A 48,454-nucleotide genomic window follows, 5' to 3' on the forward strand; every position below is an offset into this window, starting at 1 on the left:
GAAGAAGCTATTATAAAAGCAGCACATGAAACTGGTCGCATTATCACAATAGAGGAACATAGCATATTTGGTGGGTTAGGTGCTGCTGTAGCTGAAGTAGTAGTACAAAATAAACCAGTGCCAATGAAGATATTAGGCATACCAGATGAACCAGCCATAGCAGGAAATAGCAAACAAATTTTCGATTATTATGGTTTATCAGTATCAAATTTATACAATGTTTCAATGTCATTACTTAAATAGGAAGTGATACGTATGACTGATAGTTGTATTATTGCTATAGATCAAAGTACATCGGGGACAAAAGCTATGGTTGTCGATAAATATGGTAAAGTAATAGCGAGAAGTAATAAAGAACATAAACAGTATTATCCTAATCCTGGATGGGTAGAACAAGATCCGTTAGAAATATATAACAATGTAAAGATAGTAATAAGAGATGTAATAAATAAATTAAACTTACCATCGTCTTATATAAAAGCGATATCTATTACAAATCAAAGAGAGACAGTTGTTGTATGGGATAAAGAAACAGGAAAACCTATTTATAATGCTATAGTATGGCAGTGTAGAAGAACTTCTGATATGTGTATTTGGTTCAAAAAACAGGGTGTTGAAAAATTAATAAAAAGTAAAACAGGACTGCTTTTAAATCCGTATTTTTCAGCCACAAAAGTGAAATGGATATTAGATAATGTTGAAGGAGTTAGAGAAAAAGCAAATAGAGGTAAATTGCTGCTTGGTACAATAGATACTTGGCTTTTGTGGAATTTTACGAATGGAAAAGTACACTCAACTGATTATACAAATGCTAGTAGGACACTACTTTTTAATATAAAAACTCTTGAATGGGATGAAGAACTATTAAAAATATTTGATATACCTTTAAACATGTTGCCAAAAGTAATATCATCTAATGATGTATTTGGTTATACAAATTGCGATGGAATACTCAATGAGGAAGTACCGATAACAGGAATAATTGGTGACTCACAAGGAGCGCTTTTTGGTCAGAATTGCTTTGAAGCAGGTATGATAAAAGCTACATATGGCACTGGATCTTCAATCATGATGAATGTAGGCCAAAATTTCATAAATGCGGAAAGGGGGTTGGTAACATCTATTGCTTGGGGAATAAACAAAAACGTAGAGTACGTACTTGAAGGTATCATCAACAGTACTGGCGATACTCTTAAATGGTTAAAAGACAATTTAGGACTCTTTAAAGATTACAATGAACTAGAAAAATTAATTTCTAATTTAAAAAGTAATGAAGGCGTTTACCTAATTCCTGCTTTTTCAGGACTTGGAATTCCATATTGGAATATGGGTGCAAAAGCAGCTATAGTTGGCATGACCAGAGGCGTAAAAAAAGAACATATAGTTAGAGCTGCATTAGAATCGATAGCATATCAAATTAAAGATGCCATTGATATAATGGAAGAAGAATCGGGAATAGCCCCTAAAGAATTAAGAGTAGATGGAGGTGCAACAAGTAATAAATTTTTAATGCAATTTCAAGCAGATTTGCTGAATATTAATGTCGTTAAAACGGAAAATGAAGATTTATCTGCGTTAGGCTCAGCATATATGGCTGGACTTGGCATAAATTTATGGGGTAGTAAGGATGAAATTATAAAGCTAAGAGGAAATGAATATGTTTATTCACCCAATTTAAATGTAAAAGAAGAAATGGATAGGCTTTATAGCGGTTGGAAAAACGCCGTAAAAATGGTATTGACATGAGATTTTGTAAATCAATTTTACTGTTTAAAACTTGTTTTCATAAGGGAAACCCATGATTAAGCTTTATATAATTCGATTAAGTGTGGGTGTACCTTAGAAATATATGCGAAACAAAATAATTTGCGCTGTTTCGCAAATAATTTAAAATGATATAAGAAGGAGGAGATTAATTATGAAAAAGACAGTTAAGTATTTAGCAGTATTAATGGCTTTACTTATGGTTGTTGTCATTTTTTCAGGATGCGGAACACAGCAAAATCAGGGTAATTCTAATTCTTCATCAGCAAATACTCAGACATCAAATTCAACATCAACAAATACAACTAACAGCAAAAAATTGATAGTAATCATTACACCGTCACATGACAATCCATTTTTCAAAACTGAAGCTGATGTAGCAGAGGCAACAGCAAAACAACTTGGATATGATACGCTTGTACTTTCACATGATGATGATCCTACTAAACAGACACAAGAATTTGATACTGCTATTTCAAGAAAGGCAGCTGCAATTATTTGTGATAATGCAGGAGCTGATGCAACTGTAGCAGCAGTTAAGAAGGCAAAAGATGCTGGAATTCCTACTTTTTTGATTGACAGAGAAATAAATCAGACAGGTTTGGCTATATCACAAATAGTATCAAATAATTCACAAGGCGCAAAGTTAGTTGCACAGGAATTTGTTAAACTTATGGGAGAGAAAGGTAATTATGTTGAATTATTAGGCAAAGAATCTGATACAAATGCTGCTGTGAGATCAACTGGGTTCCATTCGGTACTTGATCAATACCCTGAACTTAAAATGGTGGCCCAACAAACTGCTAATTGGGATCAAAATGAAGCGTATACAAAAATGGAGTCAATTTTGCAGGCTCACAGCGACATAAAAGGAGTCATTTGTGGCAATGATACGATGGCAGTAGGGGCTTATGCAGCTCTTAAAGCAGCGGGTAAAAGTGATGTAATCGTTGTTGGTTTTGATGGTAGCAATGACGTCAGAGATTCTATTTTGTCTGATGGTATAAAAGCTACAGCAATGCAACCTGCTGCTAAAATTGCAGAGATGGCAGTGGAGCAAGCTGATCAATATATAAAAACGGGTAGTACAGGAAAACCTGAAAAGCAGCTTGTAGATTGTGTATTGATTACTAAAGATAATGCAAGTAAATTAAATAATTTTAGTCTTTCACAGTAATTATGATTTATATAAATTGTATAACTAATTGTTAATTATCAAAATAAAAACAAATAAATAAATTAAATAATAAAGCATGTGGATAACCAGAAATTCACGTTAATAAATCTTTGTAAGTAATTCTAAAAATAAAGATTTTATTTGTAGAAGTTTATCTAATAAAAAAGTTAAGGATGTTTTTCCTGGTTTTTCCACGTGCTTTATAGAGTTTATAAAAATTTATAATTAGTATGTAATATACAGATTTTAATCTTCTAATTGTTGAAATTAATTATAAGTTGTTATTTTGAAATATTAAAAACTTAGTTAATATTAAATAACTATATTATATGTAAATATTATGGAGGCTAAGTTATGAATAAGAAAATCAGTATTTTTGTGATGGTACTATTAAGTTTTACGATTTTTATGACAGGATGTAAGTTATTAACTGTTGTACCATTATCTAAAGACAATAATAGTACAACTGCAAATCGATTTAATAGAAGTAATTTTGATGCAAATGCTTATGTTAATAAAGTTTGGGACTCTAAAGCAATACCCTATTTTGAGGAAAAAGCTGTTGATCTTTCAGAATTACTTAAAAGTGTAAATGGTAGTTTTTCTGAGGCAGGAAAAAAATACGGCTTAACGAATGCTTCTTCTGTAGGCAGTTATGATTTTGTGGTCAAAGGGAAAGTCAAGGTAGTTAAAGTTAATGCTCAGTTAAGGGCTAGAACTTTGGAATGTGCATTACCTGGATACAATGGTAATATAAAAATCACTTTGCAAATAGGTCCTGTTTTTACGAGTTCTGCTATTAGGGACAGCCTTTCATTTGTAAAATTTGAAGATTTTCAGAATCAAGTTATTTTTGATTCTGTTTCTGATGCTTTTAATAAGCACGTTTATGATAATGTTATTAGTAAAATAGATGTAAACACATTAGTAGGTAAAAATCTGACATTTATAGGTGCGTTTACTGGCGATGATCCTTCGAATATTTCTATAATACCTGTAGAATTAAAGATTGATTAGCTAAAGGGGAATAAAAAATGGAAGAAAATCTTAATATTAAGGAAAGTAATAATGTATGTTTATTAGCTAAAAATATAGTCAAAATTTTTCCTGGTACAAAGGCTTTAGATAATGTTACTTTTAAAGTGTATAAAGGAAAAGTAAATGCACTAATAGGAGAGAATGGTGCTGGTAAATCAACACTTATGAAAATATTAGCAGGAATCGAACGTCCAACAGAAGGAAAGTTGTTTCTTGATAATAAAGAGATAGAATTAAGAAGCCCAATTGATGCTGAAAAAAATGGAATAGGAATGATTCATCAAGAAATAAATTTTTTTCCAGATTTAACTATAGAACAAAATATGTTTATGGGAGTTGAGGAGAAAAAAAATAGTATTTTGGTAAATAGAAAAACGCAAAAGGAAAAATGTAATAAGATTTTGGCTGAGCTTGGACATCCTTTTGATGTTGAAAAAAAGATGGGTGAGCTTAGTGTTGGTCAGCAACAAATTGTAGAAATAGCTCGACATTTGCTTCAACCTAATTTGAAAATTCTTATAATGGACGAGCCGACGTCTTCTTTAACTGTAGCTGAAGTTTCTATATTATTTAAATTAATAAATAGACTTAAAGAAAGAGGTATTTCAATAATTTATATTTCGCATCGTCTAGAGGAAATTATGGAAATCTCTGATTATATTACGGTTTTACGTGATGGGGAAAAAGTTGCAGAAGATTTAACGAAAAATGTAAATATTTCATGGATTATTAGCAATATGGTTGGTTCAGAAAAGCAATATAAGAAGAGGGAGAAAAATTTTGATATTAAGACTGAAAATATTTTAGAAGTTGAAAATCTCTCACTTAAGAAAAACAATAATAATTTCGTTTTGAAAGATATATCGTTAAAATTAAAAAGAGGTGAAATACTTGGCATTTATGGACTGTTAGGTTCTGGAAGAACAGAGCTTTTAGAATGTATAATGGGGGTGAATACTAAATTTACAGGTAGTATAAAGTTAGAAGGAAAATTTATAAAAATTAAAAATATCGCACAGCAAATAAAAAATGGCTTTGCAATGGTTCCTGAAGACAGACAAAAAGATGGTTTAATTCAGACGTTGAATATAGCAAAAAATATATCATTATCTAGTCTAAATAGATTTTCAAAATTTGGAATTTTGAGGAATAAAGAAGAAGATTTGAATATTGATAAAATGATAAATAGTCTAAGAATAAAATTGGCAGATAAAAGTTTACCAATATTATCTTTATCAGGTGGTAATCAGCAAAAAGTCATAATAGGTAAAGACTTACTAACAATGCCAAAAGTATTGCTACTAGATGAGCCTACTAGAGGTATTGATGTAGCTGCAAAGAGTGACGTCTATGAAATTATAGATAACCTTGCTAAGGAAGGCATATCAATTATTGTTGTCTCTTCAGAATTAGAAGAAATTTTAAATATTTCAGATCGAGTAGTAGTGTTTTCAAATGGCAGATTAACTGGTGAATTTGTTGGAAATGAGATTACAAAAGAAGCACTTGTGGAGGCTTCGTATAAAGGTTTAGTTAATGTTAATTAATTATATGCAAAGGAGTATGGGAAATATGGAAAAGATTGCTAATCCTAAACAAAAAGAAAAAAAGAAGAACAGTTTGTCAATTGGGATGTTATTACTTAAAGTTCGAACATTTGTAGTATTAGCTATTCTTTTAATAGTATTCAGTTTTATTGCACCGAATTTTACAAATAAAGAGAGCATAATTCTTATTATTAAGCATGTTGCATTGTATGGTTTGTTGGGCATAGGAATGACATTGGTAATTATTACTGGAGGTATTGATCTTTCTGTTGGTTCTATAGTTGGCCTTTCTGCGATGATTTCAGGTGGGCTTATATATGAGGGTTTAGCATTACCTATTTTTGGTGTTAAAATATATTTTAATGTTCCGATAATTATAATACTGACATTGATTAGTGGTGTAATAATTGGGCTGATAAATGGTATTGTCATAACAAAATTTAAAGTTACACCTTTTATCACTACTCTTGGCATGCTTTATATTGCAAGAGGTCTTGCTCTTTTGAGATCTAACGGTGCTACTTTTCCTGATCTTACTGGAAAAGCTGAGCTTGGAAATACCGGGTTTCAATTTCTCGGTCAAGGTACGATATTGGGAATTCCAGTAGCAATATGGATTTTTGCTATAATTAGTTTAATTGCAGCATTTTTATTAAAGAAGACACCATTAGGTTGGCATATATATGCAACAGGAGGAAATGAAAATGCTGCAAAATTATCTGGTATTTTGACTGATAGAGTGAAATTATTTGTTTATGCATTTTCTGGGCTATGTGCTGCGTTTGTTGGATTAATTGCGGCATCGCAGCTTACTGCAGCTCAACCTGCTACAGGTGAGTCGTGGGAATTAAGTGCAATTGCTGCATCAGTACTTGGCGGCACATCTATGATGGGTGGAGTTGGTACAATTGGAGGTGCAGTTATTGGTGCTTTAATTATTGGTGTTATAAATGATGGTATGGTAATGAGTGGTGTTTCTGAATTTTGGCAACAAGTAATAAGAGGTTCGGTTATTATCATAGCGGTAATTGTGGATCAGGTGCAAAGAAATATGGAAGCTAAGATGGCACTTGAGCAAAAAAATGCATAATATGCAATCAAGAATTGATAAGCTTTGGATAGACTTTCAAATATTTGTGGTTGGATTTAAATAAAAATGTTAGATTATGAGATGCGGGTTTTAATTTAATTAAAATAAAGTGAGACATAAGCTTATTTATTGTATTGCTAATAATTTTATAGCAATCAATAAAAAGCAATGTCTCATTATATATTGTAATCTGCTGTATCAATATATTAATAATTATTTTTGTAAGCAAATTCTGAAGAAAAACTAAGCTAAAAACGCAAAGTTAAAAATAAGTTTTCTTAATAACTATAGAATAGATTTCATGTGGAGATGAATCAATATTATGAATAATATTTTGGTTGTAGGAAGTATTAATATGGACATTGTTGCTAGAGTCGAGCATATACCCCAAATTGGTGAAACTGTCATTGCAAGAGAAGTAAAGTACTTTTATGGAGGTAAAGGTGCGAATCAAGCAGTTTCTATAGCAAAGCTTAAAGGAAATGTAATTATGATAGGAAGGGTAGGAAATGATGGATATGGTAAGGACATAATAGAAAATTTAAAAAGACATAATGTAAAAATAGATGGAATCGAAGTAGATAATCAAAAAGAAACGGGTACTGCTTTTATATATGTAAGTGATAAAGGTGAAAATAATATTGTTGTAAATCAAGGTGCTAATAAAAATTTAGATGTAGAACAGATAAAAAGACATGTTTCATTATTTGAAAATGTAAAATTTTGCATACTACAATTGGAAATCCCAATTGAGACAATTAAATATGTTGTTGAAATTTGTAACAAAAGAAACATAAAAATAATATTGAATCCTGCACCGGCAAGAGTAATTCCTGATGAAATATTAAATAAAATATATATATTGACTCCTAATAAAACTGAATTGTCAATTTTAACAAATAGAACTATTAAAACACATGAAGATATTGAAAATGCTTCTGATATATTGATAGATAAAGGAGTAGAAAATGTAATAACAACTTTAGGAGATGAGGGATGTTATTTAAAGAATAGAGTTGAATCTTTTTATTTCCCCGCAGTTAAAGTAAAGACTGTAGATACAACAGGGGCTGGTGATTCTTTTAATGGGGCATTGTCTGTAGCTTTATGCGACGGAATTAACATAAAAAAAGCTGTAGAATTTGCAACTTATGTATCAGCATTAACTGTTACGAAAGAAGGAGCACAAAGTTCTTTTCCTGACAAAATGGAAGTTAATAAATTTATTAATGTTAGGAGAAAATACGATGAAAAAAACAAAATTGTTGAATAATGAAATATCAAAGGTTGTTGCAGAATGTGGACATCGAGATTTATTAGTTATATCAGATAGTGGTTTGCCAATACCAGTTGGAATAAAAAGAATAGATATTGCTTTAATGCCAGGCATTCCAAGTTTAATAGAAACGCTAGAAGCTGTCCTAACGGAACTTGGTATTGAAAAGGCGTATATTGCCAGAGAAATGATAGAAAGAAATAACGAATTATATAGTGATATTTTACATGTTTTAGAAGGATACAAAATAGAGATTGTAGAGCATGAAATGTTGAAAAAAATGACGAAAGAATCGAAAGCAGTCATTAGAACTGGAGAATTTACACCTTATGCAAATATAATACTGCAATCTGGAGTTGAATTTTGATCAACAAGATTTCAAGTGTTCACTTTAAATTATGGAGCATGTGGTAATAATGTTTAGGATTGAAGAATCTGAGACGTATAAGATGATAATCGAAAAAGGTATGCAAAAAGGTATTGAGAAGGGAATCGAAAAAGGTATAGAAAAAGGGGCACAACAAGAAAAAATTGCAATAGCAAGAAAATTATTAAAAGAAGGTATGGACATTGATAAAGTAGCGGACATCACTGAGCTTAACAAAGATGAGGTAAAAAAATTAATTCAGCACTAAAAAAGTTAATAAGTTGTGGCATACAAAGGTGGTTTTTAAAGCCACCTTATTTTTGTGCAAAAAATCGATGTTTTTATCATGTTTTTATTTATTTCATATTGTGTTATTTGACAATATGTTGTTTATTGTTGACTTTTAGTATATAATTTAATTAAAATTTAAGAAAACTGGAGGAAAGTGTATGCTTGCGATAGAACGAAGGAAGAGGATAATGAGGCTTATACAAGAAAACCAAAGCGTCTTAGTGCCGGAGTTAAGCAAATTGTTTAATGTGACAGAAGAAACCATAAGAAGGGACTTGGAGAAACTTGAAGCAGAGGGGCTTTTAAAGAGGACTTATGGCGGTGCTGTTATAAATGAAAATTCAAGCGCCGATATTCCGCTAAATATTCGAGAAATTACAAATATAGAAAGCAAACAAGCGATAAGCATGAAAGTTGCTGAATACATTGAAGACGGTGATACGCTTTTGCTTGATTCAAGCTCTACAGTACTTCAGGTAGCAAAGCAAATAAAATTTAAGAAGAAGCTTACTGTCATAACAAATTCAGAAAAGATAATATTGGAATTGGCAAATGCTAAAGATTGCAAAGTCATCTCAACAGGAGGAGTATTAAAACAGAATTCCATGTCGTTGATCGGAAATTTCGCGGAAGATATGATTAAAAATTTCTGTGTAGATAAAGCCATAATATCATCAAAGGGATTTGATATGACAAATGGCATAACAGAATCAAATGAAATGGAAGCCGAAATCAAAAAAGCCATGGCCAACTCGGCAGAAAAGGTATTTTTGCTTCTTGATCACAATAAGTTCGACAAGTCATCGTTTGTCAAGATGTTTGACTTAGATAAAATTGATTATCTATTTACCGATAGAAAGTTGTCTTTGGAATGGGAAGAATTCCTGAAAAAACACAATATTGATTTAATATATTGTTAGTTATATCTCACATTTTGTGAGATGTTTTTTTATATTTAGAAAAATATTATTTTAATTTATGGCAAATACTATTGACATTTTATGAAATATTGATATAATAAAGATAAACAAAATAAAACAGACATAAATCAAAATAAATTCAATAAAAATTAACTTTATTTAAAGGAGGGCAAAAAGTGTATTCTGAATATGAGGTAAAAAAACAGATTTGTGAAATAGGAAAAAGAATCTACATGAATGGATTTGTAGCAGCAAATGACGGCAATATCACCGTTAGAATAGGTGAAAATGAAATAATAACGACTCCTACAGGTGTCAGCAAAGGGTTTATGACTCCTGACATGCTACTAAATATTAATTTAAACGGTGAAGTATTAAAATCATCAGGTGATTATAAACCATCCACAGAGATAAAGATGCATCTTAGAGTCTATAGAGAAAGGCCAGACGTCAAATCTGTCATACATGCACATCCGCCATTTGGCACAGGCTTTGCAATTGTAGGGATCCCGCTTACAAAGCCAATAATGCCAGAAGCAGTCATATCTTTAGGCTGTGTGCCAATAGCCGAATACGGTACGCCTTCAACCGAAGAGCTGCCAGATGCCGTTTCTAAATACTTGCAAAATTACGATGCGCTTTTATTAGAAAATCACGGTGCACTGACATACGGTCCTGACTTAATTAGTGCATACTATAAAATGGAATCACTTGAATTTTATGCAAAATTGACATTCATCTCTACACTTCTCGGAGGTCCAAAAGAATTATCAGATAGCCAAGTAGAAAAGCTTTATGAAATCAGAAGAAAATTCGGTCTAAAAGGAAGGCATCCAGGCGATTTGTGTAGTACATTAAGATGCAGCACAAATTCTGTTGAATTAAATAAGGATAAAGATGGAAAGAAATAAACGATGACTTTAAATTAAATGATGTAAAAACGATGACATTTTCTATATCAATAATACTCGAAGCATATACTACCACCAAAACATTGTAAACCTTATAGAAGTGAAATTAGCAAAGGTGAATCTGCGGCAATTCGTATTTACTGCATACAGGCGAGCTTGCCGCTGTTGAAGCATCTATTAACGCTGGATGCAAAGCTTTGGAGAAATTAGGTATGCTTTTAAACAAATCTATAATACCTAATCCAGATAGAGCTATTTGGGATAAGATAATCTAAATGCAAAAACAGGCAATAAAAGAAAATACAATATATATAACTATAAAACAAAAAAATAACAAAAAAATTAATAAAAAATATTAAAAACAAGAAGGAATTTAACAAAAAGCGTCGAATATATAATATAAAAGATATATAAGTTTAGGATTAAATAATAGTATTTATTATTAAATAGAATCAAATGTAATTATTATCTGATTTCCTGAAAGGATGTTTATTATGTATGAAGCAGAAAAAGATAAAATTTTAAATGATTATTATAATGCAAAAGAGGTTTATGCAAAGTTTGACATAGACACTGATGAAATATTAGATAAAATGAAGAAGATTCGAATTTCGCTTCACTGCTGGCAGGGTGATGATGTAACTGGATTTGAAAAAAGCGCTAATGGATTAAGCGGTGGAGGAATCCTTGCTATAGGTAATTGGCCTGGTAGAGCAAGAAATGGTGAAGAACTGAGGCAAGACATTGAAAAAGCTTTAAGTCTTATACCTGGCAAACACAAAGTGAATTTACATGCCATTTATGCAGAAACAAATGGTGAATTTGTAGACAGAGATGAAATAAAAGTTGAACATTTCAGAAAATGGATAAACTGGGCAAAAGAAAAAGAAATCGGACTTGACTTCAATCCTACGTTTTTTTCACATCCTAAAGCAAATGATGGTTATACGCTTTCAAGTAAAGAAGAAAATATAAGAAAGTTTTGGATTGAACATGGCAAGAGATGTCGTGAAATTGCAAATGAGATAGGAAAAGAGTTAAAAACCCAGTGTGTGAATAATGTTTGGATTCCAGATGGTTCTAAAGATTTACCTGCTAATCGAATTGAACACAGAAAAATACTTAAAGAATCTTTAGATGAAATATTTTCAGTAAAATATGACAAAGCAAATATCGTCGATTCTGTTGAAAGCAAACTATTTGGTATCGGGTCAGAAAGCTATGTAGTTGGTTCACATGAGTTTTACATGAGCTATGCATCAAGAAATGATGTAATGTTGTGTCTTGACATGGGCCATTTTCATCCTACTGAGAATATCGCTGATAAAATATCATCAATACTCACATTTAATGATAATTTATTGATTCACGTAAGCCGTGGTGTCCGTTGGGACAGCGATCATGTAGTCATTTTAAATGAAGATTTGCTTTCATTAGCAAAAGAAATAAGAAGATGCGATGCTTATGATAAAGTGTATATTGCATTAGATTTCTTTGACGCAAGCATAAACAGGATAATGGCATGGGTGATAGGTGCAAGAGCGACGTTGAAAGCCATATTAATATCGCTTTTAGAGCCTGTGCATCTACTTTTAGAAGAAGAAAACAAAGGCAATTTTGGTGCAAGGCTGGCTTTGATGGAAGAATTCAAAACATTGCCATTTTACTCCGTTTGGAACAAATACTGTATGGACGAAAATGTGCCTATTGGTACATCATGGATTGATGCTGTTAAAGAATATGAAAAAGAAATTATAAAAAATAGGGCTTAAAAATTTAAGACTAAAGGATGGTATTTCAATGAAAGATACTGTATATAATCTGGCTTTTGATTTTGGTGCTTCAAGTGGACGTCTTATGCTATCAAAATTCGATGGCGAAAAAATCACAATTGAAGAAGTTTATAGATTTCCAAATGAGCCAGTCAAGCTAGGACAATCATTTTATTGGGATTTTTTGAGACTTTTTCACGAATTAAAAAACGGATTAAAATTAGTATCCAAAAAAAAAATTAAAATATCCAGTATTGGCATAGACACATGGGGTGTTGATTATGGGTTGCTTGATAAAAATGACCAATTGATATCAAATCCTTTTCATTACAGAGATAAAAGAACAGATGGGATAATAAAAGATTTTGAAAATATGGCGTTGCTGGAAGAGATTTATGACGTGACCGGTATACAGTTTATGGAGTTTAATACAATATTTCAACTGTATTGCGATTATAAAAAGCGACCAGAATTATTGAATTATGCAAGAACATTATTATTTATGCCAGATTTGTTTAACTTTTATCTGACGCATGAGAAATATAATGAATATACCATTGCATCAACGTCGCAAATGCTTGATGCCGAAAAGAAGGATTGGGCGATCGATCTTATAAAAAAGTTAAATTTGCCAGAAGGCATTTTTCAAAAAATATTAATGCCTGGGAATATAATAGGTTATTTAACAAAAGAAATTCAAGAAGAAACGGGACTATCTAATATTCCTGTGATTTCTGTTGGAAGTCATGATACGGCATCTGCAGTTGCAGGTACACCTATTGAAAACGGTTCAAGTGCATATTTGATTTGTGGTACTTGGTCATTATTAGGTGTTGAAAGTGAAAGTCCTATAATAAATGAAAATACAAAAAAGTACAATTTCACAAATGAAGGTGGAGTAGAAGGTTTTATTAGGTTACTTAAAAATATAAATGGTTTGTGGATTATTCAACAATTAAAACAAAGCTGGAATTTGCATGGAATTAAAATAGGATTTCCAGAAATCAGCCAGATGGCGTCTAAAGCGAAACACGAAGAATTCATCATAAATCCCGATGACAAATTATTTATAGCTCCCGATGATATGGCTGAAGCGGTAAAGCAATATTGTGTAGAAACAGGACAGGGGTTGCCGCAGGATATCGGTGATATAGCGAGAGCTGCTTACAATGGTATAGTTGAACAATACAAAAATTGTTTAAACAATTTAGAAGACATTGTAGGGAGAAAAATAGATACTATCCATATGGTTGGCGGAGGAATACAGGATAAGTTCCTGTGTAAGTTAACTGCGGATGTTACAGGTAAAAAAGTAATAACAGGACCTGTAGAAGCTTCAATTTATGGCAACGCGATAGTCCAGCTTATGGCATTAGGATACATCAAAGATTTAAAAGAGGGAAGAAAGATAATAAAAAATTCTATAGAGCAAAAGAGATATTTTTCGAGCATATAACTCAAAGAAACTTGGACTTATTTGCAAATATAAGAATAAGTAAGATATAGGGGTGTGTTAATATGTATACACTTGTTGTAGTAGATGACGAATATGAGATAAGGACAGGATTATCTAATTGTTTTCCGTGGAGTGATGTTGGATTTAACGTTGTGAAGCAATTTGAAAATGGAAGAGAATGCTTAAATTATATTTGTAAAAATAAGGTTGATACAGTTTTGTGTGATGTAAAAATGCCGATAATGTCTGGAATAGAACTTGCTAAAGAAATTTTTGAAAAGAATATTGATACAAAAATGGTTATCATTAGTGGATATACCGATTTTGAATATGCGAGGCAGGCATTAAGATATGGTGTTAAGGATTATATAGTCAAACCTACAAAATATAATGAAATGGTAGAGGTATTTAAAAGAATAAAAAGTGAACTTGATAATGAAAATAAAAGTGAAAGAAATATTGTTGATAATGAAAAATCAAAAGAGTTTAATAGCATTATATCAATTATAAAAAAATATGTTGAAGAGAATTATAATAATGTGACTTTGGAAGATGTTGCAAAAATCGTTTATATGAATCCGTATTATTTAAGCAAATATTTTAAACAAAAAACCGGAATGAATTTTTCTGATTATATTACTTATGTCAGGATGAAAAAAGCTGTTGAATTTTTAAAAAATCCTTTATACAAAACCTATGAAGTAGGTTATATGATTGGATATAAAAATCCTAAAAATTTTAGCAGGGCATTCAAAAAATATTTTAAAAAATCACCGAAAGAATATATAAATTCAGCAATAAATTTTGAGGAATGAATAAATTTATGAAAAAATTAAAAACTAGATTTTTTTACAAAAACTTGTTAGTCTTATCGCTCCCTCTTATATTAATAGTCTTAATACTTGGTTCATTATCAATAGTTATTACAGAACGATATGTAAGAAATGAAATATATAAAAATAGCAGTGAAATGCTAAAACAAAGTAACAAAGACTTGTCGTTTTTATTTAACGATGTCAATAAAATATATTTAACTTTTGGAACAAATAAAGATGTTACGTTATATTTAAAAAGAATTTTAAATACTAGTAAATATTCTCTTGATGACATGTGGCACCTTAGCATGATAGAAAGTTTATTTGATTCTACATCATTTTCTGAACCATATATACAATCTATATATTTATATTTTAATAATCCAAATAAGAATTTTTTAGTTACAGGAAATGGAATCAATTCTATTGAGGAATATTTGGATTATGAATGGTATGATAGTTTTTTGAATGCCCCGAAAAATAAAATTTCTTGGTTGGAAGTTAGAGATATAAAGTTGTATAAGTTTGATAAAAAGGGAGTAAAAGTTTTAAGTGTATATAAAAAAATTGCAAATTTTGATGGAGATAAAATTAACGGTGTACTGGTATTGAATATAAATTTAGATTATATAGAAAATTTATTAAATACTTCAACTGTATTTCCTGGTCAAAAGATTTTTATCCTAGATGCTGATAACAATTTAATGTGTCAGAATATGAATAGCAATTTTCATGGAAAAGTTGATATTAATAAATATAGTAAAAATAACATTATAACAGAATTAAAGTCTCCCAATTACAATATAAAATATATATCAATAGTGCCTAAAAAGTATCTTTACGAAGTTCCAATAAAACTTTTAAAGATAACATTAGTGTTATTATCAATATCGATTTTTTTTGTAATATTAATAACATTTAGAATTACAAAGCGCAATTATGAGAATATAAGCAAAATAATAAATATAATAGAGGCAGAAAAAACTAATGAAATTTTCCCTGAATTACCAGCCGAAAATAAAGATGAGTACAATTATATAATATACAATATTATTAATAGTTATATAGAAAAAAGCCAACTGAAAATGGAACTGGCAGAAAAAAAATATAAAATGAAAGCTATGGAGTTATTAGCTTTGCAATCTCAGATAAGTCCTCATTTCTTATCTAATACATTAGAAACTATCTATTTAAAAGCACTGTCATATACTAAAGGGCCTAACGATGTTACAAAAATGATTGAGAACTTATCACAAATTTTGAAATATTTACTTAGCAATCCAAGCGAAACTGTTACTATAAAGGAAGAAATTGAAAATACAAAAGCGTATATAGAAATATTAAAGGTTAGGTATAAGGATAGATTTAGAGTAGTTTTAAATTATGATGAAACTTTATCTTCCTGCTTAATTATGAAACTTATGCTCCAGCATTTAATAGAAAATTCTATTAAGCATGGACTAAAGAAAAAAGATGGCAAAGGTACGATAAAAGTTAAAATAAAATCTATTAACAAAAAGCAAATAAAAATTTCAGTAATAGATAATGGTATGGGAATGTCTAAGGAAAGATTACTAAAAGTAAGGGAGATTCTTAATTCTGATTTTGATTTTCAAGATCATATTGGTTTAATGAATACGAAAGAAAGATTAAAACTTTTATATGGAAATAATTATGACATATTAATTAGAAGTAAATTTAATGTGGGAACTGCTATATATATTACTTTTCCATATCAACTAAAAGGGCAAATTGAAGAAAATTAAAGGTTAAAGAGGGAAGGAGTATTATAATGAGTATTGATAGGTATCAATTGGTAAAGAGACATAATGTAATCATAGGTAAAGCTGATACAGAAAATCCCCTATCTGTTGGGAATGGAGAAATTGCATTTACTGCAGATATAACTGGTATGCAAACTTTTATTGAAGAATATAAGACGATACCATTATGTACTATGGCACAGTGGGGCTTTCACACAACACCTGCCAAAAATGATAAGGGATTTTATTCAATAAAAGATCTAAAACTTAAATATTACAATATATTTGGACGAAAAGTAGGATATGCCACTTCAGAAAAAAATCAAGAAGAAATATTTAATTGGTTAAGAGTTAATCCGCATAGGATTCATTTAGGTAATATTGGATTAAATATAACTCTTTCTAATGGCGTAAAGGCAAAAATAAATGACATTAAGGAAATTAACCAGTCATTAGATTTATGGAATGGAATTCTAGTAAGCAAATTTAAAGTAGAGGATATACCGGTAAATGTAGAGACCTTTTGCCACCCTTATGAGGATATAATAAGTTTTTCTGTTGAATCTGAGCTTATCAAAAAAAATCAAATTTTTGTAGAAATAAAATTTCCATATGGTTCACCAGATATATCAGGTGCTGATTGGAATAAAGATGAATTGCATAATACAGATATCGTTGATTGCAGCGAAAATAGTATTGAATTATTGAGAACTATTGATAATGATTTTTATTTTGTAAAGATAGAATTTTCAAAAGATGTTTATGTAGAAAAGAAAGGGAAGAATTACTTTGTATTGAATCAAAAGGGATGTACAAACAATTTGATTTTTTCATGCCTGTTTTCCAGGATAAAACCACCTAAATATATACACCTATTCGAAGAGAGTAAAAGACTTTGCAAAGAATACTGGAATAGATTTTGGATCAGTGGAGGTGCAGTAGATTTTTCAAAGTGTACTGATAATAAAGCTTTTGAGTTAGAAAGGAGGGTGATTCTTTCGCAATATCTCACGGCAATACAATGTTCAGGTTCTATGCCTCCTCAAGAGACTGGGCTTACCTGTAATAGTTGGTATGGAAAATTTCATCTAGAAATGCATTGGTGGCATGCAGTGCATTTTGTTTTATGGGGAAGAACATATTTATTAAGTAGGAGTATGTGGTGGTATAAAAAAATTCTTTCTGTTGCCCAGAGTAATGCGCGGTCACAAGGATATGATGGTGCACGGTGGCCCAAGATGGTTGGACCAGACGGAATTGACAGTCCCTCTGCAATAGGACCGTTACTTGTATGGCAACAGCCTCATCCAATTTTTTATAGTGAATTGATTTATAGAGAAAATCCTTGTCAAGAGGTACTAGATATGTTTAAAGACATAGTTTTTAGTACCGCTGATTTTATTGCATCATATGTAATATATGATGAAAACAATGATAGGTATGTGCTTGGGCCACCTTTGATTCCAGTGCAAGAAAATCATGATCCTAATATAGTTTTAAATCCGCCGTTTGAATTGGAGTATTTTTTATTTGCATTAGAAATAGCAAATAAATGGAGAAGACGATTAGGACTTGATACAAATATAAAATGGAAAGAAATTTCTTCAAAGTTAGCTTCACTTCCTTTAAAAGATGGTGTTTATCTATCACATGAAAAATGCATTGATACTTATGAAAAATTTAATTTTGATCATCCATCAATGCTTGGGGCATTAGGTATGTTACCTGGACATAAAGTGGACAAGAGAATAATGAAAAATACTTTATTTAAAGTATTAGATAAATGGCAGTTTGAAGAGATGTGGGGATGGGACTTTCCTATGATCGCTATGAATGCGGCTAGACTTGGGGAACCAGAAATAGCAGTAAAAGCGATTTTAATGGATTCACCAAAAAATACTTATATGCTAAACGGGCATAATAATCAAATTCCTAATAAAGATCTCCCAGTCTATCTTCCGGGAAATGGTGGCTTATTAACAGCCATTGCTCTTATGGCAGCCGGGTGGGACGGATGTGACATAAATGAACCTGGTTTTCCCAAAAACGGTAAATGGAATATTGAATGGGAAGGATTAAAACCCATGATGTAATATTATTCATTGGAGGCATAAATATATGATAAAACGTGAAAATATTTATATTAGGGATCCATTTGTGGTCCCTGCTTATGAAGAAAAAAAATATTATTTATTTGGAACAACAGATATTAACTGTTGGAATAATGAAAAAGCTACCGGTTTTGATTATTATATAACATCAGATCTAGAAAATTTTGAAGGTCCTTTCGTGGCTTTTAGACCAGATAAAAGCTTTATTTGGGATAAAAATTTTTGGGCGCCAGAGATACATGAATATAATGGAAAGTTTTACATGTTTGCAACATTTATTGCTGATGGTAGAAATAGAGGAACTCAGATTTTAGTTTCAGAAAAGATAACGGGCCCATATATACCTTGGAGCATAGAACCAGTAACTCCAAACGATTGGATGTGTTTAGATGGAACGTTATTTATAGACGAAGCTGGGCAACCATGGATAGTTTTTTGCCATGAATGGGTACAAATATATGATGGTGAAATATGTGCAGCGAGATTATCTAAAGATTTAAGATCAACTATAAGTGAACCAATAACTCTTTTTAGAGCATCAGATGCTAAATGGACAAGAAGTATAAAAATTATAAATAATCATGAATGTTATGTAACTGATGGTCCTTTTGTTTATAGGTCTTCAAATGGGGAACTTTACATGATATGGTCCAGCTTCATCGAAAATAATGTATATGCTGTAGGAGTAGCATACTCAAAATCGGGGAATATAGTCGGACCATGGGTTAATAAGGAGATTCCTATTTTCTCAAATGATGGTGGTCATGGTATGATATTTAAGACTTTTGAAGGAAAGCTTACACTGGCAATACATGCACCAAATAAAAGGGGAAAAGAACGACCGCTTTTTCTACAAATAGATGAATCTACTCTTGATTGTGAAAATTTGTCATAAAAACATAAATAAAGTAAAGGATTTAAAAATAGAATGGCTATCAGTTTAATATGGAAGGTAATTCCTATACTTTCCATATTTTATTTAATTTAGCAGTACATTTATTGTATAAATTAATGACAATTAATGATACCATATCTAAAATTGAATACCTTTAATTGATTGTAGCTAGATAATATAATTAATCTAGAAATCAAAATAATGAGGAGGCATTGGAATGAAAATGTTTAAAAAAATAGTATCTACGTTTTTGGTTTTGCTTTTGATATTATCACTACTTTCAGGTTGTAGCAGTTCATCAAATTCATCAAAAAGCAGTTCAGAAAATAATAATACAAGTCAAAAGACTGTAACTTTAAGATTCATGTGGTGGGGTGGTGATAATCGACACAAGGCGACCCTTGATGCTATAAGCCTTTATGAAAAAGAACATCCAAATGTAAAAATTAATGCTGAATATGGTGGGGTTACTGATTATCTCCAAAAATTGATAACACAACTAAGCAGTGGTACTGCTCCTGATCTGGTACAAATCGATGTAACTTGGCTTCAACAACTTTTTAGTCAAGGTGACTTTTTTGCTGATCTAAGTAAATTAAAAGATATAGACGTTAGTGCATTTGATCAAAACTTTTTAAAAAGTTATTGTTATGTTGATAATAAGCTAATCGGCTTGCCTACAGGAATAAACAATTCGGCAATGTATATCAACAAGGACTTTTTTGATAAATTTGGAATAGATGACAAAACTGTTTGGACATGGGATAATCTATTACAAACGGCTAAAATGGTTCATGAAAAGGATAAAAATGCATATCTTTTAGATGCTGACTCTACAATATGTGATTATATTTTGGTCACATATGTAGGACAAAAAACAGGTAATCAGTGGGTTAATGATGATTATACTTTAGGTTTTGATAAGCAAACATTGACTGAAGCATTTAAATATTTGAACAGTTTATTCGAAGCAGGAGCAATTGAACCATTTTCTCAAAGTGCTCCGTATGAAGGTAAACCAGATCAAAATCCGTTATGGCTTAATGGACAAACAGGTATGTTGTGGAACTGGTCATCAATTTATGCTAATGTAAAATCTAATATTAAAAATCTATCTATGGCATTACCACCTATTGATCCTAATGCAAAACAAACAGGGATAGTGGTAAGACCTTCTCAGCTTATTGCAATTAATAAAGATTCAAAAAATATGGATGAAGCTGCAAAGTTTTTGAACTGGTTCTTTACAAATTCTGAGGCAATAAAGACGCTGAAAGATGTGAGAGGTGTTCCTGCAACAGAAAATGCGCGTAAAATATTGTCAGATAATAATTTATTAGATTCAGTATTGACTGACAATGCCAATCAAGCTATGGAGAAAATGTCACCTCCTGAAAATGGAATTAGTGGAAATCAAGAACTTGAAAAGATAAATACTGATATTATTCAAGAGTTAGCTTACAAAAAAATAACACCTGAACAAGCAGCAGATAAATTAATCAATACTTATAAACAAAAACTTCCTGAAATTAAAAATCAGCAATAAAAATTTTTTTCATAGGGTGCAGGAAAACCTTCACCCTATGAAATATTATTAAAGGAGTGACTTAATCTATGAATTACAATAAAAAAAGAAATTTATTGGGTTATTTATATATAAGTCCATGGATAATAGGTTTTCTCATATTTACTCTTTATCCTTTCTCGATGACTTTTATTTATTCGTTTTGTAACTATAGTATTACAAAATCTCCCGTATTTACTGGATTAAATAATTATATATATATGTTTACTAAAGACATGTATTTTTGGCCATCGTTAATTAATACTTTAAAATACGTTTTAATGACTGTTCCACTAAAATTGGCTTTTGCACTTTTTGTAGCGATGATATTAAATATTGATATTAAAGGTGTTAATATTTTTAGAACAGTGTATTATTTACCATCTATCTTTGGTGGAAGCGTAGCTTTATCTGTTATATGGAAATTTTTGTTCATGGATAACGGAATCATGAATAAATTTCTTAGCTATTTTCACATTCATGGTCCCAGTTGGCTGGGAAATCCACATATATCATTATTTACAATAAGTTTGCTATCTGTTTGGGAATTTGGTTCTTCAATGGTGATATTTTTGGCGGCTTTAAAACAGGTGCCAAATGAATTGTATGAAGCCTCCATGCTGGATGGCGCAAGTAAAATAAAAAGATTTTTTTCTATAACTTTACCTATGATATCTCCTGTCTTGCTGTTTAATCTAGTGATGCAAACGATAAATGCATTTCAGGAATTCACAGGACCTTATGTAATAACTGGTGGCGGACCTATGAATTCAACTTATGTGTATAGCATGTTGATTTATGATAATGCGTTTAGGTATTTTAGAATGGGTTATTCTTCTGCATTATCTTGGATTTTGTTTTTGCTAATACTAGTTGTTACAGTTATAATATTTAGATCATCTAATACATGGGTATATTATGAAAATGGGGGTAAATAATATGGAAGCAAAAATTAATTATAAAAGTGAACTATTTAGAAAAATATTAATATATGCTTTTTTGATTGCTTTCGGCATATTTATGATATATCCATTACTTTGGGTCTTTGCCTCTTCATTTAAAACTAACGATGAAATATTTAAGTCGTTGAGTCTTATTCCAAAACATATTGTGGCAAATTCATACATTGAAGGATGGAAAGGTACAGGTCAATACTCTTTTGGGACATTTATATTTAATAGTATAACACTTGTTATACCTGTAGTAGTTTTTACCGCAATTTCATCAACAATAGTAGCTTATGGCTTTGCAAGATTTGAATTTCCATTGAAAAATATTTTATTTACATTAATGATATCTACTATGATGCTGCCGGGCACAGCGGTCTTGATACCAAGATATATATTGTTTAATTGGCTTGGTTGGGTTAATACTTATAAACCATTTATTGTGCCTGCTTTGTTTGGTACTACACCTTTCTTTATTTTTATGATGGTACAGTTTTTACGAGGCCTTCCAAAAGAATTAGAAGAGTCGGCAACAATTGATGGATGCAATTCATTTCAAATACTCATAAAAATATTAATGCCATTGTGTAAGCCAGCAATAATTTCTATGTGTATTTTTCAGTTCATTTGGACTTGGAATGACTTTTTTAATCCATTGATATATATCAATAGCGTGGAAAAATACACAGTTTCTCTTGGGCTTAATATGACGATCGATGGGACATCAGTTGTTAATTGGAATCAAATAATGGCTATGACAATTATTTCAATGATACCAAGTATTATAATATTTTTTTCAGCGCAAAAATATTTCGTTGAAGGTATTGCAACAACCGGGTTGAAGAACTAAACTAAGTATAAGTTTACTCAATAAAATAACATATTTTATGTCAGGAGGCTGAGCTTTATGAGGTATACAGATGGAAAGGTGCATGATATTACTATTGCTTATATCGGAGGTGGCTCAAGAGGATGGGCATGGAATTTAATGACCGATTTAGCAAAGGAGGAAAGCATTTCTGGTACAGTAAAGTTATACGACATAGATTATGATGCAGCACGTGACAATGAAATAATAGGTAATTCCCTGTCAATGAGGCAGGATGTTAAAGGCAAATGGCTTTATAAAGCTTGTGAAACGTTAGAAGAGTCACTAAAAGGTGCTGATTTTGTCATAATATCTATTTTGCCAGGTACGTTTGACGAGATGGAATCTGATGTTCATGCACCTGAAAAGTATGGTATTTATCAATCTGTAGGTGATACTGTAGGACCTGGTGGAATAGTCAGAGCTTTAAGGACGATCCCGATGTTTGTAGATATTGCCAATGCGATTAAAGAGCATTGTCCAAATGCGTGGGTCATAAATTATACAAATCCTATGACACTTTGTGTCAGGACATTGTACGAAGTTTTCCCTCAAATTAAAGCATTTGGATGCTGTCATGAGGTTTTTGGCACACAAAAGCTATTATCTCGAGCTTTGCAAGATGTAGAAGGTATTAATGATGTTCCAAGGGAAGAGATAAAGATAAACGTCTTAGGGATAAATCATTTTACATGGATTGACAATGCAAGATACAAAGACATAGATTTAATGCATGTCTATAAGCAATTTGTGAATAAGTATTACGAAACTGGATTTATTAGTGATGCTAATGACAATTGGATGAATAATTCGTTTGTATCTGCAGAGAGAGTAAAATTTGATCTGTTTTTAAGATACGGAATAATTGCTGCAGCAGGAGATAGACATCTGGCGGAATTTGTGCCAGGATATTGGTATTTAAAGGATCCAGAGACAGTAAGAGAGTGGATGTTTGGTTTAACAACTGTAAACTGGAGAAAAGAGGACTTAAAACGCAGGCTTGAAAGAAGTAAAAGACTTAAAATAGGTGAAGAAAAATTTGAGTTAAAGGAGACAGGAGAAGAAGGAGTTAGACAAATTAAAGCGTTATTGGGTTTAGGCGATTTAGTGACTAATGTGAATATACCCAATTATGGTCAAATTGAGGGAATACCCTATGGTGCGGTTGTAGAGACAAATGCCTTATTTTCAGGAAATAAACTAAAACCTATATTATCAGGGAAATTGCCTGACAATGTAAATAGCCTTGTGCTAAGGCAAGTATACAACCAAGAAACGACGTTAAAAGCTGCTTTAAAGAAGGATTATAATTTAGCTTTCAGTGCTTTTGTAAATGATCCACTTGTTGCAATATCTTTAAAAGATGCGAAAAAGTTATTTAATGAAATGCTTGAAAATACGAAAAAATACTTAGATGGATGGGAATTAAAAGTTTAATATCTTTATAATTACGATCATTTATTGTAAACTAAAAACGATGATCCTCCTTAAAAGAGCCGATACTTTGCGATCGGCTCTAATATATTGCCTAAAAAATTTATAGAAAATTTATAAAATACCTTGTCTAACTACTTTATGTTGGACACAGACTATGGTATACTAAGATAAATATTAATTTTTTAACAATGGAAGGGGGATAAATACGAATAGCATATTGACATTATGGTTGGCAGTAATGATAGTAGGAATTGCAATTGACTTAATAACAAGCAACTTCATATTTTTCAATTTTTCCATCGGAGCTTTTTTCGCAATATGTGCAGATCTATTAGGAGCCAATATACCGATTCAGATTTTTGCATTTCTCGCAATAGGAATTGTTTCACTTATTATTTCGTTTAAATATTTGAGAAAGAATTTTAAAAATATACCAAAGACGTACCCGTATGAAAACGAATATGTAGGAAAGACGATTGAGATAACAAGTGACGTAGGTAAAGAGGGCCAAGTCTTTTTTGAAGGCATATATTGGACTGTCCAGTCTGATGTGCCTCTAAAAAGCGGTGACACTGCAGTTATAACAGGGATATCCGGAAATAAATTAATTGTTAAGAGATTGGAGGAATAAAATTGTTGATATTATTGCTTATCTTACTTCTTCTTATATTAATCGCGGTTTTAGCATCCATAAAGGTTGTTCAAACGGGATATGTATATGTCGTAGAAAGGCTTGGGCAATTCTATAAGATATTGGAGCCTGGATGGCATTTTGTGATACCTTTTGTTGATTATGTACGGGCAAAAGTATCTATTAAGCAGCAGATTTTAGATATTGAACCGCAGAATGTCATTACGAAGGACAATGTCAAGATATCTGTTGATAATGTAATATTTTATAAAGTAATGAATGCAAAAGATGCGATATACAATATAGAAAATTACAAATCAGGTATAGTTTATTCTACAATAACAAACATGAGAAACATCATTGGTGAAATGACACTTGATGAGGTTTTGTCAGGCAGGGACAAGATAAACGCAGAGCTTCTTAAAGTGATAGATCAGCTTACAGATGCATACGGCATAAAGATACTGTCTGTTGAAATAAAGGACATTACTCCGCCAGATGAAATAAGGCAGGCTATGGAGAAGCAGATGAAGGCAGAAAGAGATAAGCGTGCTACTATACTTCAGGCAGAAGGCGAGAAGCAAAGTGCCATAGCTGTCGCTGAAGGCCAAAAACAGGCAAAAATATTGCAGGCTGAAGCAGAGAAGGAAGCAAATATCAGAAAGGCAGAAGGCTTAAGGCAGTCACAGATATTAGAGGCAGAAGGTAAAGCAAAAGCCATTGAAGCGATTGCTGAGGCACAGGCTAAAGCCATCGAATTGGTAAATAAGGCTATATTAGAATCAGGAACGAATGAGACTGTAATAGCGTTAAAGCAGATAGAAGCACTGCAAGAGATGGCCAAAAATCCTGCTAATAAACTGATAATTCCAGACAAATTAGTCGATACTTTAGGAAGTATATCAGCCATAGCAGATCTAATTAAAAAGCAATAAATATGTATTATACCTCGAGTTTACTCGGGGTTTTTTCATATGATTTGGTTTTTTAAAGATTAAGATATAAAATGTATTATGAATAAAGTATTAATGGAGGGATTTTAATGAGTATTAAAGAAGTGCCGTATGATATGTACATTAAAGAAGTAAATCAAAAGCTTACGTCAAGAGGGATATTTTTAACTACTAAAGAGAATAAGCTAAATACTATGATAATAGGTTGGGGAGGAATAACGTATTTTTGGGGTAAGCCAGTATTCTTAGTTGCAGTGAGAAAGTCTCGTTTTACATACAGTCAAATCGAAAAATCAGGTGAATTTACGATTAGCGTGCCTCTAAATGAGGACTTAAATAAAGCGATTGCGTTTTGCGGTACAAAATCAGGAAGAGACTTTGACAAGTTTAAGGAATGCAATCTCACCGCAATTCCATCTCAAAAAATTGAGACACCTATAATTGGAGAATGTTCACTGCATTACGAATGCAAAGTCGTGTATAAGCAGGAAATGTTAAGGGAAAATCTTAATGCCGATATTGATAAAAAGTGGTACCCAGACTACCATACATTCTACTTCGGTGAAATTGTGGCGTCATATATAAAAGAATAGTCAAAGAAGCTGTAACAAAAATATACAGTAGAATATGCAACCTCCCATTAAAATAAATGGACTTAAGTATTTTTTGTGGGCTGCATATATAAGGCTTATATACGATGAGATAAGCGCAAGTACAGTTGTCAGCATAGTAAGACCTGTTAAATTCCAGTCTGTAAACATCATACCGATAGCGACAGGCACTGATGATTGAAATACCATTGCACCTGTGATGTTTCCAAGTGCAAGGGTATCTTTTTTTTGCCCTATCCAAAGGATTGAATTAAGCTTTTCCGGAAGCTCAGTTGCTATAGGCGTTATTATTAGTGATAAGATTGCAGGTGGTACTCCCAACAATGCTGACAATTGTTCTGTATATTTGATAAAAATATGAGCACCGTAAGAGATTCCAAAAAGTGAAAATATAAGCTGCAGAATTATAATATATAAAGTTGTATCTAGATGGAAATGCTTTGAAAAAAACAGATTATCTACATCTTTTAAGCTGTCTTCTTTTGAAGAAAATGTGTGGGCTACATAAATAAAATATGAAAGCAAAATGAATATTGATATCGCTGTTTTGATATTTAAGTAGCTATTTATGAATGATGTAATGACGGCTACAGAATATATGATGATAAAATATGTCAAGTCTCTTTGAAATCCTGAGATAGAAGGGGTTATTTTAAAAGGTCTTTTTCTAAATAAAAAATATATTATTGCTGAAGTACCTGTAACAAAAAAGCCAAGTGTCGACAGCATGAAAGGAGCGCCAACTATGGCTCCGATTCCTATTTCTTCTGATGCTTGGCCATTGTGAAATACAATTGCTATTATAGGTATTATTGTTTCTGGCATTGCCGTACCTACAGCGGCAAAAATACTGCCAATGACGCCTTGGCTTAAATTGAGTTTTTTACCTAACCATTCCACAGCATTTGTAAAATATAAGCACGATGCTAATATAAAGGTCAAACTTAAAGAAAACATAGCTATCAGAAAAGCCAATATAAACAGCTCCTTCTCATTTCTAAGAATATATGGAAGACCATACTAAATTATAATTTGGAATAAGACATTATATTCCTAAAATATCAATGTCATAATAGGCTTGTAAGTGTCTGTGAAAAATGTGATGAATTGCTATAATTATTTTCAAAAAAATGCATTCCAAAAGGAAAAAAGTTTTTAAATTTTTGTTTATTTTTTTAAAAAATATGCTATAATATAAGTAAAGAGGCAGCCGTCCGCAAAATGCGGTTGCCCGAGAAGCGGTTTTAAAAATCCTAAACCGTCCTGGGGTTAGCAGGGCGGTTATTTCCTCTTAAAATCGAGGACTGCTATACATTATCATTAAAGACAACGTTTGATATGTATTCATCATAGCAACCACCTCCTTATAAGGAGAGTGGCAACCGCACCCTGCTTATCCGACTACCTCAAGTATAATTATAGCATATATAAATGCATTAGGCACTCATCAATTTGAGTGCTTTTTTTATAGGTATTAGATTATAAAAATTAGATTGACATTTTTTCTAAAAGAGTATATTATATATTTAAGGAGTGCACTCGGTTGCACACAAAATGAATTTTAGTTTTAGAATTATATTCCAAAGCAGGTTTCTATTTATTCAATAGCAACCGCTTGCATCGGGCTTTATTTATTTTTAGATAAGGGTGATATGATGTCAGAGATTAGATACGATGTGGTGACAGGAAAGATCGCAGTTATATCGACAGAGAGAGGGAAAAGGCCTCACGATTTTAAAAAGTCTGATGTCGTGAAAAATAATGGCCTTTGTCCATTTTGTCCGGGAAATGAACACATGACACCACCTACACTGGTAGAGTTTTGCGATGAAAAAGGGATGTGGACATTGAGAGGCTTCAACAACAAATTTGCTGCTTTTAGCAAAGATACAAATGGTTCAATGGTGGAAGGCGACAATGAATTGCACAAAGCAAATGATGGCTACGGTGTTGCTGAGATTATTGTCGAAAGCAACCAGCACGACAAGACGTTGGGGCAGATGGAGATAGATGAGATCCAAAATATTATAAAGGCACTGATTTTAAGGTATGATGAAATAGTAAAAGATAAAAATATTAAATATGTTCAGATGTTTAAAAACTTTGGTGCAAACGGTGGTGCTTCGTTGGAGCATGGGCATTGGCAGATTATGGCTGTTACATTTATACCAGAAGCAGTAGAAAGGGAGTTGCAAGGAGTAGAAAAATATAAAAATGGGAAAGGAACATGTCCTTACTGTGACATTGTCAATGATGAATTGACTGAAAAGACAAGAGTTGTGGCTGAAAATGACAGGTTTATTGTGATTTGTCCTTTTGCATCGCGGTTTGCGTATGAATCATGGATACTGCCTAAAAAACATAGGAGAGCATTCAACAAGATAGACAGTGATGACATTAAAAGCTTATCATCATTGCTAAAATATATTATAAATAGATATGAAGATTTATTTGACTATCCGCCATACAACATAGTGATTCACACGCTCCCTCATCAAGATGAACGTGACTTTCACTGGCATATAGAGATATTGCCAAGGCTTACTACTTTCGCTGGATTTGAGCTTGCAACAGATGCATATATAAATCCAACGCCGCCAGAACAGGCTGCATCTATTTTAAGGTAGATTAATTGAAAGGAATGATTTACGTGGCATTAGAAGAAGGGGAATTTGACGGCCTTATATCAAATCTTGATTTTATAATAAAAAGTATTGATGATAAGAAAATACAGAAGTTTAGGTGGTTTCAAGAGAAAGCACTTGATATAAAGAATAAGAGTCTTTTTGATTATGCTATATTGCATATAGACAAATCAATTATTATTATTGCCGCACTAATAGATTTTATTTTTAATACTATAAATGGCGAAGAGAAAAAATCTCGCTATTATTTTCCACTAATTATAAGAAAAAATATATTAAGTGATGACTATTTAACAACTTACCAGGAAAGCAATTATTTGGCGGTGGTATATGATGCGGTTGATGATGTGGAATACATCAGATGCTTAGATAGGATATTAAAAGATGGAAAAGATGTAGAGTTTAAATCTGGCGGGCGGCTTAAGCCATATATGCTTCTAAGTCATGATATTTACAGTTCAGAAAGGCTTAACAATAAATCCAGCAACAGCTTAACATTGCTTAATAAAAATGAGATAGTAAAGACTTTTAGGAGAATGGTTAAAGGTATGAATCCTGATCTTGAAATGACATATATGTTGAGAAAATATGGCTTCTTAAATGTTCAGGATATAAGAGGATATTTTTTATACGTGGATAATGACAATAATATATACACTCTTTCAATGCTTTCACAGTATATTGATAATATTGCAGACATGTGGCAATATACGCAGGACTACTTGAGAGAATTTATATCGAAATACGATGGAAGTGATTGTTCAAGCTATATATATAAAAATTGCAGTGATTACATCGATGAAGTAAAAAACATATCAGATTTAATCGCCAATATGCATATTAAATTGTCTTCAATTGCAGAAGAAAATTTTGGTGTTATAGTTCCAAAAGAGTCTGATATTGATGAGTTGGTAAATCAGATAATATCAAATCTTAACCTTCTTTATAAATATATAAAGAATGGTGAATATGGCGAAGAAATTAAGCAGATAATAGGAAACATTCTTGATAATAAAAAATTCTTATTTGACAGTATAAGCAATATTAAAGATTTAGCGCCATATTTCGGCAAATATTTAAGATGTCATGGTGATTTACACTTAGAGCAGCTATTAAAAACGGGAGATGGGTATATTTTAATCGATTTTGAAGGGGAGCCTACAAAACCAATATCTGAGAGAAGCAAGCACCTGTCGCCGTTAAAAGATGTAGCAGGTATGATAAGGTCGTTTAATTATGCCGCATACTCTCAATATTTTGAATATAAGGAAAATGGTAAAGGAGATTTAGATATAGAGAAAATAGAAAATCTTTTATCAATGTGGGCAACCGTTATTACAAATGTATTTATAGAAAACTATGTCAATATTATAAATTCCAATAAAAAAGATTTGATACCTGATTTAGATCACTTTACAGCTATTTTGGCTTTATTTAAATTGGATAAAGCTATATTTGAAGCAATTTATGAAGTCAATAACAGACCATCGTGGTTTAAGATTCCCCTTAAAGGTATCATTGAATGCATAGAAGAATTTAAGAAGAAATCTTATTTGGAGGTATATTATGGATAGAATGAAAGTTACGATATTTACAAATGAATTTCCACCAAATATTTACGGCGGAGCAGGTGTACACGTTGATTATTTGACTAAAGAGTTATCTAAGCTGATGGATGTAGATGTCAGATGCTTTGGAGAGCAAAATACGTCTTTAAATAACATGAGTGTAAGAGGTTACAGGGAATGGGAGATATTAAAGAAAGATTCTATAGACAAGCTGCAAAAGGTGCTGGGGCCACTGTCTATTGATGTTGCAATGGTAAAGGATCCAATTACATCAAATATTGTTCATTGCCACACGTGGTATACATTTATGGCCGGTTTTCTTGCCAAGATGCTTTATGATATACCGCTTGTTGTGACAATCCACAGCTTGGAGCCTTTAAGACCTTGGAAAGAGGAGCAGCTTGGGAATGGGTATCACTTAAGCACTTGGATGGAAAAAACCGGGATCGAAGCGGCTGATAAGATAATAGCCGTATCAAATGATTCTAAAAAAGATATAATGAAGTGCTACAATGTGCCAGAAGAAAAAATCGAGGTTATATATAATGGCATCGATTTGAACCAATATAAAAAGACAGATTCAAATATTGCCAGAAAAAAATACGGTATAGACGGAAAGTACATTTTATTTGTCGGAAGGATATCGAGGCAAAAGGGGATAATCCATCTTATAGACGCTGTAAAATATTTGCCTGAAGATATTAAAGTCGTTTTGTGTGCTTCATCACCTGATACAGAGGAAATAAAAATGGAGATGGAGGAGAAGGTGAAGCTTTATCCCAATATAATTTGGATTGATAAAATGGTGACTAAAGAAGAGATTATTGAGCTTTACAGCAATGCAGAAGTATTCGTATGTCCATCTATTTATGAACCGTTTGGCATCATAAACCTAGAAGCGATGGCATGCAATACTCCCGTTGTTGCCAGTGCCACGGGAGGTATAAAGGAAGTTGTGGTAGACGGTGAAACCGGATTTTTAGTAGAACCGGGCAATCCTGAAGATTTGGCGGAGCATATTATAAAGCTTCTTAATGATAGAGAACTTGCAGCAACATTTGGCGCAAACGGCAGAAAAAGAGTTGAAGAAATGTTTAGCTGGGAATCAATTGCGAAGAAAACTTATGACATGTACGAAGATGTGATTGAAAATTATAAAAAATGAACGGTAAATTAATTTCAAATTTTATTTTCTAGTGAGCTTAATAGGCTCTTTTTTTATTTAGCGCTTAGACTTTTAAATTTTACGATAAAGATGTATACTATTATATAGAAAATTTTTGTTGGAAGGTAATTATGGAAAGTACGAATATTTTATACAGTTTAATAATAGATTATGGTTATTTAGCTCTGTTTTTGTCATTAGTTGTGGAGGGTACTGGCATGCCTGGACCTGTGGAGATACTATTTCTTGCAGCAGGTTATCTTATATCAAAGGGGCAGATGAGCTTTCTGGCTGTCGTACTTATAGCAGCTTTAGGAAATGTAACTGGTAATACTTTAGCGTACATAATAGGCGCCAGATCCGGCAGAGCATTTGTAGAGAAATATGGTCGCTTTTTAAAGATAACTGTAAAAGACTTGGAGGGCATGGACCGCTGGTTTTCGAAGTATGGTGGCATGACTAACCTCATAAGCCGTCTTATTGGATTGCCCAGGACACCTGCTATTTGGGCTTCAGGTATAACACGCATGGATTTCAAATCGTTTTTTATATTTTCAGCTATTGGGGACCTTTTGTGGTCACTCTTTTGGACATCTGTATCGTATTTGGTATCAATGCAGATCTTGAAGATCGATTTGATAGGAAAGACATATCCATGGTGGATGTACTTTGTGATGTTGATTGGCTTTGTCTTATTTATGTACGTTGTATGGAGGATATTTTTATGGATGAAGGAAAAATACTTGACATAGAAATAAAGATCATTTCAGATGTAAAGACTCTTTTAAGCATTAAAGACATATGGCATGAGCTTGAAGATAATTCAAAGATGTATCCTTTCAATACTTTTGAGTGGGTCGTAAATTGGTGGAAATACTTTGGAAGCGGCAAAAAGCTATGGGTTCTTTTGATAGTTGATAATTACGGGCCGATTGGAATAGCGCCATTCATGATTACATTTGGTGAGATGGGATTACCTGTAAGAAGGATAAAATTTATTGGTTCCAATAACAGCGATTACCTTGATTTTGTAGTAAGGCATGGTTGTGAGGATATATTTTATCGTTCGCTGATAAAATATTTGGAGACTGTCATAGATCAATTTACAGTTTTAGATCTCGAGCATCTTCCTGAGGACAGCGGTATATATCCTTACATAATGGGAAGTGGCCTTTACTATGATTATGATGTACAGGATATATGTCCTTATATAGAGCTTCCTTCTACATGGGATGAATATTTGGATTCCCTTGATGGAAAATTCAGAAGAAATATAAAGTATGAGATAAAGAGATATTTTAGTAAGCATGATGGCAACTTTATGTGTGTTACAGATGAGAATGAGATTGATGATTCAATGGATAGGCTTATTGAAATGCATCAGGCAAGATGGAGAAAAAGACATATGCCTGGGGCATTTTATACTAAGAGGATTAGAAATTTTCACAAGGATGTTGCATTTGACTTTCTTGAGCGGGGGATATTGAGCTTATTTGAACTGAGAGACAAAAACAAGACTGTGGCAAGTTTATTAAGCTACCATATTGGTGGTAAAAGGTATTATTATATAAGCGGTTATGATTTGAATTACAGCAGATTAAGCGTTGGCGCTGTTACTTTGGGGCTTTCTATAAAGCGCTCAATTGAAGTGGGAGATGAAATTTACGATTTTTTGAGGGGCGATGAAAAGTATAAAGAGGATTGGACGAATAATAAAAAGAGAAATATGAGATTAGTTGTTTCATTTCCGTCTATTGCAGGGAAATTTTATATATATTACATTATTGCTCAGAATAAATTAATAAATAAGATAAAAAATAGGTTCAGTCAAGACTGAACCTATTATGATAATGTATTAAGGTAAGAGGCAATATTAATTTGCTGCTTTTGCATACTTTAAGCTAATCGGATCTGAATATGCTGGAACTATGATATTTTTCGAAGTTTCTATGTCAACTTTTATACCATAATATTTAAGAGTATCTACAATGCCGCCTTTAAGATTTAATGATGCCTGTAATGTGTCTGGATTTCCTATTGCCTTTATGACGTACGGCGGTGCATACCTTGTAGAATTTATGTTTATAGTTGGACCTACACATCTTATTTCAGATGTGGCTATAAGCCTCTGGTCATTTATGGAGATTGCTTCAGCTCCGCCAGCTTTAAGCTCATTTACGACTTTTATCAAGTCTTCATCGTGAACCAAAAACATATTTGGATCTTCGCCATCTTTTGGCTGCAGGTCGCTGTCGTTAAGGGTAACTATTACACCAGGTCCCGACATGGCAGTGAAGCCTGCCAATTCCTTGTACTTTTCTACATCCTGAGATAGAGCGTTTAGCGTTGCTTCATACTTCGATGATGAGCTATTTAAAGTATTGAGCTTTTGGGTTAGCTCTGCCACTTGCTGTTTTAAAGCGTTTCTTTCATCTGTCATGTTTTGAAGCTGGCTGCTTAGTTCATCTACATTTACGTTGCTGTTGCGGGATGTATCTGCGGCAGTTTTTACACTGCCTTGGATAGTTTTAAATTCCATTGATATCATGAAGCCCATTATTAAAAATACCATTACAAATGAGACAACTTGAAAAACCTTACCCTTCATATTTATTCATCCTCCCCATGGGCAAACAATATCTACTTAAAAAATTTCATTTTCATTTTCTATATATAATAATAGCATGCTTAAAGATAAAATTTATTAAAAAAATATTAATATTATATTACAAATTAGTAATGAATTCCTTTTCATATTAAATTTTATTTTATTTTGTTTTTATCACCACCATTTTTTTCATCTGTTGCTTTCTTTAGGGAAAGTATTTCCTCTAAATCCTTATTGTACTTGTCTATTTTAAGCATGGTACTTCTATACGCCAAAATATCCTCCTCATTTTTTTGTATGCATTTTATGAGGGACTTTTTTACGCTGTCAAATAGAGTGTCATAACTCATATAGTCGTGTATATCTAGATCTTCTATTTTTTCTGTCACTAATTGGTCATTTTCTACTTTAAGAAGGTAAAAAGCATTATCCGGTTTAAGGACTATCTTCTCATCTATGCCCCTGTCAAAAATTACGATGCCTTCACCTGTCGCAAATGTTTTGCCGCTGTAGCTTCTCAGTGTTACATTTTCATTTGCTATGTATTTTTTAAGTGTAAGCAGAATGTCTTTTATCTCTTTTATAGATTTTTGCAAAACTTCCTGCATTTTTTTACTGGCATTTTCTTTATCCCTTTCGCTTTCAGATAGTCTCTCCATCAATTTTTTTATTTCATCTATATCGCTCATTTTATCTCAATCCTTTCAAAGCTCATTCATTAATATCTTTCATTTCTAATATTCCACTAGTATTTATTTTTAAACGTAATAATATTTCAAAGCAAAAAGGATAAAATAAGATTAAAATTTTAGACAATTTCATCAAAAAAATGTTATAATATTATTAAGAGAAAATTTATATTATTTAGGAGGCGATGTCATGAGTAAAGTGGCCATAATAGGTTCAGGATTTGTAGGTGCTACATCGGCATTCACATTGGCTTTAAGTGGGACTGTGACAGACATTGTTTTAGTAGATTTGAATAAAGACAAGGCGATAGGCGATGCACTAGACATAAGCCACGGTATACCGCTTATACAGCCTGTAAATGTGTATGCTGGCGATTACAAGGATATTGAGGGCGCAGATGTAGTAGTTGTAACAGCAGGTGCAGCTCAAAAGCCAGGAGAGACGAGACTTGACCTTGTAAAGAAAAATACAGCTATATTCAAGTCCATGATACCTGAACTTTTAAAATACAATGATAAAGCTATATACCTTATTGTAACAAATCCTGTTGATATATTAACGTACGTTACCTACAAAATAGCGAAACTTCCGTGGGGACGTGTATTTGGTTCAGGCACTGTCCTTGATAGCTCCAGATTTAGATACTTACTAAGCAGGCACTGCAATATAGATCCAAGAAATGTCCACGGAAGGATAATTGGAGAGCACGGCGATACGGAATTTGCTGCGTGGAGCATAACGAACATTTCAGGAATATCATTTAATGAGTACTGCAATTTATGCGGACGAGTCTGCAATACAAATTTTAGGAAAGAAGTGGAAGATGAAGTAGTAAATGCAGCTTACAAGATTATAGATAAAAAGGGTGCTACATATTATGCAGTGGCTGTAGCAGTAAGAAGGATAGTTGAGTGCATCATAAGGGATGAAAATTCTATTCTTACAGTTTCATCTCCATCAAATGGTCAATACGGTGTTAAAGATGTATCTTTAAGCTTGCCATCAATCGTAGGCAAAAATGGTGTTGCAAGGGTTCTGGATTTGCCTTTGTCTGATGACGAAGTTGAGAAATTTAGACGTTCAGCAAGTGTTATGGCCGATGTCATAAAACAGCTGGATATATAATTCTTTAAAAACTAAGCGGTTTTTATCTGGAATGGTAAAGGCCGCTTTTTTATGAATATAAAAAATGCAAAGTGGAAAATCTAAATAAAGGTGATGCAATATGCAGAATATGAGTCCTCAAGAAATTATATCGAGTGCCTTTATGAAGGCGAAAAAATATGAGGGCATTATACACGATAAGGCAAAAGATTACGGGAAAAATATATCAGATAGCCAGATGCAAGCGATATTGAAGCAAGTAGAGATAACGGCTTTAAATCATGTAGATAAAATAGTGACGGCGGAGAAGACGATGCATATTAATTCTCTTGTTAAAAAGAATATGTCAAGAGATATAATCGATGCGCTGCAAGATTTAGTAAAAGATTTGATAAATCAGCAGATTTTTTACAATGAAAATCTAATAATTATTACGAATCCATACGTAAGGCAAATATTTACGCAAATGAGGGATGACGAAATGAGGTTTATTACCATGATTCAGCAAAATATAGAGTCATTAAAGTCAAAGCCGACTGAGCCTAATAGTGTTGTATATACGGCACCGAGGGAAAATGCATGAAAGTAGCGATAATAGGAGCTGGTTCATCAGGTTTAACTGCAGCCATAAGGCTCGAATCATATGGCATTAAACCGGATGTATTTGAGAGAAAATCGAAAGTCGGCGATACATTTAATCATGTTGCAGGACTTTTAAATGTAGTCAACAGACCAATAAATGATCCGCTGGATTATCTAAAAAACAATTTTGACATAAACATTGTACCATTAAACAACATAAATAAAGTTGTGATGCACGGACCGACAGTTACTCGCACAGTAGCTAGTCGAAGATTGGGCTATTTTTTGTTGAAGGGGCAGGGTGCCGCATCTGTAGAAAGTCAGCTTTATAAGAAATTGAAGACAAATGTAAATTTTAATGTTCATGCGGACTATAAAAATTTAAAAGAAACATATGATTATGTTATAGTTGCAACAGGAAATCATAAGATACCAAATGAATTAGGATGCTGGCAGACACTTGTCAAGACAAGGCTTAAAATAGCGGAAGTTATAGGCAAATTCGATCCAAATGCTCTTACAATGTGGATGAATACAGCCTACTGCAAAAGTGGTTACGTATATTTAGCACCATTCGACGATAGAAGGGCCGTTCTTGCATTGATTGTGCCGTACATTACAAAAGAAGAGATAGATAAGTATTGGGAAAATTTCTTAAAGATAGAGAAAATAGGTTATGATATTATATGTGTATATGATTATGAGCATATATCTGGAAATAGTTTTCCACACACATATGAAAATTTGTATTTTATAGGAAATGCAGGTGGAGCGATTGAACCGTTTTTAGGATTTGGACAGTTTGCATCAATTTTAGGAGGGGCTTTGGCTGCTAAAAGCATTGCCACAGGTTGCAATTTTGAGAATGAAATGGCTTATTTGACAAATGCTAATATAAAGCTATTGGAGTTTAGAAAAGCTATTGATACTGTAGATAATGATAAAATTGATAGGCTTATAAAGTTTCTGACTACACCTTTAATAAAGCAGTTAATTTATGATACAAATTTTAATATAATTAAATACTCTTCATTTTTAATACGATACGCTGTAAATGAGTTAATTAGAGTTTAAAGACAGATAAAATTTTACGAAAGGAAATGAAGGAATGAGAGTTGCCATAATAGGAGCTGGAATATCAGGTCTTGCATGTGCCCATGAACTTGAGAGGATGGGTATAACGTGCATATTGTTTGAGAGGAAAAACATGATAGGTACTGTACAGCCAAATATAGGTTCTCTTTTAAATATGGAAGATAGGCCAATTAAAGACCCTATAAACTACTTCAGACATATATACGGCATCTCCCTGAGTCCTGTACAGAGGATGACTACTATTATCATGCACTCTCCTAAATATAAAGCGGTTGTAAAAGGCAATCACGGGTATTTTGTACTAAGAAGCAAAGATATGAATTCACTTGATAACCAGTTGGCAAGAGACGTAAAGTCAAAGATAAACTTTAACTCAGATCCAGACTTTAAAGAACTTTCGAGGGAATATGATTATGTTGTCGTTGCAACTGGAAATCCAAGCATTTTGGAGAACCTTACTGAGTGGAGGACTACTATAACGACTTGGATTAAAGGTGCAACTGTATTGGGAGATTTTGAGCCGCATACAGCAGAGCTTTGGTTTGATACAGATTATGCCCGTTCAGGGTATGGTTACCTTATGCCGTTTGATAAAAGCAGGGCTTCGTTGGTACTTATAACGACATATACACAGCATGGTGAACTCGATGATTTATGGCAGCTATTTCTACACAATGAAGGATTAAATTATGAGATTGTGGAAACATATGAGTTTGATCTTAACACAGGCATAGCAAAAGAGCATAAGATTGAGAACATGTATTTTGTAGGAAATGCTGCAGGATTTATTGATCCTCTTTTAGGGCTTGGAGCATTTCATGCATTGGAAAGTGGTATTTTTGCGGCCAGATCTATTGCGACAGGCGAAGATTACGAAAAAATGGTTAAAGTGATTACGGATAAGCTGAATGTGCTTTCGGATTACAGAGATAAACTGGATAAGTTTAAAAACAGCGACTACGATAGAATGGTGAAAATATTAGGCATGCCTATTATAAGGCATGTAATTTACGATACAAACATCGATGTGATAAAATATGCACATCCAATCATCCGCATTTTCAAGTAAAAAAGATTAAAAGGCATTGCTTGTCTTTTAATCTTTTTTATATTAGAGATTCCAGAGCTGAAGTCCGGTAAACTCGTCGTCTACTCTCTCAAGGTTATTTTCACCGTAGTCAACTATTACAAATTCAGCAGCGAATATTTTTGTACCTTCCATCAGGTGTCCACCAAACACATTTCCATCTTTGTCTGCCAATGTTATATGTACATGCGGAAAAGGCTTGCCATTTTTTAAAGAAATATTTCCTATGGCACTTAATATTTCCATGTGTTCGTTTTTTTCGATGAATTTGTATTCTTTTGTAGATTGGTTAAAATAGCCGAATCTGGCTTTTTTGACTGCTCCAATTATCCTTATTTCACCAGATCTTATATTCTCATTTGTTATGAAAGTTGTTATCTCTTGTAAAAGATCGTTATCGTACTTAAAGCGTCCCATAAATCTTCTTTTGACATCTATGTTGATATATCCCATATTAAAAACCTCCTTAACTTGAATTTATGTAGAGATAATTATTGATTAATACAATAACATAAGCCAACATATTTATTTGAGCGTTGTTATTGTACCAATTTAGATAATCTTATATATAATTATACCACAGCAATCCTTGAAAAAATATGGCAATAAGATTTCTCTTGAATATAATAATATCAAAAATTGAGAGGAGGTCATATTATGCCATATTGTCCATCAGGAAGGTATTACACAATTGCGCCAGGGGATACGCTGTGGCTTATATCGCAAAAAATAAATAGGCCTGTAGAAGACATAATAAAAGAGAATCCAGGCATAGATCCTAATAGGCTAATGGTGGGGCAAGTAATATGTCTGCCACCCATAATTCCTTATGGCAAAACCACTGAATGTCCAACAGGGATATACTGGGAAGTAGCACCAGGTGATACACTTTATAAAATTGCAAAAACTGTAGGTACGACTGTCGATAAAATATTGGCGTTAAATCCTTACATTGATCCTGACAATCTTATGGTAGGTCAGGTGATATGTTTACCTTCGCCGGAATAAAATTACTAAGGCTAAAGTCAAATATATATGACAAAAATTTGTTTAAGTTGTAAGATTAAATTTTAACCACTGTGTAAATTTTAAAATTAATTAATATATAATTGTATAAATTAATTAACAATTGTATAATATAATTAGAGGAGGTGCTTTATATGATAGTTAATGCCACAGAATTTAAAACAAGAGCGGGAAAATATTTAGAAATTGTAGAAAAAGAAGAAATAATAATAACTAGGAATGGGAAGGAAGTAGCAAAGCTAGTTCCTATAATAAAACAAGGTACTCCAAATGCTGATTTTTTATATGGTTTATTATCAAATTTTGAAAATAAGGATGTAACCAAAAAACAAATTCGCGATGAGAGGGTAAATAAGAAATATGAAAATATTGATTGATACGAATGTTATACTTGATGTTTTACTAAAAAGAGAGCCCTTTGCTGAGGATGCATATGCTATATTTAAAATGGCAGATGAAAAAACTATAATGGCTTATATATCTGCTTTTGCGGTTACAGATATATATTATTTTATTAATAAAAATCTTAATCATGACACTTGTTTAAAGGCTATTAAAGCATTATTTAATATTATGAATGTCGTGAGTGTAACAAAGCAAGACATTGAAAAAGCAATGACCTTTTCAGAATTTAATGATTTAGAAGATGCTTTACAACTACAGTCATTAAAAAAGATTAGAGGTAATTTTATAGTAACTAGAGATGAAGAATTTAAAAAGTTAACTGATAAAGCGATTTCACCTAAAGATTTTGTACAAAAGGCATTAAAAGATTTTAAAGGTAAAGAAATGTCGGAATTATAAGTGATTCCTCCTCATTTCAAAATTCATTGGAATTTAAGTGAGGAGGAAATTTTTTTTGAAAATATATCAAATATCAATCAAAAAGCATGAAGAAAATAAAAATGATAAGGAGTAATTTATGATTAGAAAATCTTTGAATTTGATTTGGAAAGCAAATTTAAGGTATACTGAAAGAAATTACCAGCAGTTAAAACGGGGGTAAATTTAGATAAAAAATTTTTAACATTAACTTGACATTTAAAATTAGTAGTAATATAATAAAAGCAAGTAAAATGTTAACGTGAACAAATTTTCATGGGAGAGAGCTGATTATATGAAAAAGTTTATGGATGAAGATTTCCTTCTAAATAATGAAACTGCTGTTAAACTATTTCATGATTATGCATCAAAATCGCCTATTTTTGATTTTCATTGCCACCTGAATCCTAAAGATATCTATGAAGACATAAGGTTTAAAAATATTACTGAAGTTTGGCTATATGGCGATCACTACAAATGGAGACTTATGAGAAGCAATGGAGTAGACGAAAGGTATATTACAGGTGATGCAGATGACTACAGCAAATTTTTAGAGTTTGCAAGGACCATGCCTATGGCTATTGGCAATCCTGTTTATCATTGGACACATTTAGAGCTGCGAAGGTACTTTGGAATAAATGAGCTATTAAATGAAAAGACAGCTCCAATGATATGGGAAAAAGTTAATTCTATGTTAAACAGCAGTGAATTCAGCGTAAGAAATATTATAAAAAAATCCAATGTAAAGATATTGTGTACAACAGATGACCCAACAGATAGCCTCGAGTATCATAAGCTTTTAAAAGAAGATGATAGCTTTAACGTAAAGGTTTTGCCTGCATTTAGACCTGATAAAGGCATAAATATTGACAAAGATGATTTTAAAGATTGGGTTAAGAAGCTAAGCGAAGTATGTGGCAAAGCTATTGAAAGCTATGATGATTACTTAGATGCTTTAAACAGCAGATTGAAGTTTTTTGATAGCTATGGATGCAGATTGTCAGATCATGCATTGGACTTTGTGGCTTATGAAGAAAGCAATAAGGAAGAAGTCGATGAAATATTCAAAAAGGCATTAAAAGGCGAGAAGCTGTCTCAGATTGAAGTAGATAAATACAAGACAAGTGTTCTTCAGTTCTTAGGAAAGAGATATAAAGAGCTGGGCTGGGCGATGCAGCTTCACATAGCAGCACTGAGAAATACAAATTCGAGAATGTTTAAAAAGTTAGGTCCTGATACTGGATATGACTCCATAAATGACGTAAATATTGCATATCCACTTTCGAAGTTTTTAGATTCATTGGAGAGTACAGGATCTCTTCCTAAAGTTATTTTATATACATTGAATCCTAAAGATAATTATGTTTTAGCAGCTTTGATGGGCAGTTTTCAAGGTGAAGGTATTCCGGGTAAAATGCAGTTTGGCTCAGCATGGTGGTTTAATGACAACATAGATGGAATGACAGAGCAGATGAAGACACTTGCTAATGTAGGGCTTCTAAGCAAGTTTGTTGGAATGGTTACTGATTCCAGGAGTTTTCTATCTTATCCAAGACATGAATATTTCAGAAGAATATTGTGCAATTTGATTGGCGAATGGGTAGAAAAAGGAGAAGTGCCTGATGACATAGATTTATTGGGTAAGATAGTTCAAGATATATCATTTAATAATGCAGTAAATTATTTTGGAGTTTAAGTAAAATAGGAATTCTGGCAAGCATAATATAAAATGCTGCCAGTTCTCCATCTAATTTTAATTTTACTCAATAATTTAGTTAGAGATACAACTGTCTATACATTATGCATTCAATTGGAAGGTGCAGATAATGAGCGTTACAATAAAAGATATAGCAAAACTTGCAAATGTTTCACATACTACAGTGTCCAGAGCATTAAATGACAGCCCGCAGATAAAAGAAGAGACAAAGGCTAAGATCAAAGAAATTGCGAGGAAGCTTAATTATGTTCCAAATTACAATGCTAAAAGTTTGGTGCTTAATAAGTCTTACAACATAGGGCTGTTCTTTTCTACGATTTTCAAAGGAACTTCTCCTAGCTTTTTCTATGAGACTGTACGAGGTGTTAATAGCGTAATTAAGAAAAACTACAATTTGATAATAAGAGGAATAGACGAGTACAAAGATTACTCGTCTATTGAAAAAAACCGTTTTGATGGAATCATTCTCACAAGTCAAAGTGAAAGTGATAATGAATTTATGTATTATGTATTGCGAAAAAATATACCTTTAGTTGTTTTGAATAGGGAAGTTAATGAAAAATCAGTTGTTAACATACTAAGCGAAGAAAAAACAGGTGCGTACAATGCAGTTAAATATCTGATAGAAAAAGGACATAAGGATATAGCTATAATAGAAGGTAAAGAAGGCTTTAAATCTACTATAGATAGAAAAGACGGTTTTTTAAAAGCACTTATCGAAAGCAAAATACTAATAAACAATGACTATATCGTAAGCGGTGAATATGACATAGAAAGTGGATACAGTGCAATGAATAAATTATTGAAATTGCCTAAAATACCTACGGCTGTATTTTGCTCCAATGATGATATGGCAGTTGGTGCGATAAAAGCTATTTACGAAAGAGGCCTTAGAGTACCTAATGATATATCTGTGATTGGGTTTGATGATAGCGAATTTTGCAGATATATAATTCCTGCCTTGACAACGGTAAGGAAACCTATAAAGGAAGTAAGCCAAAAAGGTGCTGAGAAGTTGATGAATATATTGGAAAACAATGAGAACAGGGGAGAAAAAATTTATGTACCAACAAAATTGAAGATAAGAGATTCAGTGGCTGATGTAAGATGATATAAATGTGGCAAAGATAGTTAACGTGTGCGGTATTTTTTAGAGAGTTTTTGAACTATTAAAATAAATTATGTAATAGGGAAATGTTAATTAATGTTGGAGGATTGAAGGTCTTGAAAACGATTGATATATATATTGATGAATATATAAAAAATTATCATAGCTATAAGGAATCATGGTGTTATGAAGACGGATGTGTTTTGAAAGGTGCATGGGATTTATATAAGGCTACAGGAAATGAAAAATTCAAATTATTTGTTTTGAATTATCTTGATGAATTTATCAGTGAAGATGGCAACATTAAAGGCTACAAGCCATATAATCACCATTTAGATGACATAAATTCGGGGAAGATATTATTTGACGTTTTTGAATTGACCAATGAAGAAAAGTATAGAAAGGCTATAGAAAGTATTTTTAATCAAATCAAAACGCAGCCCAGGACAAATGAAGGAAATTTCTGGCACAAAGATATATATCCGTATCAAGTGTGGCTTGATGGGTTGTATATGGTAATGCCCTTCTATGTTAAGTATATCAAGAATTTTGGCAATATTGATGAAGTTAATGATATTTTAAATCAATTCTTAAATGTAAGAAGACGCATGTGGAATGAAGAGAAAAGACTTTACTACCATGGATACGATGAAAGCAAAAAAGAAGCATGGGCAGATAAAAAAACTGGTGTTTCACCGAATTTTTGGGGAAGAGCAGAAGGTTGGTTTGTAATGGCCCTTGTAGATGTACTGGAAGAAATGAACGAAGAAATGGAATCTGAAAAAAATACACTTGCAAGAATTCTTAAAGAGGCTATTGACGGACTTTTAATGTATCAGGATAAAAATAGTGGCATGTGGTACCAAGTTTTAGACAAAGGAGGCGAAAAAAGAAATTATCTAGAGACTTCTGCAACGCTTATGATATCTTATAGCATATTAAAAGGAGTAAGACTCCACATCCTGCCATTAGGATATAAGGAATTTGGGATTAGAGCTTTTGATGGCACAGTAGAAAAATACCTTGTAGAAGATGGAGGAATATTAAGACTTGCTGGTATATGTGGTGTAGCAGGATTAGGCAATAATCCTTACAGAGATGGAAGTTACGACTACTATATATCAGAAAAAGTTGTGTATGATGATCCTAAGGGTGTAGGAGCATTGATGATGGCGTACAGTGAAGTATTGAAGAAAATCTAATAATACAAATTATAACTTGAAGGAGGTGAGAGAAGGGGGGTCTTTTAGCGTCATTATATTTAATTTGCAGCATTGTTTTTGCCAAAAAATTAAAAATAAAATTGTAAGGAGGATTTTTATGAAAAAACTAGTAGCATTAGCACTTGCAGCAGCGCTAGGCATATCGACGTTGCTTACAGGTTGTGGATCATCAAATAATTCCACGAGCCAAAAGAATAGCAGCGCAAAAACATCTGAGAGCCAATCTGCAAAGCAAGTTACGCTTAGATTTTCTTGGTGGGGATATGATTCATTGCATCAAGCAACACTAAATGCGATAAAGCTATTTGAACAAAAATATCCAAATATAAAAATAAAAGCAGAATATGCAGGATGGAATGGATATCTTGACAAGCAGACAACGCAGATAGCAGGAGGAACAGCAGCAGACATAATGCAGATAAATTGGAATTGGATTCCGATCTTTTCGAAAGATGGAAACGGGTTTTATGACTTAAATAAGCTTGCTGATGTTCTACACTTGAAAGAAAATTATTCGGACAATTATTTAAAGTATGGAACTGTTAATGGAAAATTGAATGCTATACCAGTTTCTATGACTGGTCGAGTCATATGGTTTAATAAAACAATCTTTGATAAATATAATGTTCCGATTCCCAAAACATGGGATGATCTTATAAGTTCAGGAAATAAATTTCCTAATGGAACTTATCCTATGATTTTAGGGGCATATGATGCATGGCTTTTATCAGAGACTTATGCTGTGCAAATGACAGGTAAACCTTTTATAGACGGTAATGGGAAATTGGTTTTTGATGAAAATGATATTAAAATTGCATTACAATTTTACAAAAAGTTATTGGATAATAAAGTTGCACCTGGCTTGCAAATGGTTGTAAACGAAGGTGGAAGTAGTAATCCTCAAATAAATGAATTGCCAAGTTTCTTAGAAGGGAAGTATGCTGGCTTTTATCAATGGACAGCTGCTGTTGCGCAAGAAGCAGATCCATTGAAACAGAAAAATATGGAAACTGTATTAGGTGGAATTCCAATAGAAAGTGGAGCTAAAGTGTCAGGGGCAATCTTTAAGCCTACGCTTCTATTTGCAATAAATAAAGATTGCAAATATCCAAAAGAAGCGGCGACATTCTTAAACTTTATACTAAATGACCCTGAAGGCGTAAAAGCCATGGGATTAGAAAGAGGTACACCACTTAGTAAGTCAGCTGTTGATGCACTAACAAAAGCAGGATTATTAAATGGATTAGAACCTGAAGGCCTTAAATTTTTATATGATCATCCTTCTGTACCATTTAGTCCATATTTTGAAGATCCTAAACTACAAAGTATATATACTAGTACCATGGAGCAAATATCATATAATAGACTTAGTGTAGATGAAGCTGCGAAATATATGTATGAAAATGTACAAAAAACATTAAGTGAAATAGTTAAATAAAGAATTTAGTTTATAATACATAAGACTGTATAAGAATAATAGCTTATACTGTCTTATGTATATAATATTTTATGTTTTTTTGTCTTAGGTAATGATATAGATACGCTTAATAAATAATTTGTTAATTCTATTAAGTGAAAATTAATAAAGGAGGATTAAAATGATAAAAAAATATACTGGTTTGCTATATATAGTACCATGGTTGATTGGATTATTTATTTTTACTTTTTATCCGTTTATTTCATCATTTATTTTAAGCTTTACAGATTACAAAATTATTTATCAGCCTAAATTTGTAGGATTTGGCAATTATATAAAAATGTTTAATGATAATACTTTTTTCATTTCTCTAGTTGCAACTTTTAAATATGTAATTATGACTGTACCTTTGAATTTAATTTTTGCTTTATTAATAGCATTAGTTTTAAATTTTAAATTGCGTGGAATAAATTTTTACAGAACAGTTTATTATATTCCTTCAATATTAGGTGGTAATATTGCTGTAGCAGTATTATGGCGATTTTTATTCGGTACAAATGGATTAATTAATCAATTTATCAAATTCATTGGTATTAATCCAATATCCTGGTTTTCAACTGAATATGGAGCTCTTTTTGCTTTATCAACATTAAAGATATGGCAATTTGGTTCAACAATGATAATTTTTCTTGCTGGACTAAAAGATATACCTCAGGAACTTTATGAAGCTGCTGCAGTTGATGGTGCAGGGAAAATTAGAACATTTTTTAGTGTTACTATTCCACTATTGTCACCTATAATATTTTTTAATCTTATTATGCAGTTAATAAATGCATTTCAAGAATTTAATTCACCATATTTGATAACAAATGGAGGACCATTGTATAAAACATATTTATTTTCTTTAATGATATATGACAATGCATTTCAATATTTCAATATGGGTTATGCTAGTGCATTATCGTGGGTTTTGTTTATTATAATAATGATATTTACTGTATTTATTTTTAGATCATCAAGTTATTGGGTTTTTTATTCAGATGAAGGAGGAGAGTCATGATGAATAATGAAGCAGCTCTTAACAACATGCAACTTAGGATGAATAAAGAATATAGAAAAAGAGAATTAAGAAAGAAGATAAATTTAAGCTTAAGGTATATTATTTTAACCATTGGTGCGTTGATAATGATTTATCCAATAATTTGGCTTATAGGTGCATCGTTTAAGACAAACAGTGAAATCTTTACTTCTATTGGTTTTATACCAAAAAAAATTGATTTTACCCCTTACGTCAAAGGATGGATAACAGGAACACAATATACATTTTCAACTTATTTTATTAATACTTTTAAATATGTAATACCTAAAGTTATTTTTACTGTTATATCGTCTGTTGTAACAGCATATGGTTTTGCAAGATTTAATTTTCCATTTAAAAAGCCTTTATTTGGCATTTTAATTGCAACAATGTTCTTACCTCAAATTGTAACACTGATACCAATGTATTTACTATGAAAACTTATTATATAAGTAGCTAAAAAAGCGCAGACTTCCCCTAGAGCTTTTAAAATAGACTTTAAAGGAAATTAATGGATATATTTATGTTTGTTGTGTGGCAATTTCAGGTTTCCATCCTAATGCGTATAGTTTTTTTAGGTAAGCATTAATTTTTCGCTCCTTGTTAAACTGATTATAATAATCTTCTCCAAGCTCTTTATACGGTTTATTTTCTTTAAGCATATGGTAAATGGCAATCAGCATAGAATGAGCTACTGCTACTATTGCTCGGTTCTTTCCTCGTCTTACAACTAAACGTTGATATTGTGCATAAAAGAATGTTCCTTCTTTTTTTACTGCAGATTTTGCACATTGAATTAATGTGGTTTTTAATATCTTATTCCCCTTCGTCGTTTTGCTGTTTCGCCGTTTGCCCGCACTTTCATTGTTGCCTGGGGCAAGCCCTGCCCAACTTGATATATGTGCATCAGTCGGAAAGCGTTTCATTTCTAACCCAATTTCAGCTAGAATCGTTTCTGCACTTTGTATCCCAATGCCTGGAACTTCATCAAGCTGTTTAATTGCTTTTTGATATTTGTCCAAGTAATTCGAAATTAGTTTATCCATATCTTCTATGCGTTTACTCATATCATCTATATGGTCAATGATATTTTTAATTAATTGTTTCTGAAGGGGAGTAAGTATGCCATCTACCGCTTTCATTATTTCAGGAATTTTTTTATGCATTGAACCATGAAGCAATTCTTGAAGTTGTTCTTCATCTAATTTCTTGCCTTCTAAAAGAGCATTTAATATCCTCCTAGAGCTTTTACCATTGATATCGGAAGTAAAGCTAGATAATTTGATATTAGCTCCTTCTAACATTTTTTGCAGTC

The 48,454-nt window shown here is 32.2% G+C and carries 47 protein-coding genes and 1 pseudogene (1 of these 48 running past the window's edge); 43 read left to right on the plus strand and 5 right to left on the minus strand.

What is annotated here, in order from left to right; genetic code table 11:
- From J2Z80_RS02185 to J2Z80_RS02305, 25 genes and pseudogenes are all read left to right on the plus strand, one after another.
- Positions 1-243: the end of a transketolase family protein gene (locus J2Z80_RS02185; protein WP_209452918.1), read on the plus strand. It extends 690 nt beyond the left edge of the window; only the last 243 of its 933 coding nucleotides appear in the window; its start codon lies beyond the left edge, outside the window; its stop codon occupies positions 241-243.
- 12 nt (positions 244-255) lie between these two features.
- Positions 256-1,746, plus strand: a complete 1,491-nt coding sequence (gene glpK / locus J2Z80_RS02190) for a glycerol kinase GlpK (protein ID WP_209452919.1) — start codon at positions 256-258, stop codon at positions 1,744-1,746.
- Between the two features lie 172 nt (positions 1,747-1,918).
- Positions 1,919-2,941, plus strand: a complete 1,023-nt coding sequence (locus J2Z80_RS02195; RefSeq protein ID WP_245301093.1) for a D-ribose ABC transporter substrate-binding protein — start codon at positions 1,919-1,921, stop codon at positions 2,939-2,941.
- 354 nt (positions 2,942-3,295) lie between these two features.
- Entirely contained in the window at positions 3,296-3,958 is a 663-nt protein-coding gene (locus J2Z80_RS02200) for a DUF2291 family protein (protein WP_209452920.1), read from the plus strand.
- 17 nt (positions 3,959-3,975) lie between these two features.
- Positions 3,976-5,526: a sugar ABC transporter ATP-binding protein gene (locus J2Z80_RS02205; RefSeq protein ID WP_209452921.1), complete on the plus strand. Its 1,551-nt coding sequence runs from the start codon at positions 3,976-3,978 to the stop codon at positions 5,524-5,526.
- A 25-nt stretch (positions 5,527-5,551) separates the two neighbouring features.
- Complete coding sequence (locus tag J2Z80_RS02210) at positions 5,552-6,616, plus strand: ABC transporter permease (protein ID WP_209452922.1); 1,065 nt, start codon at positions 5,552-5,554, stop codon at positions 6,614-6,616.
- 322 nt (positions 6,617-6,938) lie between these two features.
- On the plus strand, positions 6,939-7,889 hold the full coding sequence (rbsK, locus tag J2Z80_RS02215) for a ribokinase (protein WP_209452923.1): 951 nt from the start codon (positions 6,939-6,941) through the stop codon (positions 7,887-7,889).
- The gene (rbsD, locus tag J2Z80_RS02220) at positions 7,879-8,259 is read left to right on the plus strand and encodes a D-ribose pyranase (protein WP_245301094.1); all 381 of its coding nucleotides are present in this window, start codon (positions 7,879-7,881) and stop codon (positions 8,257-8,259) included. Before rbsK ends, rbsD begins: the two co-directional genes overlap by 11 nt.
- 40 nt (positions 8,260-8,299) lie before the next feature.
- Positions 8,300-8,527, plus strand: a pseudogene (locus tag J2Z80_RS02225) (Rpn/YhgA-type helix-turn-helix domain-containing protein); the annotation flags it as partial.
- 181 nt (positions 8,528-8,708) lie between these two features.
- On the plus strand, positions 8,709-9,470 hold the full coding sequence (locus J2Z80_RS02230) for a DeoR/GlpR family DNA-binding transcription regulator (RefSeq protein WP_013788843.1): 762 nt from the start codon (positions 8,709-8,711) through the stop codon (positions 9,468-9,470).
- Positions 9,471-9,646: 176 nt separating this feature from the next.
- The gene (locus tag J2Z80_RS02235; protein ID WP_209452926.1) at positions 9,647-10,381 is read left to right on the plus strand and encodes a class II aldolase/adducin family protein; all 735 of its coding nucleotides are present in this window, start codon (positions 9,647-9,649) and stop codon (positions 10,379-10,381) included.
- Between the two features lie 140 nt (positions 10,382-10,521).
- Positions 10,522-10,656, plus strand: coding sequence for a BMC domain-containing protein (locus tag J2Z80_RS15375; protein ID WP_432422702.1), 135 nt, complete (start codon positions 10,522-10,524; stop codon positions 10,654-10,656).
- Positions 10,657-10,875: 219 nt separating this feature from the next.
- Entirely contained in the window at positions 10,876-12,153 is a 1,278-nt protein-coding gene (locus tag J2Z80_RS02245; protein WP_209452927.1) for an L-rhamnose isomerase, read from the plus strand.
- 28 nt (positions 12,154-12,181) lie between these two features.
- Positions 12,182-13,609 (plus strand): rhamnulokinase, encoded by a 1,428-nt coding sequence (locus J2Z80_RS02250; RefSeq protein ID WP_209452928.1) that lies wholly within the window; start codon positions 12,182-12,184, stop codon positions 13,607-13,609.
- A 62-nt stretch (positions 13,610-13,671) separates the two neighbouring features.
- Positions 13,672-14,424, plus strand: coding sequence for a response regulator transcription factor (locus tag J2Z80_RS02255; RefSeq protein WP_209452929.1), 753 nt, complete (start codon positions 13,672-13,674; stop codon positions 14,422-14,424).
- Between the two features lie 8 nt (positions 14,425-14,432).
- Positions 14,433-16,190 (plus strand): sensor histidine kinase, encoded by a 1,758-nt coding sequence (locus tag J2Z80_RS02260; protein ID WP_209452930.1) that lies wholly within the window; start codon positions 14,433-14,435, stop codon positions 16,188-16,190.
- Between the two features lie 26 nt (positions 16,191-16,216).
- Positions 16,217-18,280, plus strand: a complete 2,064-nt coding sequence (locus J2Z80_RS02265) for a hypothetical protein (RefSeq protein ID WP_209452931.1) — start codon at positions 16,217-16,219, stop codon at positions 18,278-18,280.
- A 25-nt stretch (positions 18,281-18,305) separates the two neighbouring features.
- The gene (locus J2Z80_RS02270) at positions 18,306-19,193 is read left to right on the plus strand and encodes a glycoside hydrolase family 43 protein (protein WP_209452932.1); all 888 of its coding nucleotides are present in this window, start codon (positions 18,306-18,308) and stop codon (positions 19,191-19,193) included.
- 217 nt (positions 19,194-19,410) lie between these two features.
- Positions 19,411-20,739, plus strand: a complete 1,329-nt coding sequence (locus tag J2Z80_RS02275) for an ABC transporter substrate-binding protein (protein WP_209452933.1) — start codon at positions 19,411-19,413, stop codon at positions 20,737-20,739.
- Between the two features lie 239 nt (positions 20,740-20,978).
- Entirely contained in the window at positions 20,979-21,695 is a 717-nt protein-coding gene (locus J2Z80_RS02280; RefSeq protein WP_280953156.1) for a carbohydrate ABC transporter permease, read from the plus strand.
- 1 nt (position 21,696) lies between these two features.
- Positions 21,697-22,554 carry a carbohydrate ABC transporter permease gene (locus J2Z80_RS02285; RefSeq protein ID WP_209452935.1) on the plus strand — a complete coding sequence of 286 codons (858 nt, stop codon included), beginning with the start codon at positions 21,697-21,699 and terminating at the stop codon, positions 22,552-22,554.
- A 57-nt stretch (positions 22,555-22,611) separates the two neighbouring features.
- Positions 22,612-24,009: a family 4 glycosyl hydrolase gene (locus tag J2Z80_RS02290; protein ID WP_209452936.1), complete on the plus strand. Its 1,398-nt coding sequence runs from the start codon at positions 22,612-22,614 to the stop codon at positions 24,007-24,009.
- Between the two features lie 217 nt (positions 24,010-24,226).
- On the plus strand, positions 24,227-24,640 hold the full coding sequence (locus J2Z80_RS02295) for an NfeD family protein (protein ID WP_209452937.1): 414 nt from the start codon (positions 24,227-24,229) through the stop codon (positions 24,638-24,640).
- Between the two features lie 2 nt (positions 24,641-24,642).
- The gene (locus tag J2Z80_RS02300) at positions 24,643-25,575 is read left to right on the plus strand and encodes an SPFH domain-containing protein (RefSeq protein ID WP_209452938.1); all 933 of its coding nucleotides are present in this window, start codon (positions 24,643-24,645) and stop codon (positions 25,573-25,575) included.
- Between the two features lie 107 nt (positions 25,576-25,682).
- Entirely contained in the window at positions 25,683-26,186 is a 504-nt protein-coding gene (locus tag J2Z80_RS02305) for a flavin reductase family protein (protein ID WP_132776452.1), read from the plus strand.
- Here J2Z80_RS02305 and J2Z80_RS02310 read toward each other — a convergent pair whose 3' ends face one another.
- Positions 26,187-27,179 (minus strand): sodium:calcium antiporter, encoded by a 993-nt coding sequence (locus J2Z80_RS02310; RefSeq protein ID WP_245301095.1) that lies wholly within the window; start codon positions 27,177-27,179, stop codon positions 26,187-26,189.
- A 680-nt stretch (positions 27,180-27,859) separates the two neighbouring features.
- On the opposite strand from J2Z80_RS02310, the gene galT reads away from it, so the two are divergent.
- The 5 genes from galT to J2Z80_RS02335 all read left to right on the plus strand — a co-directional run bounded on the left by galT (position 27,860) and on the right by J2Z80_RS02335 (position 33,419).
- Entirely contained in the window at positions 27,860-28,831 is a 972-nt protein-coding gene (gene galT, locus J2Z80_RS02315) for a galactose-1-phosphate uridylyltransferase (RefSeq protein ID WP_209452939.1), read from the plus strand.
- 14 nt (positions 28,832-28,845) lie between these two features.
- The gene (locus J2Z80_RS02320; RefSeq protein WP_245301105.1) at positions 28,846-30,423 is read left to right on the plus strand and encodes a hypothetical protein; all 1,578 of its coding nucleotides are present in this window, start codon (positions 28,846-28,848) and stop codon (positions 30,421-30,423) included.
- Entirely contained in the window at positions 30,416-31,582 is a 1,167-nt protein-coding gene (gene glgA, locus J2Z80_RS02325) for a glycogen synthase (RefSeq protein ID WP_209452940.1), read from the plus strand. Before J2Z80_RS02320 ends, glgA begins: the two co-directional genes overlap by 8 nt.
- Before the next feature lie 131 nt (positions 31,583-31,713).
- On the plus strand, positions 31,714-32,334 hold the full coding sequence (locus J2Z80_RS02330) for a DedA family protein (RefSeq protein WP_209452941.1): 621 nt from the start codon (positions 31,714-31,716) through the stop codon (positions 32,332-32,334).
- Positions 32,307-33,419: a GNAT family N-acetyltransferase gene (locus J2Z80_RS02335; RefSeq protein WP_209452942.1), complete on the plus strand. Its 1,113-nt coding sequence runs from the start codon at positions 32,307-32,309 to the stop codon at positions 33,417-33,419. The genes J2Z80_RS02330 and J2Z80_RS02335 overlap by 28 nt, the downstream gene beginning before the upstream one ends.
- A 36-nt stretch (positions 33,420-33,455) precedes the next feature.
- On the opposite strand, the gene J2Z80_RS02340 is transcribed toward J2Z80_RS02335, so the two are convergent.
- Entirely contained in the window at positions 33,456-34,190 is a 735-nt protein-coding gene (locus J2Z80_RS02340) for a DUF881 domain-containing protein (RefSeq protein WP_209452943.1), read from the minus strand.
- 155 nt (positions 34,191-34,345) lie between these two features.
- On the minus strand, positions 34,346-34,879 hold the full coding sequence (locus J2Z80_RS02345; protein WP_209452944.1) for a hypothetical protein: 534 nt from the start codon (positions 34,877-34,879) through the stop codon (positions 34,346-34,348).
- 190 nt (positions 34,880-35,069) lie between these two features.
- On the opposite strand from J2Z80_RS02345, the gene J2Z80_RS02350 reads away from it, so the two are divergent.
- The 4 genes from J2Z80_RS02350 to J2Z80_RS02365 all read left to right on the plus strand — a co-directional run bounded on the left by J2Z80_RS02350 (position 35,070) and on the right by J2Z80_RS02365 (position 38,730).
- Positions 35,070-36,005, plus strand: a complete 936-nt coding sequence (locus J2Z80_RS02350; RefSeq protein ID WP_209452945.1) for an L-lactate dehydrogenase — start codon at positions 35,070-35,072, stop codon at positions 36,003-36,005.
- 100 nt (positions 36,006-36,105) lie between these two features.
- The gene (locus J2Z80_RS02355) at positions 36,106-36,567 is read left to right on the plus strand and encodes a ferritin family protein (protein ID WP_209452946.1); all 462 of its coding nucleotides are present in this window, start codon (positions 36,106-36,108) and stop codon (positions 36,565-36,567) included.
- The gene (locus J2Z80_RS02360) at positions 36,564-37,640 is read left to right on the plus strand and encodes an FAD-dependent oxidoreductase (protein ID WP_209452947.1); all 1,077 of its coding nucleotides are present in this window, start codon (positions 36,564-36,566) and stop codon (positions 37,638-37,640) included. Before J2Z80_RS02355 ends, J2Z80_RS02360 begins: the two co-directional genes overlap by 4 nt.
- A 34-nt stretch (positions 37,641-37,674) precedes the next feature.
- Complete coding sequence (locus J2Z80_RS02365; protein WP_209452948.1) at positions 37,675-38,730, plus strand: NAD(P)/FAD-dependent oxidoreductase; 1,056 nt, start codon at positions 37,675-37,677, stop codon at positions 38,728-38,730.
- A gap of 42 nt (positions 38,731-38,772) precedes the next feature.
- Here the strand turns inward: J2Z80_RS02365 and J2Z80_RS02370 are convergent, their stop codons facing one another.
- Positions 38,773-39,201, minus strand: coding sequence for a PPC domain-containing DNA-binding protein (locus J2Z80_RS02370; RefSeq protein WP_209452949.1), 429 nt, complete (start codon positions 39,199-39,201; stop codon positions 38,773-38,775).
- Positions 39,202-39,405: 204 nt separating this feature from the next.
- On the opposite strand from J2Z80_RS02370, the gene J2Z80_RS02375 reads away from it, so the two are divergent.
- The 9 genes from J2Z80_RS02375 to J2Z80_RS02415 all read left to right on the plus strand — a co-directional run bounded on the left by J2Z80_RS02375 (position 39,406) and on the right by J2Z80_RS02415 (position 47,576).
- Positions 39,406-39,756, plus strand: coding sequence for a LysM peptidoglycan-binding domain-containing protein (locus J2Z80_RS02375; RefSeq protein ID WP_209452950.1), 351 nt, complete (start codon positions 39,406-39,408; stop codon positions 39,754-39,756).
- Positions 39,757-39,908: 152 nt separating this feature from the next.
- Positions 39,909-40,151, plus strand: coding sequence for a type II toxin-antitoxin system prevent-host-death family antitoxin (locus tag J2Z80_RS02380; RefSeq protein ID WP_209452951.1), 243 nt, complete (start codon positions 39,909-39,911; stop codon positions 40,149-40,151).
- Positions 40,135-40,578 carry a type II toxin-antitoxin system VapC family toxin gene (locus tag J2Z80_RS02385; protein WP_209452952.1) on the plus strand — a complete coding sequence of 148 codons (444 nt, stop codon included), beginning with the start codon at positions 40,135-40,137 and terminating at the stop codon, positions 40,576-40,578. Before J2Z80_RS02380 ends, J2Z80_RS02385 begins: the two co-directional genes overlap by 17 nt.
- A 313-nt stretch (positions 40,579-40,891) precedes the next feature.
- Positions 40,892-42,292: a glucuronate isomerase gene (gene uxaC / locus J2Z80_RS02390; RefSeq protein WP_209452953.1), complete on the plus strand. Its 1,401-nt coding sequence runs from the start codon at positions 40,892-40,894 to the stop codon at positions 42,290-42,292.
- A gap of 130 nt (positions 42,293-42,422) precedes the next feature.
- Positions 42,423-43,424, plus strand: coding sequence for a LacI family DNA-binding transcriptional regulator (locus J2Z80_RS02395; RefSeq protein WP_209452954.1), 1,002 nt, complete (start codon positions 42,423-42,425; stop codon positions 43,422-43,424).
- Positions 43,425-43,537: 113 nt separating this feature from the next.
- Positions 43,538-44,623, plus strand: a complete 1,086-nt coding sequence (locus tag J2Z80_RS02400) for a glycoside hydrolase family 88/105 protein (RefSeq protein WP_209452955.1) — start codon at positions 43,538-43,540, stop codon at positions 44,621-44,623.
- Between the two features lie 118 nt (positions 44,624-44,741).
- The gene (locus tag J2Z80_RS02405; protein ID WP_209452956.1) at positions 44,742-46,082 is read left to right on the plus strand and encodes an ABC transporter substrate-binding protein; all 1,341 of its coding nucleotides are present in this window, start codon (positions 44,742-44,744) and stop codon (positions 46,080-46,082) included.
- A 160-nt stretch (positions 46,083-46,242) separates the two neighbouring features.
- Positions 46,243-47,121: a carbohydrate ABC transporter permease gene (locus tag J2Z80_RS02410; protein ID WP_209452957.1), complete on the plus strand. Its 879-nt coding sequence runs from the start codon at positions 46,243-46,245 to the stop codon at positions 47,119-47,121.
- Positions 47,118-47,576 carry a carbohydrate ABC transporter permease gene (locus tag J2Z80_RS02415; protein WP_245301096.1) on the plus strand — a complete coding sequence of 153 codons (459 nt, stop codon included), beginning with the start codon at positions 47,118-47,120 and terminating at the stop codon, positions 47,574-47,576. The genes J2Z80_RS02410 and J2Z80_RS02415 overlap by 4 nt, the downstream gene beginning before the upstream one ends.
- Positions 47,577-47,660: 84 nt before the next feature.
- On the opposite strand, the gene J2Z80_RS02420 is transcribed toward J2Z80_RS02415, so the two are convergent.
- Positions 47,661-48,454, minus strand: a 794-nt coding sequence (locus J2Z80_RS02420) for a transposase (RefSeq protein ID WP_209452958.1), incomplete at its 5' end; no start/stop codon positions are given.

The organism is Thermoanaerobacterium butyriciformans (genome assembly GCF_017874545.1).
In the GTDB taxonomy this organism is placed as follows: domain Bacteria; phylum Bacillota; class Thermoanaerobacteria; order Thermoanaerobacterales; family Thermoanaerobacteraceae; genus Thermoanaerobacterium; species Thermoanaerobacterium butyriciformans.

Bases quoted from the DNA above. Each gene is read 5' to 3' on its own strand.
- J2Z80_RS02350 (WP_209452945.1), top strand. From the start codon at position 35,070: ATGAGTAAAGTGGCCATAATAGGTTCAGGATTTGTAGGTGCTACATCG.
- J2Z80_RS02415 (WP_245301096.1), top strand. From the start codon at position 47,118: ATGATGAATAATGAAGCAGCTCTTAACAACATGCAACTTAGGATGAAT.
- J2Z80_RS02250 (WP_209452928.1), top strand. From the start codon at position 12,182: ATGAAAGATACTGTATATAATCTGGCTTTTGATTTTGGTGCTTCAAGT.
- J2Z80_RS02360 (WP_209452947.1), top strand. From the start codon at position 36,564: ATGAAAGTAGCGATAATAGGAGCTGGTTCATCAGGTTTAACTGCAGCC.
- J2Z80_RS02355 (WP_209452946.1), top strand. From the start codon at position 36,106: ATGCAGAATATGAGTCCTCAAGAAATTATATCGAGTGCCTTTATGAAG.
- J2Z80_RS02210 (WP_209452922.1), top strand. From the start codon at position 5,552: ATGGAAAAGATTGCTAATCCTAAACAAAAAGAAAAAAAGAAGAACAGT.
- J2Z80_RS02265 (WP_209452931.1), top strand. From the start codon at position 16,217: ATGAGTATTGATAGGTATCAATTGGTAAAGAGACATAATGTAATCATA.
- J2Z80_RS02200 (WP_209452920.1), top strand. From the start codon at position 3,296: ATGAATAAGAAAATCAGTATTTTTGTGATGGTACTATTAAGTTTTACG.
- J2Z80_RS02270 (WP_209452932.1), top strand. From the start codon at position 18,306: ATGATAAAACGTGAAAATATTTATATTAGGGATCCATTTGTGGTCCCT.
- galT (WP_209452939.1), top strand. From the start codon at position 27,860: ATGTCAGAGATTAGATACGATGTGGTGACAGGAAAGATCGCAGTTATA.
- J2Z80_RS02195 (WP_245301093.1), top strand. From the start codon at position 1,919: ATGAAAAAGACAGTTAAGTATTTAGCAGTATTAATGGCTTTACTTATG.
- J2Z80_RS02330 (WP_209452941.1), top strand. From the start codon at position 31,714: ATGGAAAGTACGAATATTTTATACAGTTTAATAATAGATTATGGTTAT.
- J2Z80_RS02335 (WP_209452942.1), top strand. From the start codon at position 32,307: ATGGATGAAGGAAAAATACTTGACATAGAAATAAAGATCATTTCAGAT.
- J2Z80_RS02285 (WP_209452935.1), top strand. From the start codon at position 21,697: ATGGAAGCAAAAATTAATTATAAAAGTGAACTATTTAGAAAAATATTA.
- J2Z80_RS02405 (WP_209452956.1), top strand. From the start codon at position 44,742: ATGAAAAAACTAGTAGCATTAGCACTTGCAGCAGCGCTAGGCATATCG.
- J2Z80_RS02245 (WP_209452927.1), top strand. From the start codon at position 10,876: ATGTATGAAGCAGAAAAAGATAAAATTTTAAATGATTATTATAATGCA.
- J2Z80_RS02395 (WP_209452954.1), top strand. From the start codon at position 42,423: ATGAGCGTTACAATAAAAGATATAGCAAAACTTGCAAATGTTTCACAT.
- J2Z80_RS02290 (WP_209452936.1), top strand. From the start codon at position 22,612: ATGAGGTATACAGATGGAAAGGTGCATGATATTACTATTGCTTATATC.
- J2Z80_RS02205 (WP_209452921.1), top strand. From the start codon at position 3,976: ATGGAAGAAAATCTTAATATTAAGGAAAGTAATAATGTATGTTTATTA.
- J2Z80_RS02320 (WP_245301105.1), top strand. From the start codon at position 28,846: ATGATTTACGTGGCATTAGAAGAAGGGGAATTTGACGGCCTTATATCA.
- J2Z80_RS02370 (WP_209452949.1), bottom strand. From the start codon at position 39,201: ATGGGATATATCAACATAGATGTCAAAAGAAGATTTATGGGACGCTTT.
- rbsK (WP_209452923.1), top strand. From the start codon at position 6,939: ATGAATAATATTTTGGTTGTAGGAAGTATTAATATGGACATTGTTGCT.
- J2Z80_RS02280 (WP_280953156.1), top strand. From the start codon at position 20,979: ATGTTTACTAAAGACATGTATTTTTGGCCATCGTTAATTAATACTTTA.
- J2Z80_RS02230 (WP_013788843.1), top strand. From the start codon at position 8,709: ATGCTTGCGATAGAACGAAGGAAGAGGATAATGAGGCTTATACAAGAA.
- J2Z80_RS02410 (WP_209452957.1), top strand. From the start codon at position 46,243: ATGATAAAAAAATATACTGGTTTGCTATATATAGTACCATGGTTGATT.
- J2Z80_RS02340 (WP_209452943.1), bottom strand. From the start codon at position 34,190: ATGAAGGGTAAGGTTTTTCAAGTTGTCTCATTTGTAATGGTATTTTTA.
- J2Z80_RS02275 (WP_209452933.1), top strand. From the start codon at position 19,411: ATGAAAATGTTTAAAAAAATAGTATCTACGTTTTTGGTTTTGCTTTTG.
- J2Z80_RS02345 (WP_209452944.1), bottom strand. From the start codon at position 34,879: ATGAGCGATATAGATGAAATAAAAAAATTGATGGAGAGACTATCTGAA.
- J2Z80_RS02375 (WP_209452950.1), top strand. From the start codon at position 39,406: ATGCCATATTGTCCATCAGGAAGGTATTACACAATTGCGCCAGGGGAT.
- glpK (WP_209452919.1), top strand. From the start codon at position 256: ATGACTGATAGTTGTATTATTGCTATAGATCAAAGTACATCGGGGACA.
- J2Z80_RS02260 (WP_209452930.1), top strand. From the start codon at position 14,433: ATGAAAAAATTAAAAACTAGATTTTTTTACAAAAACTTGTTAGTCTTA.
- J2Z80_RS02255 (WP_209452929.1), top strand. From the start codon at position 13,672: ATGTATACACTTGTTGTAGTAGATGACGAATATGAGATAAGGACAGGA.
- J2Z80_RS02305 (WP_132776452.1), top strand. From the start codon at position 25,683: ATGAGTATTAAAGAAGTGCCGTATGATATGTACATTAAAGAAGTAAAT.
- J2Z80_RS02365 (WP_209452948.1), top strand. From the start codon at position 37,675: ATGAGAGTTGCCATAATAGGAGCTGGAATATCAGGTCTTGCATGTGCC.
- J2Z80_RS02385 (WP_209452952.1), top strand. From the start codon at position 40,135: ATGAAAATATTGATTGATACGAATGTTATACTTGATGTTTTACTAAAA.
- glgA (WP_209452940.1), top strand. From the start codon at position 30,416: ATGGATAGAATGAAAGTTACGATATTTACAAATGAATTTCCACCAAAT.
- J2Z80_RS02380 (WP_209452951.1), top strand. From the start codon at position 39,909: ATGATAGTTAATGCCACAGAATTTAAAACAAGAGCGGGAAAATATTTA.
- uxaC (WP_209452953.1), top strand. From the start codon at position 40,892: ATGAAAAAGTTTATGGATGAAGATTTCCTTCTAAATAATGAAACTGCT.